This is a genomic window from Microbacterium hominis NBRC 15708, assembly GCF_001592125.1.
GTDB lineage: Bacteria > Actinomycetota > Actinomycetes > Actinomycetales > Microbacteriaceae > Microbacterium > Microbacterium hominis.
Map to the genome: position 1 here is coordinate 1 of NZ_BCWI01000002.1, position 57,671 is coordinate 57,671.

Below are 57,671 nucleotides of genomic sequence, written 5' to 3' on the forward strand. Positions count from 1 at the left end.
CCGCCACCCTGCGGCGATGTCAACCCCCGCGCACCCGCCCCCGGCGCGTGCGAGGCTGGGGCCATGCAGAGGACCGTCACCGCACACATCGAGCTGAGCGTCACCGAGCCCGCCGACCTCGTGTTCGCGGTCGCCGTGTCCGCGGCGTACGCCCCGGCATCCGAGGCGCTGAGCGTCAGCGTCGACGGCGCCCCCGTGCCGGTGCGGGAGCTCGCCGACGCGCACGGCGGACGCCTGCACCGCGTGCACGCCCCGACCGGAACGCTCCGGCTCGACTACGGGGCGACGATCGACGGCACGGCCGCGCCGCTGACCGCCGACGAGACCGAGCTGCTGGTCTACGGCCGCCCCAGCCGCTACGCCGAGTCCGACGCGCTCGCGCCCACCGCGGGGGCGGAGTTCGCCGGCATCGACGACGCCGCCGCGCTGCTGCTCGCGGTGTCGTCGTGGGTGGGCACGGAGTTGTCGTACGTGAGCGGGTCGAGCCTGCCCACCGACGGCGCCACCCGCACGCTGCTCGCCCGCCAGGGCGTGTGCCGCGACTACAGCCACCTGTGCGTCGCCCTGCTGCGCGCCCGCGGCATCCCCGCACGGCTCGTCGCGGTCTACGCACCCGGTCTGGACCCCATGGACTTCCACGCGGTCACGGAGGCCTGGATCGACGGGGCGTGGCGCATCGTCGACGCCACCACCCTGGCGCCGCGGGACACGCTCGTGCGCATCGCGACGGGGCGGGATGCCGCCGACACGGCGTTCCTCAACGTGTTGAGCGGCCGCGCCGACCTCGTCGACGTGCGGGTCACGGCCACCGCCGACGTCCTGCCCGGCGACGACCTCGACCGTCTCGTCCGTCTGCAGTGACCCCCGAGTCAACCAGTTGACACGTCACCATGTCAACTGGTTGACTCGCAGTATGGCCGACCGCATCACCGTCACCCTCCACGAGCTCGTGGGCGAGCTCGACCTGTTCGCGGACGCCTGGCTGCGCGAGCGGCACGGGGTGAGCTTCAACCTCTTCGAGGTGCTCGCCACCCTCGCCGAGCGCGCCCCCATCGACATCACGGGCCTCGCCCACTGCCTGCGGGTGACGAAGGCCGCCGTCAGCAAGCGCGTGCCCGCACTCGTCGCCGACGGCTGGATCACGGCCACGCCCGGCGACGGCCGGCGCGTCGTGCTCGCCCTCACCGCCCGTGGGGCGGAGCTGGTGCGCGTCGCGGGCGGAGAGCTGGAGGCGGCGTTCACCGAGATGCTCGCCGACCCCCGTCTCGACCCCGCGCACTCCCCCGCCGGCATCGAGCCCGCCGGCCTCAACGCCCACCTCAGCATCCTCACCGAGATCGTCATCGCGAAAGGTCGCACCACATGAACCGCCGTGTGCTCGTCATCGTCGGCACTCCCCTGCCCGACACCCTCACCCACGCCCTCGCCGGCTCCTACGTCGACGCGGCGCGCGCCGCGGGCGCCGAGGTCCGCGTCATCGACCTCGCACACGATCCCATCCCCGACCACCCGCGCTCGCGCGACCAGCTGCGCGCCCCGCGCGCCGACCGCCCCGACGACCTGCCGCTGGACGCGGACGTCGCCCGTTACCTCGACGACGTGTTCTGGGCGGACCACCTCGTGATCTTCCACCCGCAGTGGTGGGGAACGACCCCCGCGGCGCTGAAGGCCTTCATCGACCGGGTCTTCCTCTCCGGCGCGACCTTCCGCTATCGCGAGCGCTCGGCGCTGTCCGAGCGCCTCCTCGCGGGGAGGACCGCGCGCATCGTCATGACGATGGACTCGCCGCGCTTCTGGAACCGGCTGGTGTACCGCGGGGCCGCGGAGGCCTCCCTGACGCGCGCGACGCTCGGGTACTGCGGCGTGCGCACCGTCGGCATCTCCCGCTTCACCCCCGTCCGCTTCAGCGACGACACGGCACGGCGCGGCTGGATCGACCGTGTCGCCGACCACGGGCGGACCGACGCCGCGTCGCGCCGGCGGGCACCGCGCGCGGCGACCGCGGGCGTCGCTGCGGCGGATGCCGAACTCGCCAACTCGTCGCAGACGTGACACGCTGACGGGATGAAGGCCTGGATCGTCCGGTTCGCGTCGCTGTACGCGTTCAACCTCGTCGTGCTGCTGCTGATCGGCCTGCTGACCCCCGCGCGCGTCGGCGTCGCCGCGATCTGGGCCTCGGTCGTGCTCTCCCTCGCCGAGATCATCGTCAAGCCGATCGCCGAGAAGGGGTTCCGTTCGGCGGCCGCACGGTCGGCCTCCGAACGCACCCGCGCGGGCGAGGCCCTCGTCCAGGGCGCGATCGTGCTGGCGGTCGCGGCCATCGTCTGGGTCATCACCCTCCTGCTGACCCGGGTCAACGCCGGCGGAAGCTGGTTCTGGGCCGCCGTGCTGCCGCCGATCATCATCGCGATCGGCTGGCTGGTGTACGCGAAGATCGACGAGAGGATCGAGGCGCGCGCCGGCCGGTACTACGACCGCGCCGCCGAACGCCTCGGTCGCAAAGAGTGAAGACCTCGTAACAAAGCGTCGCCCGACGCCGCCCCCGCACGCGGGTCCGGCGAAGATGGAGGTCGCGGCATCCGCGCACAGCATCCCGCGTGCCGCCCATCCCACCCGGAGGTCTCCATGACGCGTCCCATCCTGCGCACCGCCCTCGCCGCCACCGCGGCGGCCCTCGCCCTCGTCCTCGCCGGCTGCGCCGGCGGCACGGGCGGCACCGCTTCGGGCTCGGCGGACGCGGATGCCGGCTACATCACGCCCGGCAAGCTCACCGTCGCCACGGGCGAGACGGCGTACGAGCCCTACGTGTACGACGACGACCCCGCCTCGGGCAAGGGCTTCGAGGCCGCCGTCGCCTACGCCGTGGCGGAGCAGCTCGGCTTCGCCAAGGAGGACGTCGTGTGGGTGCGCACCTCGTTCGAGTCGGCCATCGCCCCGGGGCCGAAGAACTTCGACATCAACATCCAGCAGTACACGATCACCGACGAGCGCAAGCAGGCGGTCGACTTCTCCACGCCGTACTACGAGGCCAGCCAGTCGGTCGTGGCGCTCAAGGGCGGGAAGGCGCAGGGGATCACCGACATCGCGGGCCTCAAGGCGCTCGCAATCGGCGCGATGACCGGCTCGACGAGCGCCGCCACCCTCGAGAAGGCGATCGCCCCGGCCACGGCGCCCTCGCTCTACAACTCCAACGAGGATGCGGTGGCCGCCCTCAAGGCGGGGCAGATCGACGCGATCGTCCTGGACACCCCCACGGCCTACGTCGCCGTCAACGCGCCCTACATCGAGAACTCGTTCGTCGTGGGCGAGCTGCCCGCCGCCGGCATCCCCGACCAGTGGGGACTGCTGCTGGCCAAGGACTCGCCGCTCACCGCGAAGGTGAGCGCGGCCGTCGACACGCTGCGTGAGAACGGCACCCTCGACGAGCTGAAGAAGACGTGGCTGTCGGTGCTGACCGAGGGTGTGCCCCAGCTGCAGTGACCGGCTCGGGTAACGTCGCTCTGTGACCAGTCACTCGACCACCCGCGCGCCGAGCGCGCTCGAGCTCGAGCGGCGCGCGTTCCGACGCGGCCGCGAGCGCCGGTCGGTGCTCGTCGCGGTCGCCTCGAGCCTCGTGTTCGCCGCGATCGTCTGGGCCACCGTCATCAACACGCCCGGCTGGGCGAGCGTGCAGCGGGCGTTCTTCGATCCGCAGATCGCCCTGCAGTCGTTGCCCAAGATCTGGGACGGGTTCCTCATCAACCTGCAGGTGCTCGGCATCTCGCTGGTCACGGTGTCGGCGGTGGCGCTGGTCATCGCCGTGCTGCGCACCGTCCGCGGCCCGGTGTTCTTCCCGCTGCGCGTGCTGGCCGCCGGGTACACCGACCTGTTCCGCGGGCTGCCGTTCATCATCGTGCTCTACCTCATCGGCTTCGGCGTGCCGACCATCATGAACACGCGGATCCCGGTGGTCGTGCTCGGCGTCGTCGCGGTCACGCTCACCTACTCGTCGTACGTCGCCGAGGTGCTGCGCGCCGGCATCGAGGCCGTCCACCCCTCGCAGCGCCTCGCGGCGCGGGCACTCGGGCTCGGCTACGTGCAGACCCTCCGCCGTGTCGTGCTCCCCCAGGCGGTGCGCAAGGTCACCCCGGCGCTGATGAACGACTTCATCTCCATGCAGAAGGACGTGGGCCTCATCTCCATCCTCGGGGCGATCGACGCCATCGCCGCCGCCCGGTCGGCGGCATCGCTGAGCTACAACTTCACGCCGTACGTCGTCGCCGGCATCCTGTTCATCCTGCTGGCGATCCCGACGATCCGTCTCACCGACTGGTACACGGCGCGGCTGCGCGAGCGCGAGCAGCAGGGATCGATCCTGTGACCGGCCCCGCCGACCGCCCCGGCGCGCCCGTGCTGCGCGCCGACGACCTGTGGAAGTCGTTCGGCGACCGCGACGTGCTGCGCGGCGTCTCGGTGTCGCTGTCGGCGCACGAGGTGGTCGCCCTCATCGGCGCCTCGGGGTCGGGAAAGTCCACGCTGCTGCGCTGCCTGGGCCTGCTCGAGCCCATCGACGACGGACGCATCTGGCTGGGCGCGCAGGACATCTCCGACCCGCGCGTCGACGGCAACCGCGTGCGGGCGCGACTGGGCGCCGTGTTCCAGAGCTACAACCTCTTCCCGCACCTGTCCGTGCTCGACAACGTGACCCTCGCGTCGCGCGTCGTGCACCGGATGCCGCGGGCGCAGGCCGAGGACCGCGCGCGCGACCTCCTCGCCCGCGTCGGCCTCGCCGACTTCGCGAAGGCCCACCCCGACCGCCTCTCCGGCGGCCAGCAGCAGCGCGCCGCCATCGTGCGCGCCATCGCGACCGATCCCGAGGTGCTCCTGCTCGACGAGATCACCTCGGCTCTCGATCCGGAGCTCGTCGGCGAGGTGCTCGAGCTCGTGCGCGCCCTCGCCGCAGAGGGGACGACGATCCTCATGGCGACCCACGAGATGGCCTTCGCCCGCGACGTCGCCGACCGGGTGGTCTTCCTCGACGACGGCGTCATCGTGGAGGAGGGCGCCGCGGCATCCGTCTTCGCCGCCCCGCAGCACCCGCGCACCCGGGCGTTCCTCTCCCGCTTCTCCGGCTGAGCGGCGGGCGACCCCCCTCGGCCGCGTCAGGGTCGCCTCAGCGGGATGCCGCGGCGGCCCGGGCGGCGCGGATCAGCTGCGTCGAGTGGTCGAGGTGGGCGCGGACGGCCGCGCCGCCGCCCCGGCGGATCTCGTCGACGTACGCGCGGTGCTCAGCGGCCAGCGCGCCGGCACCGTAGTGCGGACGCACGTGCGTGAGCAGGAGGAGCACCTCGGACTCGAGCGCGGCGTGGGCCTGCACGATCCGCGGGCTTCCCGACGCCGCGACGACGGCCCGATGCACGGCGGCGTGGGCGCGGATCGTCGCGGGCCAGTCGGCGCGCGCCTCGGCGTCCGCGAGCTCGTCGATGGCGGCGTCGATCGGCGCGCGCACCTCCGCCGGCCACCGCGCGCCGTGGGTGGCGGAGACCATCCGCACCGCCTCGGACTCCAGGGCCGCCCGCAGCTGCTGCAGCCCGACGAGCTCGTCGTCGTCGAGCGCCGAGACCCGTGCCCCCGCGTAGGGGACGATCTGCACGAGCCGCTCCGCGCCGAGGGTCGCCAGCGCCGCCCGCACGGTGTGACGCGACACGTCGTGGGCGCGGGCGATCTCCTCTTCGCGCAGCGGCGATCCGGGCGCCGCCGCGCCCGAGAGGATCTCCGCGCGCAGGGCGTCGGCCAGCCGTGTGTCGGCGGTCGGACGCGACGCCGGCTCACGCCGCCGCGGAGACACGCGACCCCCGTTCGCGCACGGGAACGGCGACGATCGCCAGGCCCACGGCGATGACGACGAGCCCGGCGATCGACGCCGGTGCCAGCTGCTCGTGGAGCACGAGGAGCCCCAGCACCGTCGCGCCGAGCGGCTCGGCGAGGGTCAGGGTCGACACCGTGGCCGGGCTGAGCCGGCGAAGGCCCGCGCCGAACAGCAGGTAGGCGACGGTGACCGTGACCACGCCGAGCCAGAGCGCCAGGGCGATCCCGGCGCTGGTCGCAAGCCACGCGGTCGCCGTCGACAGCAGCACGGGCAGGCTGAGCACGGCGGCGGAGCCGAAGACGGCGCCCATCGCGGCCGGCGCCGTCCAGCCGCGATCGAGCAGCAGCTTGCTCGCGATCGCGTACAGCGCATAGGAGGCCCCCGCCCCCACGGAGGCCGCGACCCCGACGGGCGTGATAGCGGCGACGCCCGTCGCCCCGCCCGAGAACATCCCCGAGACCAGCACGAGACCGAGCACGGCGACGGTCGTCGCGATCAGCCAGCGGATGCCGGGGCGTCGACGACGCACGAGCGCGTCGAGCACGCCTGTGACGACGGGCGCCGACCCCAGGGCCACGACCGTGCCGACGGCGACGCCGTTGAGCCCGGTGCCGGTGAAGAACGTGGGCTGGTAGGCCAGCACGCCGGCCGCGCCCACGAGCACGATGACGATGCTCGGCATCCGCCTCCCCGTGCCGGACGGGGCGAGACCGGCGGGCGGCGCGTCGGCGCGGAACCGCCGGCGCCGGGCGAGGGCGATCAGGCCGAGCAGCCCGCCGCCGATGAGCACGCGCGCCGCGCCGATCGAGACGGCGTCGGCATCCACGTCGGCGAGGGCGCGGGCGGTGCCGGTCGTCGCGAAGCAGAGCGCGGCCACGAGGACGGCGACGACCGAGAGCGAGCGGGACATGGGGCATATTGTTACACAATCTTGTGCCTGGTGAAGCGAGGGGAAACCGACCAGGCGCGGCGCACGCTCACCGCCGACGCATAGGCACGCGACCTACGCTGGCCGCACGCCTCCCCTCGATGCCCTTCTCACCACTTGGCGCGCCGACCCCGTGACGATCGCGGTGCTGGTCGGCGCGGCGCTGGTCTACGCCCTCGGGATGCGCCGCGCGGCGCGGCGCGGCGTCGCCTGGCCCGCCCACCGTGCCGTGCTCTTCTTCACGCTCGGCCTGGGCTCGTACGCCGTCATCGAGCTCGGCTTCCTCGGCACGTGGTCGGCCGAGCTCCGCTGGGCGTTCGTCGCGCGCATCGCGCTGCTGCTGATGGCCGTGCCGGGGCTCGTCTCGCTGGGCCGGCCGCTCGATCTGCTGCGCGCCGGGCTCTCCGCCGACGGACGCCGACGCCTGGATGCGATCCTCGACGGCCGCGTGTTCCGCGTGCTCGGCAACGCGATGTTCGCGACGCTGTTCGTCGCGGTCGTGTTCTGCGTCTTCCTCACCCCGCTCGCCGGCATCCTGCGCACCTCGCCGGTGATCGGCGAGGCGATCGGCGTCGTCGCCCTCGTCATCGGGCTGCTGCTGGTGGTGCCGCTCATGGCGCTCACCGGCATCCACACCAGCACCTTCCTGGCGGTCGAGTTCCTCCTGGCCTTCGTCGAGCTCGTGATCGACTCGATCCCCGGCATCCTGCTGCGCCTCAACGACACCGTCGTCGACGGCGTCGCGGCCGCCACCGGCGCGGGCTGGTGGCCGAACCCGCTGCACGACCAGCATCTCGCCGGCGACCTCCTGTGGTTCATCGCCGAGGTCGCCGACGTGCCGATCCTCATCATCCTGCTCGTGCGCTGGGGGCGCCGCGACCGCGTCGAGGCGGCCGGCTTCGACGCCCTCACCGACGAGGAGCACGACGCGCTCGTGCAGGCGCACCTGCGCGGAGACCGCACGGCCGACGCCTGACCGTCGCGCCGGGCGTTGCGGCCGGAGCCCGCTCGCTCAGGCCGAGACGGCGCGCTCCGCGGCCTCGACGACGTTCGTCATGAGCAGCGCCACGGTCATCGGACCCACCCCGCCGGGGTTCGGCGAGAGCCAGCCCGCGACGTCCTCGACGCCCGGGGCGATGTCGCCGTAGACCTTCGCCTTGCCGGTCTCGGGGTCGCTCTCGCGGGTGACGCCGACGTCGAGCACGGCGGCACCGGGCTTCACGTCCTCCGGGCGCACGAGGTGCTTGACCCCCGCGGCGCCGACGATCACGTCGGCCTGTCGCAGGTAGGAGGGCAGGTCGCGGGTTCCCGTGTGGGTGAGCGTGACCGTCGCGTTGACCGCGCGCCGCGTGAGCAGCAGCCCGATCGAGCGGCCGATGGTGACGCCACGGCCGACGACCACGACGTGCGTGCCGGCGAGGGCGAACCCGTTGCGCTCCAGCAGCTCGATCACCGCGCGCGGCGTGCACGGCAGCGGCGAGGTGATCTCGTCGTTGACGTTGAGCACGAGCTTGCCGAGGTTGGTCGGGTGCAGGCCGTCGGCATCCTTCGCGGGGTCGATCCGCTCGAGGATGCGATCGGTGTCGAGGTGTCGCGGCAGCGGGAGCTGGACGATGTAGCCGTGGCAGGTCGGGTCGGCGTTGAGGCGGTCGATCTCGGCTTCGACCTCCTCCTGCGTGGCCTCGGCGGGCAGCTCGACCTGGATCGAGTTCATGCCGATCGCCTCGGACTCACGGTGCTTCATCCCCACGTACAGCTGGGATGCCGGGTCGGCGCCGACGAGCACCGTCGCGATGCCGGGGGTCACGCCCAGCGCCTTCAGCTTCGCGACCCGCTCGGCCAGCTCCGCCTTGATCGCCGCGGCGGTCGCCCGCCCGTCGAGTTTCTGTGCCGTCATGTTCTCTCCTCAGAAATCGTCCCGCGAGAAACCACTCCCGCACCGAGACACACGTCGGCAGACGGTGTCTCGGCGCGAAGGTGATGTCTCGCAGACAGGGGATGCCGGAATGGCGAGCCGTTACTGGGCGAGGCCGGGATACAGCGGGAACGCGGCGGTCAGCGCGGCCACGCGGGTACGCAGGGCCTCGACGTCGGCGTCCGGAAGCAGCGCCAGCGCGATGACGTCGGCGACCTCGGTGAACTCGGCGTCGCCGAAGCCGCGGGTCGCGAGCGCCGGGGTGCCGATGCGCAGACCCGACGTCACCATCGGCGGACGCGGGTCGTTGGGCACCGCGTTGCGGTTGACGGTGATGTGGATCTCGTGCAGCAGGTCTTCGGCCTGCTTGCCGTCGATCGCGGCGTCGCGGAGGTCGACGAGTACAAGGTGCACGTCGGTGCCGCCGGAGCGCACCGAGATCCCGGCATCCTTCACGTCCTGCTGCGACAGGCGCTCGGCGAGGATCGCCGCACCGCGCACGACGCGCTCCTGGCGCTCCTTGAACTCCGGGGTCGCGGCGAGCTTGAACGCGGTCGCCTTCGCGGCGATGACGTGCATGAGCGGGCCGCCCTGCTGGCCCGGGAAGACGGCCGAGTTGATCTTCTTCGCGAGATCGGCGTCGTTGGTGAGGATGAAGCCCGAGCGGGGGCCGCCGATCGTCTTGTGCACCGTCGAGCTCACAACGTGCGCGTGCGGCACCGGCGACGGGTGCAGACCCGCGGCGACGAGACCGGCGAAGTGCGCCATGTCGACCCACAGCAGCGCGCCCACCTTGTCGGCGATGGCGCGGAAGCGGGCGAAGTCGAGCTGGCGCGGGTAGGCCGACCAGCCGGCGATGATGACCTTCGGCTGGTGCTCGACGGCGAGGCGCTCGACCTCGTCCATGTCGATCGTCGAGGTCTCGGGGTCGACGCCGTAGGCGACGATGTTGTAGAGCCGGCCGGAGAAGTTGATCTTCATGCCGTGCGTCAGGTGGCCGCCGTGGTCGAGCGAGAGGCCCAGCAGGGTGTCGCCGGGGCGCGCGATCGCGTGCAGCACGGCCGCGTTGGCGGAGGCGCCCGAGTGCGGCTGGACGTTCGCGAACTCGGCGCCGAACAGGGCCTTGGCGCGCTGGATGGCGAGCTCCTCGGCGACGTCGACCTCCTCGCAGCCGCCGTAGTAGCGACGGCCGGGGTAACCCTCGGCGTACTTGTTCGTCAGCACCGAGCCCTGCGACTGCAGCACGGAGACGGGGACGAAGTTCTCCGAGGCGATCATCTCGAGGTAGCCGCGCTGACGCTCGAGCTCACGCTCGAGGACCTGCGCGATCTCGGGGTCGACCTCGGCGAGCGGGGCGTTGAAGTAGGGATCGGTCATGACGGTCTCCTGCCATTCGTCGGGTGGATGCCGGTGTGCGCTGCGCGCACGCCGCTGTATCAAACGAAGGCCGGCCCAGGCGTGCGGTCGATTGCCGTGATCGTCGCTCCCCGATGGTGACCCACCTCAACGCCAGTCGCGACAGTGCGAGCATATCGGATGCGGCGACCCGGGCACACGGCTAAGCTGGCCCCGCCGGATTTGTTAGGGCTCCTTACAGAGCACATCGCCCCTGGTCTCGGTCCCGACACCCGCGCAGAATGGAGAGACCGTGTCGCAGCCCGCCCTCGTCCCCGCCCCCGCGCGGCTCGTCGTCGCCGACAGCGCCCCCTTCCTGCTCACGAGCGACGTCGCGATCCTCGCCGAGACGGAGGCCGCCACGCCCGCCGCCGCGCTGCGCCGGCTGATCGAGGTGCGCACCGGCATCCCGCTGACCTCCACGGCGGCCGCCGGCGTCGCGTCGGGTCGCAGCATCCGCCTGGCGCTCGGCCACGACGGGCCCGCCGAGTCGTACCGGCTACGCAGCGACGAGAGCGCCGTCGAGGTGGTCGGCGCCGACGCCGCGGGCCTCTTCTACGGCGTGCAGACGCTCGTGCAGGCGATCTCGGTCGGGCCCGCGGGTGCGCATGTCGCGGCGATGGAGATCGACGACGCCCCCCGTTTCGCCTATCGCGGGGTGATGCTCGACGTCGCCCGCCACTTCCTCGACGTCGAGACCGTGTGCGGATACATCGACCGGGCGGCGGGTCTGAAGCTCAACGCGCTGCACCTGCACCTGACCGACGACCAGGGCTGGCGGCTGCAGCTGGAGTCCCGACCGCTGCTCACCCAGAAGGCGGCGACGACAGCGGTCGGCGGTGACGCCGGGGGCTTCTACACGCACGACGACTACCGCGCCGTCGTCGCGTACGCCGCCGCCCGTCACATGATCGTGGTGCCGGAGATCGACGGCCCGAGCCACACGCACGCGGTCTCGCTCGCCTACCCCGAGCTGTGCGAGGAGCCGGTGCTGAGCGCCGAACTGGAGGAGCTCGCGCAGGCGGACGCCAGCGCACTGCCCGTCAGCGGCACCCCGTACGAGGGCATCGGGGTGGGGTTCTCGTCGCTGCGCATCCGCGACGAGCGGACCTACGCCTTCCTCGCCGACGTCCTCACCGAGCTGGCGGCCCTCACGCCCGGGCCCTATCTGCACATCGGCGGCGACGAGGCGCTCGGGACGGATGCCGAGGACTACGCCCACTACATCGAGCGCACCTCGCGCCTCGTGCTCGACGCCGGCAAGACCCCCATCGCCTGGCACGAGGCGGGGGCCTCCCCCACCCTCGCCGCGGGCACGATCGGGCAGTACTGGGGTTTCGTTTCTCCCACCGACGGCATGGACGAGAAGACCCGCGGGTTCGTGCGGCACGGCGGACAGGTGATCCTCTCCCCCGCCGACGCGATCTATCTCGACATGAAGTTCGACCCCGACTCGCCGCTCGGACTCACCTGGGCGCACGGTGTGACCACCGTCCGTCGCGCCTACGACTGGGACCCCGCCCGCGTCGTCGACGGCATCGGCGACGACGACATCCTCGGCGTCGAAGCGCCGCTGTGGGGCGAGACCGCCCGCACCGCCGACGACATGGACGCCCTCGCCTTCCCGCGCATCGCCGCCGCCGCGGAGGCGGCGTGGTCGCCCGCCCTCGGGGCGACGCCCCTACGATCCTGGGAGTCGTTCCGCACCCGCGTCGGCGGACTCGGTCCCTTGTGGGCGGCGCTCGGCATCCGCTTCACCGCCTCGCCCGAGATCGACTGGATGCCCGTCGCGGCCGCCCCGGCCCGCGATGCCGGCCGCGGCGAAGGACCGCTCAGCGAGGCGGCCGACGGGGGGACGGCATGACGACGGTGATCCGCGCCGTCCGGCTCGTCGACGGGGGCGCGGCCACCGACGACGCCTGGATCGCGTTCGCCGACGGACGCGTCCGCGACCGCGGCACGGGCGACGGGTGGCGCGCGGTCGCGGCGGACCGTGTCATCGACGGCGCGGGCGGCGTGCTCACGCCCGGATTCATCGACATCCACGGACACGGCGGCGGCGGCGCGTCGTTCGACGACGGCGCCGAGGCGATCGCCACGGCCCGCGCGCTGCACCGCGCCCACGGCACGACCCGCGCCGTGGTGTCGCTCGTCACGGCATCCCTCGACGACCTCGCCGCGCGGGTCGCCGTCGTCGCCGGGCTCGCCGCGGCCGACGCGACGATCCTCGGCTCGCACCTCGAGGGGCCGTTCCTCGACGTCGGCCACAAGGGCGCCCACACCCCGGGCCTGCTGCGTCCGCCGGATGCCGCGGGCGTCGCACGCCTCATCGATGCCGGGCGCGGCACCGTGCGGCAGGTGACGCTCGCCCCCGAGCTTCCCGGCGGGCTCGCCGCCGTGTCGCAGTTCGCCGCGGCGGGTGTCGCGGTCGCCGTCGGGCACACGAACGCGACGGAGGACGAGGCGTTCGCCGCCTTCGACGCGGGCGCGACGATCCTGACGCACGCGTTCAACGCCATGCCCGGCATCCACCACCGCGAGCCCGGACCCGTCGTCGCAGCCCTCCGCGACGAGCGCGTCACGCTGGAGATCATCGCGGACGGGGTGCACGTGCATCCGGACGTCGTGGCGCTCGCGTTCACGCAGGCGCCCGGTCGCATCGCCCTCATCACCGATGCGATGGCCGCCGCCGGCGCCGCCGACGGCCACTACACGCTGGGCGGACTCGCCGTCACGGTGACCGACGGCACCGCGCGTCTCGACGTCGGCGGTGCGATCGCGGGATCGACCCTCACCCAGGACGCCGCCCTGCGCCTCGCGGTGCACGCGGGTGTCCCGCTGGCCACCGCGGTCGGCGCGCTCACGCACGTCCCGGCGCGGGCCGTCGGCGTCGCGGACCGATTCGGTTCGCTCGCCGTGGGCCGCGCCGCCGACGCCGTGCTGCTCGATGAGCGGCTGACGGTGCGGTCGGTGTGGGTCGACGGCATCCCCGTCTGACCTCGCCGGCGCCCCGCCCGAACCGGAACCGCCGACGGAGCTCTCGACGAGAAGCGGGGCGGACGGCGCCCCCACGCCGTCCGCCCCGCTCTACCCCCTCCACCGGTACCGCGCAGGTCCTCCCCCGAGATCCCGCGCTTCCGGTCCGTGGCCACGGATCGCTCCGTTCCCCTGGCCGTTCCCGACCGCGCTGCTCCTGAATCCCCCTGGAGAGCACGTGTCGGGAAGTCCTTCACCAGTAAGAGAGCGGGACTCACGCGGTCTATTACGCGAGTTGCGAGATTTTTCTCGACCTTTTTGCGAGAGCATGCCGTCGGCGTGTTCCGGCCATCGGCCGTTGCCCAGCCGGACCTGCGAAAATACGGGTGGGATGACGCGACCCGCGTCATAATCCGCCGCCGCGAGCGTCTCTCTCGATGAAGACGAACGACACGCCCGCCTCGACAGGACACCGCCATGGACACCCCCGATCAGCCGCGCCCCGACGTGGCCGACGTCGCCGACGCCGACCTCGTGCTGCGCACGCGTTCCGGCGACCGGCAGGCGTTCGCCGAACTGTGGCGTCGCCACTACCGTTCGGGGCTGACGGTCGCGTCGTCGATCACCTCGAGTTTCGACGCCGACGATCTGGTCCAGGAGGCGTATTCGCGCATCTATCAGGCCATCGCCAAGGGCGGCGGGCCCACGGGCTCCTTCCGCGCGTACCTGTTCACGAGCATCCGCAACACCGCGGCCGGCTGGGGCCGCGCCCGCCGTGAGACGGCGATCGACGAGCTCGAAGCGCTCCCCGATCCGGATGCCGACGCGCACTCCACCGATGAGGCGCTCGATCGGAGCCTCACGCATCGCGCGTTCCGCAGCCTTCCGACCCGCTGGCAGGAGGTGCTCTGGTACACCGAGATCGAGCAGATGAAGCCGGCCGAGATCGCCCCTCTGCTGGGCATGAAGGCCACCGCCGTCGCGCAGCTCGCCTTCCGCGCGCGCGAAGGGCTGCGCGAGGCGTGGATCCAGGCCCACCTGCAGAGCGTCACCGACGGCTCCGACTGCCAGTGGACGATCGAGCGCCTCGGCGCGTACGCGCGCAACAACCTCGGCACGCGTGACCACAAGAAGCTCGAGGCGCACCTGGCGGAGTGCGCGCGCTGCACCATCGTCGCCGCCGAGGCCACCGAGGTCTCGCACCGTCTGGCCCTGGTGCTCCTGCCGCTGACGATCGGCGCCGGCGCCGCGACCGCCTACCTCGCCACCCTCCAAGGCGGCTCCGCACCGTTGGTCGCCCTCGCGGCGGGCGCCTCGGGCACCGTGCCGGGCGCGGTGACCGTGGGCCCCGGATCGGCCCCGGTGATGGGGGCGGCCGGCGCAGCCGGCGCAGCCGGCGCCGGATCGGGAGCGGCCGGCGGTGGCGGTACGGGCGGAGCGGGCGGCTCGGCGGGCGCCGCGGCCGGCGGCTCGGCGGCGGCCGGGGGCGGCGGACTCGCCGCCGGAGCCGTGGTCGGGCTGGTCGCGGCCGGTGTGCTCGTCGCCGGTGCGGCCGTGGCTGCCGCGATCGTCGTGCCCCAGGTGATCGCGAACAGCGCCTCCGCTCCGGCCGACGGTTCGGGCACGACCGGCGCAGGAGCGAGCGACGGCGGGGATGCCGCAGCCGCCCCGCCCGCTGCGGCGCCCGCACCGAGCACCCTGCCCTCCGCCGATCCCACGTCGACGCCGGTGCCCACGGCATCCGTGCGGCCCGACACCGTCTCGACGTCCGCGCCGACGCGCCGTGCCACGCCGACCGCGCCCGCCGCCCCGGCGGCCCCGCCGGCGACCCCGACGCCGGCCCCATCACCGACCCCGAGCGCGACGCCCACCCCGTCGCCGACGCCGACCCCGACACCGACCCCCACACCGACCCCCACCCCGACACCGACACCGACCCCGACACCGACCCCCACCCCGACACCGACACCCACGCCCACGCCCACGGCGGACCCCTCGCCGCGGTTCGTCAGCGGCGAGTTCACGCCGAGCCCCGACACTCCGCTGACGGGCACTCTCGACCTGGTCGTCACGGGAACACCGGGCGAGACGGTCCGACTGGTCGTCGGGGGGATCGAGCGCGGTCGCCAGGTCTTGAACGAAGACGGCCGGACGACCTTCTCCTTCTCCGCGGTCTACCGGGAGATCCTGCACGCGCCGGCCACCATCCAGTACGTCGACGGCGAGCGACTGGGCCCGGAGTACACCGTCTTCCTCTGGGGCCCGCCTCCCGCCCCCTGAGCCGCAGCCCACCCCGGCCCCCGCGTAAACTGACAGGCATGTCCGACCTGCCGCCCGTACGCCCCGCCGCCCCCGAAGCTCCGCGCGCGGACAGTGGTGCCGGCGCTCTTGCGGCGGGCGTGCGACCGTCGCTCGACGCGCTCGACGTGCTCGCGTTCCTGACCGAGCTGTTCGCGTTCATCACGCTCGCGGTCTGGGGGTTCACGGCGTGGCCGTTCCCGTGGAACATCGTCGCCGGAATCGGCACGCCGCTGATCGCGATCCTCCTGTGGGCCCTGTTCGTCTCCCCGCGCGCGGTGTTCGCGGTGCACCCGTTCGTGCGCGCGCTGGTCGAGCTGCTCGTGTACGCGTCCGCGACCATCGTGTGGTGGACCAGCGGCAACGCCTGGATCGGCGTCGCCTACGCGGTCGTCGCCGTCACGGTCGGGCTCGTCGTCGGTCGGCGACGCCTCGCCGCCTAGACGGGAGACCGCGATGACCACCGTCCTGGACCTCCTGCGCGCCGAGCTGGCCGACCGCATCGACACGGACCCGGCCGCCCTCGACGCGGCGCGGGCCGACAAGTCCGGTCACGCCGCCGTCGGCGCACCGGTGGCCATCGTGCACGCGGCATCCGTGGCCGACGTCCAGGCGACCATGCGCATCGCGACGGCGACGCGCACCCCGGTCGTCGTGCGGGGCGCCGGCACGGGCCTCGCGGGCGGCGCGAACGCGGGTGCCGGCGAGATCGTCCTGTCGATGCGCGCGATGGACCGCATCCTCGAGGTGCGCGCCGATGACCTCCTGGCGGTCGTCGAGCCCGGCATCCTCAACGCCGATCTCAACGACGCCCTCGCCGCGCACGGGCTGTGGTGGGCTCCCGACCCGGCGAGCCGCGCCATCTCGACCGTCGGCGGCAACATCGCCACCGGCGCCGGGGGCCTGCTGTGCGCGAAGTACGGTGTCGTGCGCGACGCCGTCCTCGGCGTCGACGTCGTCCTCGCCGACGGGCGGCTGCTGCACCTCGGACACCGCAGCGTCAAGGGCGTGACCGGGCTCGACCTGACGGCCCTCGTGATCGGCTCGGAGGGCACCCTCGGCGTCGTCGTGGGGGCGACCCTGAAGCTGCGCCGCCTCGTTCCCGGGCGCACGCGCACCCTCACGGCGCTGTTCCCCGACGTCCGCGCGGCGGCCGCGGCTGCCTCCGCGGTGACCGCGGCGGGCGCGCAGCCCTCGATCATGGAGCTGATGGATGCCGCGTGCCTCGCCGCCGTCCACCGGCTCCTGTCGCTGCCCGCGCCGCCCGCCGGCGCCTCGCAGCTCACGGTGCAGACCGACGGCCCGTCGGCATCCGACGAGGCCGAGGCGATCGCCGCCACCCTCGCCGCCGCCGGCGGCGAGGTCCGAACGGCCCGCGACGATGCGGACGCCGAGCTGCTGTGGACGATCCGTCGCTCGATGCATCCGGCGATGGAGGCGATGGGCACGACCCTCATCGAGGACGTCTCGGTGCCCCGCAGCGCCCTGCCGGCGATGTTCGACGAGATCGCGCGCATCGAGCGCGAGTACGACCTCGTGATCCCGACGGTCTGCCACGCGGGCGACGGCAACCTGCACCCCAACTTCATCTTCGACGGCGACGAGGTGCCGGAGGTCGTCTGGCGCGCCGCCGACGATCTGTTCCGCTCCGCGCTGCGCCTCGGCGGCACGCTCACCGGCGAGCACGGTGTCGGCGTCCTCAAACGCCGCTGGCTGGTCGACGAGCTCGGCGACGACCAGTGGGAGCTGCAGCGCCAGATCACCCGCGTGTTCGACCCCCTCGGCATCCTGAACCCGGGCAAGGTCTTCACGCCCTGAGCCGGACCGTTCATCCGTCCCTCGTTGTCGCCATCCGCGCGTGGACGCGACCGCAGGGGACGGATGAACGCCCTGGGCGGCGTCAGAGGCCCTGCCAGGCCGGCTTGTTCGCGAAGGCGTAGCGGTAGTAGTCGGCGTGCTCCAGGCGGGATGCCGCGGCCTCGTCGACCACGACGGTCACGTGCGGGTGCAGCTGGATGGCCGAGCCCGGCAGCGACGACGTCACGGGACCCTCCACGGCACCCGCGACGGCGGCGGCCTTGCCCTCGCCGAACGCGAGCAGGAAGAGGTGCCGGGCGGAGAGGATCGTGCCGAGCCCCTGCGTGATGCAGTGCATCGGCACGTCGTCGACCGAGTCGAAGAACCGCGCGTTGTCGCGCCGCGTCTGCTCGATGAGGGTCTTCACGCGCGTACGCGAGGCGAACGAGGACCCGGGCTCGTTGAAGCCGATGTGGCCCGACGTGCCGATCCCGAGGATCTGCAGGTCGATGCCGCCCGCATCGGCGATCGCCCGCTCGTAGTCGTCGCCCGCGTGCGCGATGGTCGCGAGGTCGCCGTTGGGGGTGTGGATGCGGTCGGGATCGAGCCCGAGCGGCTCCACGACCTCCTTCGTGATCACGGAGCGGTAGCTCTCGGGATGCCGCGGGTCGATGCCCACGTACTCGTCGAGCGCGAACCCGCGCACCCGCGAGACGTCGACGCCCTCCAGCCGGGGACGCAGGGCCCCGTACACGGGCAGCGGGGTCGAGCCGGTCGCGAGGCCCAGCACGGCGTCGGGCCGCGCCGCGATCAGGCGCACGATTTCGTCGGCGACAAGGGCGCCCGCGTCGGCGGCGGACGGGACGATGACGACTTCAGCCATGGAAGACAGCCTCCTGCTCAGAGTCGGCGCCGACGATCGCGGCGCCCAGGGCCGCCGCCGGAGAACCGGGCGGCAGCAGGTCGACGCGCTCGCTCAGTCGCAGCGAGCGCAGGAACGGGGATGCGGCGGCGCTCTCCTCGAGCTCGGTCAGCACAGGCCTCAGCATACGGTCGCCGAGCGCGGTGACGCCTCCCCCCAGCACGACGGCGTCGACGTCGCCGGCGAGCACGATCACGCGGATCGCCGAGGCGACGCCATAGGCGAGACCGCGGCGGAGCGCGATCGCCTCGGCATCCCCCGCGTCGGCGGCGTCGAAGACGTCGCGCACCGGCAGGGCGCCGGGACGCGCCCAGCGTTCGGCGACGGCCGCGCCGCCGCTGAACGCCTCGATGCAGCCGCGCTGACCGCAGCGGCAGAGCGGGCCGGCCGGGTCGACGGAGATGTGGCCGACCTCCCCCGCCGATCCGTGTACGCCGCGCCAGAGGCGCCCGCCGCGCACGAAGCCGGCGGCGATCCCCGTCCCGAGGTTGAGGTACGCCATCGCGCTCGATCCGGCGGCGCCGTGCAGCGCGTACGCACCGACGGCCGCCGCCTTCACGTCGTTCTCCGCGCGCACGGGGATGCCGAGGCGCGGCCCGATCGCGAGTGCGAGGTCGAGCTCGTCGATGCCGAGGTTGACGGCGTGCGTGACCGTGGACCCGCCGGGGGCGACCTGCCCGGGCATGCCGACGCCGATCGAGCTGAACACCGACGCGGGACGGCCCACGGCATCCGCCAGCTCGTCGACCATGGTGAGGATCGTCGCGACGACGGCATCCGCTCCCCACCCGGTCGGACGTCGCAGGCGCGCGAGGATGTCCTCGCCGCGGTCCCCGCCGCCGGACGCGACGACCACGGCGTCGGTCTTGGTGCCCCCGACGTCGAATCCGAGTCGCATCAGCCCTTCACCGCTCCCGACACCAGGCCGCTCGTCATCTTGCCCTGCACGATGAGGAAGAAGACGATGACCGGGATCGCCATGAGGGTCGATCCGGCCATGACGACCGCCCAGTCGGTGGCCTTCGTCGCCTGCACGAAGCTGCGCAGCCAGATCGGCAACGTCTGCGACTCGGGGCGGGTCATGATGACGAGGGCGAAGATGAACTCGTTCCACGCCTGGATGAAGGCGAAGATGCCGGTCGAGACGAGCCCCGGTGCCAGGAGCGGAAAGGTCACCCGCCAGAAGGCCTGCGTGCGGCTGCAGCCGTCGATCATCGCCGCCTCCTCGAGGTCGGCGGGGATGCCGTTGACGAAGCCGCGCAGCGTCCAGATCGTGAACGGCAGCACCATCGCGATGTACACGGCCGACAGGCCGATCACCGTGTTGAGCAGGTGCCAGCCGTCGAGCACGCGGAAGGTCGAGATGATCATCGCCTCGGCCGGGATCATCTGGATCACGAGGATCGCCACGATGAAGCTCTTGCGCGAGCGGAACCGGTAGCGCGACACGGCGATCGAGGCGAGGAATGCGAACACCAGCGCGGCGACGACGGTGAGCAGCGTCACCGCCAGCGACACCCACAGCGCCGGCACGAACCCGCCCTCCCACGCCGCCTGGAAGCTGCGCAGCGTGAACTGGTCGGGCCAGAAGTGCGGGGTCTCGCTCTTGACCGCCGACCCCGGGAGGAAGGCCGTGTTGACCATCCAATACACCGGGAAGACCGAGCAGACGAAGACGACGACGGCGGCGAGGTTCAGGAAGACGCGCCCGGTGGCGCGCCTCGTGCGGGCGCTCATCAGTCGTCCTCCGAGGTCAGCATGGTGCGGATGTAGTAGGCGGAGATGGCGAGCAGCACGATGACGAGGATCACCGAGATCGCCCCTCCCGAGCCCAGGTCGCCGGTCGCCATCGAGACGCTGTAGATGTAGACGCCGATGGTGTTGGTGTCGGCGCGGATGCCGCCGACGGTCTGCAGCGCGTAGATCTGTGCGAACACGCGGAGATCCCAGATGACCTGGAGGATCAACAGCACGACCAGGATGGAGCGGATGTACGGGACGACGATGTACCGGAAGCGCTGCCAGGCGCTCGAACCGTCGAGGGATGCCGCCTCCAGCACCTCGTCGGGCACCTGCGAGAGCCCCGCGTACGTCGAGAAGGCGACGAACGGGATCGCGCCCCACGTGATGATGATGGCCGCGACGCCGAAGAAGCTGAGCGGATCGGACAGCCAGCTGTGACCGATCCAGTTCTGCCCGGTGATCCGGGTGAGCACGTAGTTGACGAGGCCGTAGGACGTGTCGAAGATCCAGCCCCATACGATCGTGCCCGTGAGCGCGGGCATCGCCCACGCCAGCAGCAGCCCGACCGACACGACCGTGCGCATCACCCGTCCGAGCGACTTCATCATGAGCGCGATCGCGACGCCCAGGACCATCGTGGCCGCGGCGCAGACGATCATCAGGCCGAAGCTGCGGCCCAGCACGACCCAGAACTGCGCGTCGGTGAGCACCCGCACGTAGTTGTCGAACCAGACGAACTCGGCGGGCTTGCCGAAGATCTGCTCGCGCCCGTACTTCTGGAACGACATGACGATCAGCTGCAGCAGGGGCCAGCCGATGAAGACGGCGAGCATCACCAGTGCGGGCAGCAGCAGCGCGAGCGGTGTGCGGTCCCGGCGACGGCGCCGGCGCGGCGCGGGCGCGGACGGGCGGTCGGTCTCGGGAGAGCGACGGGAGATCAGCGTGGTGGCCATCGCCGGGTCTCCTTTCGTGGTGGTGATGAGGGGCGTTTCGACGCGCTGCGCTCGCTCAACGACCGGGGAGGCGATGCCCCCACCGGTCGTTGAGCGCGGAGCGCAGCGACGAGTCGAAACGCCGGCGAGTCGAAGTGGACTCAGCCGTTGAGGATGGCGTCGATCTGCTCGTCCAGCGCGGTGGCGAGCGTCTTGACGTCGCCGCCGGCGGCGACCTGGACGAAGAAGTCCTGCAGCAGGCCCTTCGCCTCGACATCCGCCCACTTCGGGGAGGCGGGGGTCAGCTTGGCGTTCGCCGCGGCATCCGCGATGATCTTCGCGAGCTCCGGGGTGGCCGCCGCGACCTCGCCGCCCAGCGACTTCTTGGCGGGCACGAGACCGGCCTTGGCCAGGATCGACTGGTACTCGTCGCTGAGCATGATCTCCAGCGCGCTCTTGGCGAGCTCCGGGTTGGCCGACTTCGCCGCGATCCCGATGTTCGAGCCGCCGGCGAAGACCTTCGCCGCGCCGCCGTCCTTGCCGGGGAGCGCATAGTAGCCGACGGTCTTGCTCAGCGCCGTCTCGGCCTTGTCCTCATCGGCGACGATCGACCAGTACGCCCAGCTCGGCGCCGACAGCGTGGCGGCCTTCTCGGTGCGGAAGGGCACCCACGCCTCGGTCTCGTCGCCGTCCTTCGGGGCGAGGGAGGCCTTCGTCATGAGCTGCTGCACCTGCTCGATGCCCTTGACCGACGCGTCACTGGACATCTGCGCTTCCCACTTGCCGTCCTTCTGCACGGCGACCTCGCCGCCGTTCTCCCAGATGAACGGGAGGGCGTTGTACCAGTCCTTGCCGGGGAAGTAGACGCCGGAGACGCCGGGGAGCGCCTGCGCGAGCTTCTCGCCGCCCGCGACGTACTCGTCGAGGGTCGTCGGCACCTGCACACCCGCCGTGGCGTACTGGGTGGTGTTGTAGAAGACGATGCGGGCGCCCGAATAGTACGGCGCTGCGTAGAGCTTGCCGTCCCACGAGCCGGCCTCGACGAATCCGGGCAGGAGGTCGTCCCCGCCGATCTGATCCTTGATGTCGGAGATGTCCAGGAGTGCACCGCTGGAGGTGAAGGCGGCCGCCTGCGTGTTGCCCATCTCGACGATGTCGGGGGTGTCGTTGGACGACAGGCTCGTGGTCAGCTTGTCGACGAGCCCGGTCCACTGCTGCTCCTCGATGACGAGCGTCGAGCCGGGGTTGTCGGCTTCGAACGTCTTCTTGAGGTAGTCGCGGGCATCCTGAGGCGTGTCGGTGCCGACGAGCCAGACCCGCAGCTGCGCCGCTGCAGGCGTGCCCGAGGCGTCGGTGCCGCCCGAGCTTCCGCCCGCGCAGCCGGCGAGAACGACAGCCGAAGCGCCGAGGAGCGCGAGGGCTCCGAGCTTCTTGTTCATGGTGTCTTCCTTTGTCTCTCTTGGTGGTATCGGGGCACGGTGACCCATCCGTGGATGAGGGGTCAGGACACCCCGAGTTGTCCTGACAGGACCATGACGGCCGCACCGCGGAGGACGATGTCCTCCCCCTGCGCCGTCATCCGCACCTGCACGCCGTCGTGGAACTCGGCGAGCGTCCGGGTGCGCAGTGTCTCGACGGTCGCGGTCGCGAGGGGTCCGTCGAGAAGTTCTGGGATGCCGGAGAGCACGATCTCCGACAGGTCGAGCACGCCCACGATGGGGGCGAGTGCGATGCCGAGACGCGCACCGGCGTCGCGGAGTACCGCGTCGCGGTCCGCGTCGGGCTCCGCGAGCCGCGCCTCGAGGGCGGGCACCGACAGCCACGACTCGAGGCAGCCGATCTTGCCGCAGACGCAGCGCGGCCCGCCGTCGGTGCCGACCGTGACGTGGCCGATCTCGCCCGCGGCGAAGCGCGAGCCGCGCATGGGCTGTCCGCCGGCGAGCAGTCCCGAGCCAACGCCGCGGCCGACGCGAACGAGGAGCACGTCGTCGGCGGCGCCGCCGAAGGTGTACTCGGCGAGGACGGCGGCGTTGGCGTCATTGGCCACGAGCACGGGAAGTCCGAGCTCGGCACGCAGCACCCCTTCGAGGTCGACGTCGTGCCAGCCGAGGTTCGGCGCCGTGAGCACGACGCCGCGGTCGTCGACGATGCCGGGGCTGCCGACACCGATGCCGAGGACGGGCGCGTGCGCATCCGCGACCAGGCGTCGGGCGAGATCGATGACGACGGCGAGGATGTCGGCGGGATCGGCGGGCACGTCGACGTCGAGGCGCGCGACGATCTCGCCGTCGAGGGTGAGCACGGCGCCGAGGAAGCGGTCGGTGCCGGAGAGGTCGAGCCCGACGATGCGGTGCCCCTCGCGGTCGAGGTCGACGAGGATCGCGGGCTTGCCCGGACCGGTCACCTCGCGCAGGCCGCGTTCGGCGACGTAGCCGTCGTCGATCAGCTCGGCGACGAGATCGGAGATCGTCACCCGGGTCAGGCCGGTCTCCCGGGAAAGGTCCGCCCGACTCATGGCACCCTGGTGGAAGAGGGTCTGCAGCACGAGGGAGCGGTTGTGCGCGCGAGCGTGCTCCGGCAGGACCTTCGCCGCGTGACGCAGCGCGCGGCCTGCGCTGAACGACCGGCCCGCGAGGGCGGCCGTCTCGGGGGCGGTGCGCTGCACATCGGATCCGGACATGTTTGTTAGTAGACCTTACGAATCTCCGTTCCGCAAGCGCGGAACGCAATTCGGCAGGACCGTTTACAAAACCGTTACATTGCCCGTCGCGGGCGATCACAGGAGGAGAGACATGACCGCCATGCCGCCGCGCCACCGCGCCCCGCTCGCCGCCGTGATCCTCGCCGGCGCTCTGGCCCTCGCCGGCGCTCTGGCCCTCGCCGGCTGCGCGGCATCCTCCCCCGCCCCCACGCCGTCCGACGGCGACACGCAGACCGTCGCGGAGGCGTGCGACACCGTGCGCGCCGGCGTCGAGGATGCCGCGGCCCAGCTGCAGACGCTCGACCCCGGCGACCCGCGCGCCGCGGTCGACGCCCTCGGCGGGGTCGCGGAACGGCTCGGCGCCGCCGCCGGAACCGTCGGCAACCACGAGGTGGCCGCGCTGCTGCCGCCGCTGCAGACCGGGTTCGCCTCGGCATCCGACACCCTCGCGGCGATCGCGGGCGGCGATCTGTCCCGTCTCACGGCCCTGCAGACCACCACCGACGACATCCGGTCGGCACTGGCCGCGTTCACCCGGATCTGCTCCGAGGGCTGAGCGCACGAGCCTCGACGAACGTCTCTGCCGAGCCGGGCGCACCATCCCGTACCATAGGAGGGCGCGGCCGCGCAGAACACGGGGGTGTTGCAAGTGACCGATCCTGGCACGGGGCGAGAGGCGGACCACACGCCCGAGCCCTCGTCGGCGACGCCGACGACCGCCGCGACGGCCGTTCTCGACGGTCCCGTGGACCCGTTCGAGGGCGCGGCGCCTCCGTCCGAAGCCCCTCCCGTGCAGTGGGCCCCGGCCGAGCCGGCGCCGAAGAAGAAGCGCCTCTGGCTGTGGATCGGCGTTCCCGCCGGTGCGCTCGCCGTCGGCGTCGTGGCCGCCTCGCTCGTGCTCATCGCCCCCGGCACGGCCGTCGCCGGCGTTCCCGTGGGCTTCCTCACGGCCGGCGCCGCGACCGATGCGATCAGTCAGCGGCTCGGCGCCACCACGCTCGTGCTGGGTGAGGGCGGACCCACCGTGACGGGCGCTCAGCTCGGTGCGACGGTCGACGCCCGCGCGCTCGCCGACGCCGCCTTCGACGAACGCCCCCTGTGGAATGTGACGCAGTGGTTCGGCGACGCCGTCGATGCCCCCCTGACCCTGGATGCCGAGAAGGCCACCGCGGCGCTGCGCGCGGCCCTCCCCGGAAGCTTCGTCGACCCCGTCCCCGCGGGCGTCGCGTTCGCCGGCACCGCCTACACCGTCACGCCCGCCGTCGACGGGACGGGTCTCGACCTCGACGCCATCAGCGCGGCGCTCCACGACGCGTTCGTCTCGGGGCAGAGCTCCGTGGTCGTCCCGACGACGACGGTCCCGGTCGCCGCACCCGCCTCGACCGAAAAGGCGCAGGCCGCCGCCGACCAGCTCAACGGCATGCTGCAGACCATCGGCTTCTACGTCGGCGACGAGCGCACCGTGCCGGTCGACGCCGCGACCGCCGCGTCGTGGCTCACCGTGACCCCCGACGCCGCGGGGAGCTTCGCGATCACCGCGGACGCCGACAAGATCCAGGCCGCCGTGTCGGGCCTCGCCGCCCTCGTCGACCGCGCGCCGGCGAACGGCACGGTGATCACCAACTCCGACGGCACCGTGCTCGACACCAGCGTGCCCGGCGCCGACGGCCGCACGCTCGGCGACACCAGCGGCGTCGCACAGGAGTTCGCGACGCAGCTCGCTGCGGGCAAGGCGGCGTTCGCCCTCCCGGTGACGGTGACCCCGGCATCCACGACGACGCTGCAGCGCCTGCTCGAGGTGAACCTCAGCGAGCAGATGCTCTACCTGAAGGAGAACGGCGCGGTCGTCGACTCGTGGCCGATCTCCAGCGGTCTGCCGGCGTCTCCCACCTACACGGGGCACTTCCGCATCAACAGCCACATCCGCTCGCAGACGATGACGAGCACCGACCCGAACAACCCGTACTGGAACTACGACGTGCCCAACGTCGAGTGGGTCATGTACTTCAACGGCGACGAGGCCTTCCACGGCGTGTACTGGCACAACAACTTCGGCACGCCGCAGAGCCACGGCTGCGTCGGCATGCCCAACTATCGCGCGAAGCAGATCTACGACTGGTCCCCGACCGGCGTGGACGTGTGGATCCACGACTGAGCCCGGGCTCGCCGCGTTTCGACTCCTCGCTGCGCTCGTCGCTCAACGACCGGGGTGGGCCGCGCTCTCACCGGTCGTCGAGCGAGGCGCGCAGCGCCGAGCTGACCGGGCGCCGCAGTCTCACCGGTCGTCGAGCGAGGCGCGGCTACCGCGCTCTCACCGGTCGTTGAGCGAGGCGCGAAGCGCCGAGTCGAAACGCCCCACGCCGGCAACGCCGAAGGCGCGGGCCGCAGCCCGCGCCTTCGGTGAGGATCACAGCGCGTCGATGACCGCGTTCAGCGTCGCCGACGGACGCATGACGGCGGTGACCTTCGCCACGTCGGGGTGGTAGTAGCCGCCGATGTCGACGGGGTGCCCCTGCACACCGTTGAGCTCGGCCACGATCTCCTGCTCCGCCGCCGCGAGCTTCTCGGCCACGGGCGCGAACGCGGCCGCGAGCTCGGCATCCGCGCTCTGGCGCGCCAGCTCCTGGGCCCAGTACAGACCGAGGTAGAAGTGGCTGCCGCGGTTGTCGATCGTGCCGAGCGAGCGCCCCGGCGAGCGGTCCTCCTCGAGGAACGTGCCGGTCGCGGCATCCAGCGTGTCCGCGAGCACCTTGGCCTTCGCGTTGCCGGTGAACTCGGCGAGGTGCTCGAAGGATGCCGCGAGCGCGAAGAACTCGCCGAGCGAGTCCCACCGCAGGTAGTCCTCTTCGAGGAGCTGCTGCACGTGCTTGGGGGCCGAGCCGCCCGCGCCGGTCTCGAAGAGTCCGCCGCCGGCGAGCAGCGGGACGATCGAGAGCATCTTGGCCGACGTGCCGACCTCGAGGATCGGGAAGAGGTCGGTCAGGTAGTCGCGCAGCACGTTGCCCGTCACCGAGATCGTGTCCTCGCCCTTGCGCAGGCGCGCGAGCGTGTACCGCGTCGCCTCCTCGGGCGGGAGGATGACGATCGTGATGTCGCCGGTGTCGAGCGTCGCGAGCGCCTGGTGCACCTTGCCGATGAGCTGGGCGTCGTGGGCGCGGTTGACGTCGAGCCAGAAGACGGCGGGCACGCCGGTGGCGCGGGCGCGGGAGACGGCCAGGCGCACCCAATCCATGATCGCGATGTGCTTCGCCTGGGTCGCGCGCCAGATGTCGCCCTTCTCGACGTGGTGCTCGATGAGCACGGTGCCGGCGGAGTCGAGCACCTCGACGACGCCGTCCGCCGGGATCTCGAAGGTCTTGTCGTGGCTGCCGTACTCCTCGGCGGCCTGGGCCATGAGGCCGACGTTCGGCACCGTGCCGATGGTCGCGGGGTCGAGCGGGCCGTTCGCGATCACGTCGTCGATGACGGCCTGGTAGACGCCGGCGTACGAGGAGTCGGGGATGACGGCGATGGTGTCGTCCTCGGCGCCGTCGACGCCCCACAGCTTTCCGCCGTTGCGCACGAGGGCGGGCATCGAGGCGTCGACGATGACGTCGGACGGCACGTGCAGGTTGGTGATGCCCTTGTCGCTGTTGACGTAGCTGAGACGGGGGCCCGACGCGAGGTCCTGCGCGATGCGGGCGGAGATCGCGTCGCCGTCGGCGAGGTCGCCCAGCCCGGCGAGGATCGACCCGAGGCCGTTGTTGCCGTCGAGACCGGCGGCCGAGAGCTGCGCGCCGTAGGTGTCGAAGACGTCGGCGAAGAACGCGCGGACGACGTGGCCGAAGATGATGGGGTCGCTGACCTTCATCATCGTGGCCTTCAGGTGCACGGAGTACAGCACGTTCTCCGCCTTGGCCTGGGCGATGGTGTCGGCGAGGAAGGCGTCGAGCGCCTTGGCCGAGAGGAAGGTGGCGTCGACGACCTCGCGCGGCAGCACCTTGAGGCCGTCCTTGAGAACGGTGACGGTGCCGTCGACGGCGGTGTGACGGATGCTGAGGACGTCGTCGTGGGCGGCGATCCAGCTCTTCTCGTTGCTCTTGAAGTCGTCGTGGCCCATGGTGGCGACGCGGGTCTTGGACCCGGCGGCGAAGGGCTTGTTGCGGTGGGGGTGCTTCTTCGCGTAGTTCTTGACCGCCAGCGGCGCGCGGCGGTCGCTGTTGCCCTCGCGCAGCACGGGGTTCACGGCCGATCCCTTGATGCGGTCGTAGCGGGCGCGGATGTCCTTCTCCTCCACCGTGGCGGCGTCGTCCGGGTAGTCGGGGATGTCGTAGCCCTGCGACTGGAGCTCGGCGATCGCGGCCTTCAGCTGCGGGATGGATGCCGAGATGTTCGGCAGCTTGATGATGTTCGCCTCGGGCAGGGTGGCGAGACCGCCCAGCTCGGCGAGCGCGTCGCCCACCTGCTGCTCGGGCGAGAGGCGCTGCGGGAAGGCGGCGAGGATGCGGCCCGCGAGGGAGATGTCGCGGGTGTCGATCTCGACGCCCGCCTGCCCCGCGAAAGCCTTCACGATCGGCAGAAAAGAGGCCGTCGCCAGCGCCGGCGCCTCGTCGGTGTGCGTGTAGATGATGGTGGACTCGGGCACGTGTGATCTCTCCGTCGTGAGCGTCGTCGTGGGCGTCGTGGTGAGCGTCGCGGGGTCACCCACCAGGCTATCGCATCACCGGAATATATCTTGACGTCAAGATATCTCCGCCCCCGCTGCCGTGTTGGCGTTTTCTCACCGTTCGGAGGGTGCCGACCATGACCGTGCGCGAGGTAGCCTGATCACATGACCGAGCTGCGCCTCGAGGAACTGTCGGCCGCCACCATCGTGGCGGTGAACACCATGTCGCTCAAGCCGGGTCAGGAGCAGTACCTCGCCCCCACGAGCTACGCCGTCGCCGGGACCGTGGCCAATCCGAGCACCGCGTGGCAGCGGGTGGTGCTCGACGGCGACGAGGTCGTCGGCTTCGTCAGCGCGAACTTCGATCCCGACGCGCTGCACGAGCACTTCCGCTCCGTGCTCTGGCGCATCAACGTCGACGCCGACGACCAGGGCCGGGGCGTCGGCCGCTTCGCGGTCGAGCAGCTTCTCGAGGAGGCCCGCGCCCGCGGAATGGACCACGTGCACGTGATCTACGAAGAGGGCCAGGGCGGCCCCGACGCCTTCTTCCGTCGCGTGGGGTTCACTCCGGTCGATGAGACCGAGTTCGGCGAGGTCGTCGCCGAGATCCGCCTGTAGGCGCCCGCGTCGTTCGCACGTCACCGTTTGTTGCCAATATCCACAAACCTCTTGCGTCGATGACGCGGAGGGCTCTATCGTGATCTCCAGCTTCGCTCGAAGCGCTTCGATACGACAGAGGAGTCGGCATGGCACGCATCGACGAGGTGGCTGCGGCCGCCGGCGTGTCCATCAGCACCGTGTCCTACGCGCTGAGCGGCAAGCGCCCCATCTCCCCTGACACGCGCCGCCGCGTCATCGACGCCGCACACCGGCTCGGGTACGCCCCGAACGCCGGAGCCCGCATGCTGGCGGGTCGCCTCACCCACATCTTCGCCCTCACCGAGCCGCTGCGACGCGAGACCCACGCGCCGACGCACATGTCCTTCGTGCTGGCGGCGGCCGTCGCGGCGCGCCGCCACGACTACGACATCCTGCTCCTCACCGACCAGCAGGCCTCGGCCGGCATGCAGCGGGTGACGGCCTCGGGTCTCGTCGACGCGATCCTCGTGCTCGACGTCGCGCCCGACGACGAGCGGGTCGCCATCGCCCGCTCGATCACCACGCCGACGGTGTTCATCGGCATCCCCGACGACCACGAGGGCCTGGACTGCGTCGACCTCGATTTCGAGGCGGCCGCACGACTCGCCGTCGACCGCGTGGCCGACGCGGGCCACCGCCGCATCGCCCTCATCGGCCAGCCGGCGAGCACCTACCGACTGTCCAACTTCCCTCCCCGCGTCCGCCGCGCCGTCGCCGAGCACGCGGCGCACCGGGCGCTCGAGCACTCGTTCGCGACGACGGGCGAGGTCGTCACGGATGCCGACGCGGTGCGCGCGGCCGTGAACGACGCGCTCGACGCCGGTGCGACCGCGCTGCTGCTGCACGGCGTCGACGACATGCACGCCGCAGTGCTCGCCGCCCTCGCCGAGCGCGGGGCGGAGGTGGGCGCGGACGTCTCGATCGTCTCGATCGCGGCATCCTTCGACACCACGAAGCTGCCGACCCAGCTCGACACCATCCCGCTGATCCCCGAGGCGTCGTGCGATCTCGCCGTCGACCTCGCGCTGGCGCGGATCGACGACCCGCGCCGGCCCGCCGGCATCCACCTGCTCGCACCCGTGTACCGCGACGCGGGCTCGGTGACGACTCCCCCGCACGCGTGACCGCTTCCTCGGAAGCGCTTTCGTTCGCCGTTCATCGAAGCGCTTCGACAGACTTCACCTCCTGACATGCAACTGAACACCGGCAACTGAACACCGCAATCACAGACCGGGCCGATGACGGCCCACCGAAAGGAGTGCCGACGATGGCACGAATCACAGGGCGGACGCGGGCACTGACCGCCGCCGTCATCCTCACCGCCGCGGCGCTGAGCATCAGCGCCTGCTCCTCCTCCGGCGACACCGGCACAGGCAGCACCGACGGCGCCGGCCAGACCCTCAAGCTCTGGCACTACGAGGGCGCCGACAGCGCGATGGGCAAGGCCTGGGCCGAGGCCATCGACGTCTTCGAGAAGGAGACCGGCGCCAAGGTCGAGTTCGAGGAGAAGTCGTTCGAGCAGATCCAGAAGACGGCCAGCCAGGTGCTCGACACGGATGCCGCGCCCGATGTCATGGAGTTCAACAAGGGCAACGCGACCGCCGGCTTCCTCGCGTCGACGGGACTGATCAGCGACATCTCCGACGCCGTGGCGAAGTACGGGTGGGCCGACAAGCTCGCTCCCTCGCTGCAGACGACCGCGAAGTACACCGACAAGGGCGTCATGGGCGGCGACACCTGGTACGGCGTGCCCAACTACGGCGAGTTCGTCGGCGTCTACTACAACAAGGACGCCTTCGCCGCGGCGGGGCTGGAGATCCCCACCACGTACGACGAGTTCGTCAAGGTGCTCGACGCGTTCGTGGCGAAGGGCATCACCCCGCTCGCCGAGGCCGGCGCGGAGTACCCGCTCGGCCAGCTCTGGTACCAGCTGGCGCTGTCCCACGGCGACCGCGACTGGGTGAACGACTACCAGCTCTACAAGAACCCGGTCGACTGGCAGGGCGCCGAGACGACCTACGCCAGCGACACCCTCAAGGACTACGTCGCCAAGGGCTACATCGCCAAGGACGTCTCCTCGATCAAGGCCGAGGATGCCGGGGTGTCCTTCATCAACGGCACCTCCCCCATCTTCGTGTCGGGCTCGTGGTGGTACGGACGCTTCACCGAGCAGGCCACCGGGTTCGACTGGACGATGCAGGCCTTCCCGGGCTCGAAGCTGTCGCTCGGCTCGTCGGGCAATCTGTGGGTGGTTCCGGAGAACGCGAAGAACAAGGACCTCGCCTACACGTTCATCGACATCACGATGCGACCGGAGATCCAGGCGATCATCGGCAACAACGGCGGCCTGCCTGTCGCGGCCGACCCGAAGGACATCACCGACCCGAAGAGCCAGGAGCTCATCTCGGTCTTCAACGGCGTCCTCGACCAGGACGGCCTCTCCTTCTACCCCGACTGGCCGGCTCCGGGCTTCTACGACGTGATCGTCCAGCAGCTCCAGGGCCTCGTCACCGGAACGCAGGATGCCGCGACCACCAACGCGAACCTCGGCAAGGCCTACGACGAGGGCACCGCGGACTACCGCTGACCGACCGGTGGGGGCGGCCTCGTGCCGCCCCCACCCCCGCTCCCGCCCCCGGCCCCGCCCCCGAACGAAAGCACCGCATGTCGCTCACAACACGCTCTCGGCGCACCCCGGTCGTCGACGACGAACCCGCCATCCCCCAGCGCGGAGGCGGACGCGGCGGGTACTGGCTGTACCTGCTGCCCGGCTTCGTCCTGCTGCTGGTCATCGTCATCGTCCCGCTGGTGTGGAACGTCTACCTCACCTTCACGAGTTGGAAGGGGGTGCGCGCACCGGAGTTCATCGGCGTCGACAACTGGATCAAGCTCGTCGGCGACGACGCGTTCTGGACCTCCTTCCTCAACTCCGTGTGGATGGTCATCGCCATGGTGATCGTGCCGACGATCGTCGGCCTGATCGTCGCCGCGCTCCTGTTCGACGTCGTCGGACGCAAGTTCGGCGGCCGGGTCGGCAGCTTCCTGCGCGCGACCTACTACCTCCCGCAGATCCTGCCGGTGGCCGTCGCCGGCATCGTGATCGGCTGGATCGTGCGGCCGGGCGCCGACGGCGCCCTCAACCAGCTGCTGGCCGCCGTCGGCATCGCCCCCGTCGACTGGCTGGGCCAGATGCCCTCCGCGCTCATCGTGCTCATGGTGGTGCTGGTGTGGGTGCAGATCGGCTATCCCGTGGTCGTGTTCATGGCGGCGCTGCAGCGGGTCGATCCCGAGCTGTACGAGGCCGCCGAGCTCGACGGCGCCAACTGGTTCCAGCGCTTCGCGTCCATCACCGTCAGCATCATCCGTCCGGAGATCTTCGTCGTCACCCTCACCTGCACGATCGCGGCGCTGAAGGTGTTCGGTCCGGTCTACGTCATCACCCGCGGCGGCCCCGCCGGCGCCACCCTCGTGCCGTCGTACTACGCCTACCAGGAGTTCTTCACCAAGCGCGACGTCGGCTACGGCGCCACCATCGCGACGGTGCTGACGATCGTCGTCGTCATCGTGTCGATCGTCTTCATCCGGGTGCAGAACTCCCTCGAACGCAAGGAAAGGGCGGGCCTGTGATGGCTGCCGGAACCGTACTCACGACCGCGATCCGTCCCCGACGCGCCCCGCGCGGACGCGGCGGCATGGTCACCAAACGCGGAGTCGACTGGCTGATGCTCGTGCTGGTCGCGGTCGGCGCCCTCCTGGTGATCGCGCCGTTCTACCTCGTGCTGGTCAACTCGTTCAAGTCGCCGACCGACTACGCGAACTCGGGTCCGCTCGCCCTGCCGCACGCCCTCGACTTCACCGGCATCACCAAGTTCTGGGAGCGGGTCAACTTCCCGCAGAAGGTCTGGAACTCCCTCTTCATCTCCGGGGTGGTCGCCGTGCTCGCGGTGCTGATCTCGATGCTCAACGCGTTCGCGATCGGCATCGGCCGCGTCCGCGGCCGCACCTGGATCGTGCTGCTGTTCCTGCTGGCGAACCTGCTCCCCCAGGAGGCCCTGCTCTACCCGCTGTACTACATGTTCAAGTCGGTCGGCCTCTACGACAACGTCTGGTCGGTGATCATCATCTTCACGGTCGTCCAGGCCGCGTTCGGCACCTACCTGCTGTCGTCGGTGTACGGCACCTTCCCCAAGGAGGTGCTGGAGGCGGCATCCCTCGACGGCGCCGGACGCTGGACGATCCTGTGGCGCGTCGTCTTCCCGATCAGCCGTCCCACGCTGTCGGTGCTGCTCATCTTCTTCTTCATCTGGACGTGGAACGAGTTCCTCATCCCGCTGACGTTCCTCGCCTCGAACGCGAACCAGACCGTGCCGGTGGCGATCAGCGTGCTCCAGGGCGACCGCCTCATGGACGTGACCACGACCAGCGCGTCGGCCCTGCTGGGCATCATCCCGACGCTCATCTTCTTCCTCATCTTCCAACGCACCCTCACCCGGGGCATCACGGCAGGAGCAGTCAAGTAATGAAGTTCACCGACGGGTTCTGGCAGCTGCGCCCCGGAGTCACCGCGCTCTACGCGCAGGAGGCGTACGACCTGTGGCAGATCGCCGACACCCCCGACGGCCCCGGGCTGATGGTCACCGCGCCCACCGCGGTCATCGCGCGGCGCGGCGACGTGCTCAACCGGCCCGTGCTGACCACGACCCTCTCCTCGCCCGCCGAAGGGGTGATCCGCGTGCGGATCGCGCACCACACCGGCGCCGCGTGGCACGGCGGTTTCCCGATGCCGGGTGCCGGCGGGTCGGCCGACCGCGTCGAGATCACGGAGACCGAAGGTCTCGTCCGCGCCGGCATCCTCACCGCTCGCGTCGGGGCCGGCGCCCCGTGGGACCTCTCCTTCGAGGTCGACGGCCGCCGGGTCACCGGCAGCGGCCACAAATCCCAGGGCTATCTGCGGGTGGCCCCCGACGCTCAGGTCGACACCGGCATCGTCGGCAACGCCCGGGCCGGGCAGCGCACGGACACCGCCCCCGCCTACGTGCACGAACAGCTGGAGCTCGGTGTCGGCGAGCTCGTCTACGGCCTCGGCGAGCGCTTCGGCCCGCTGGTGAAGAACGGGCAGACGGTCGACATCTGGAACGCCGACGGGGGCACCTCGAGCGAGCAGGCCTACAAGAACGTGCCGTTCTACCTCACCACCCGCGGCTACGGCGTGCTGGTCAACGACCCCGGCCACGTGTCGTTCGAGGTGGGGTCGGAAGCCGTCGAGCGGGTGCAGTTCTCGGTGCCCGGCGAAGTGCTGGAGTACTTCGTGATCGCAGGGCCGACGCCCGCCGACGTGCTGCGCCGCTACACGGCTCTCACCGGCCGGCCGCCCGTGGTGCCGGCGTGGTCCTACGGCCTGTGGCTGTCGACGAGCTTCACCACCGCCTACGACGAGGCGACCATCACCTCGTTCATCGACGAGATGGCGGCCCGCGAGCTGCCGGTGTCGGTGTTCCACTTCGACTGCTTCTGGATGCGCGAGTTCAACTGGTGCGACTTCGAGTGGGATGCCCGCGTGTTCCCCGACCCCGACGGCATGCTCGCGCGGCTCCACGAGCGCGAGCTGCGCGTGTGCGTCTGGATCAACCCCTACATCGCGCAGCGCTCGCCCCTGTTTCGCGAAGCGGCGGATGCCGGCTACCTCGTGCGCCGCGCGGACGGCTCGATCTGGCAGTGGGACCTCTGGCAGGCCGGCATGGGGCTGGTCGACTTCACGAACCCCGCTGCGACCGCGTGGTATCAGGAGAAGCTGCGGGCGCTGATCGCCCAGGGCGTCGACTGCTTCAAGACGGACTTCGGCGAGCGCATCCCCACCGACGTCGTGTGGGCCGACGGCAGCGACCCGCAGCGCATGCACAACCTCTACACCGAGCTGTACAACCGGGCCGTCCACGACGTGCTGGTCGCCACCCGCGGCGAGGGCGAGGCCGTGCTGTTCGCCCGTTCCGCCACGGCGGGAGGGCAGAGCATGCCGGTGCACTGGGGCGGTGACTCGACCTCGACCTTCACCTCGATGGCCGAGACGCTGCGCGGAGGTCTCTCGCTCGCGATGAGCGGCTTCGCGTACTGGAGCCACGACATCGGCGGTTTCGAGGGCACACCCGATGCCGCCGTGTTCAAGAGGTGGACGGCGTTCGGTCTGCTCAGCTCGCACTCGCGCTTCCACGGGTCGGACTCCTACCGCGTGCCGTGGGCCTTCGACGAGGAGGCCGTGGCGGTGACGCGCCGCTTCACCCACCTCAAGATGCGGCTCATGCCGTATCTGCATCAGCTCGGCGTCGACGCGGCGCGCACCGGCATCCCGCTGCTGCGGCCCCTGGCGCTGGAATTCCCGGGCGACCCGGCCGTCGCCTACCTCGACCGCCAGTACATGCTGGGCCCGTCGCTGCTGGTCGCGCCCGTCATGTCGGCGGACGGGGAGGTGGAGTTCTACCTGCCCGACGGCGAGTGGACCTCGCTGCTGAGCGGCGAGCGCGTGAGCGGCGGGCGGTGGCGGCGCGAGACCCACGGGTTCGATTCCCTGCCGCTGTACGTGCGGCCGGGCGCGGTGCTGCCGTGGGGCGCGCGCGACGACCGGCCGGACTACGACTACCTCGACGGTCTCGAGCTGCGCGTGTTCGCGGGCGGCTCCGGGACGCGGGAGGTCGTCGTCACCGCCCCCGACGGTCGCCGCCAGACGTTCGAGGTCGACCTGGACGCGCCGACCCCCTGACCCGGCCGTCGGGTTCGCGTTCGCGTTCGCGCGTTCGCGGATTCGGAGAATGGCGACAGATGCGGATGCTGTGGGCCGCAGCATCCGCATCTGTTCACGTCCTCCGCATCCGCTGCGGGCGCGTCGGCTCCTCCCCAGCCGTGGATGCTCGGCGAGTTGTGCACGACTGCGCGCGGATCGGCGTGCGGAGGCGTGCGGGCGGGCAGTCTCGGACCGTGGGGATCCGAGAGCTGGTGGAGGCGGGTGGCGGCATCGTGCATCGGCGAGCCGTGCTGGATGCCGGCATCCGCCCCACCACGCTGCGAGCGGCCATCACGGCGGGCGAGGTGCGCCGCGTGCGCCGCTTCTGGGTGGCCACGGACGCGGCCCCGGCCGCGCTCGTGCACGCGGCGGAGGTCAGTGCGCGGGTGGCCTGCGTGTCGGCGGCTCGCCACCGCGGCTGGTGGCTGCCGCCGGAGATCCCGACGGGTCCGCACCTGCACGTGCCCGCCCACGCGCAGCGCCCTCGACCCGACGAACGCTCCGGGGACGGCGTGGTCGTCCACTGGGATACGCCGCTGGTGCCGTCGCACCCGCACGTGCTCGTCGAGTCGGTTCCCGACGCGCTGGCGCACCTCGCCCGGTGTCTGCCCCACGAGGATGCGCTCGTCGTGTGGGAGTCCGCCGTACGCCGCGAACGGCTCGACCCGCACGTGCTGCGGCGCTACCGCTGGCGCACGCCCGATGCGCGGCGACTGGCGGCGGAGGTCACGGGCCTCAGCGATTCCGGCCTCGAGACGCTCTTCGTCTCGCGGATACGTGGGATCGGCCTCGACGTCCGCCAGCAGGTGCTGCTGCTCGGACACCACGTCGACGGCCTCATCGGCGAGCGACTCGTCGCGCAGCTGGACGGCTTCGCCTTCCATTCCTCGGCCGCCGATCGGGGCCGAGACCTGAGCCACGACCGCGAGCTGACGGCGCGCGGGTACACCGTGCTGCGCTTCACCTACGCCGAGGTCGTGCATCAGTGGCCCCGCGTGGAGGCCGCGATCCTCCGCGCGGTCGCGCAGGGCCTTCACCTCGCGCGCTGACACCCCGCCGCCACCGGATTCGGATCACGTCACCACATGCGGATGCCGCGAGCCCTCGCATCCGCATCTGCTGCCCAACTCCGAATCTGCGGCAGGGCACCCAGCCCAGCCCAGCCCGCACCGGATTCGGAGCAGCGCAACAGAATCGGATGCCGCGCGCCGCAGCATCCGATTCTGTTGGCCATCGCCGAAACCGGCGGGGGTCAGACGAGCGACTGCTTCCAGGCGCTGTGCAGCTGGGCGAACTTGCCCGTGCCGGCGATCAGCTCCGCCGGGGTGTCGTCCTCGATGATGCGGCCGTGCTCCATCACGAGCACCCGGTCGGCGATCGACACGGTCGACAGCCGGTGGGCGATGATGATCGCGGTGCGATCGGCCAGCAGCGTCTGCAGCGCCGACTGGATCTGACGCTCGCTCGGGATGTCGAGCGACGCCGTGGCCTCGTCCAGGATGAGCACCGCGGGATCGGCGAGGAACGCGCGGGCGAAAGAGATCAGCTGACGCTGTCCGGCCGACACCCGGCCGCCGCGCTTGTTGACGTCGGTGTCGTACCCGTCGGGCAGGCGCTCGATGAACGTGTCGGCGCCCACCGCGCGGGCCGCGGCCCGGATCTCCTCGAACGTCGCGTCGGGCTTGCCGAGCGCGATGTTGTCGGCGACGGTGCCGCTGAACAGGTACGCCTCCTGCGTCACCATCACGATCGCGCGACGGAGGTCCTTGGGATGCAGCGACCTCAGGTCGACGCCGTCGAGCGTGACCGCGCCATGCGACGGGTCGTAGAACCGCGACACGAGCTTCGCGAGCGTCGACTTGCCGGCGCCCGTCGTGCCGACCAGGGCGATCGTCTGCCCGGCGGGGATGTCGAGCGAGAAGTGCGGCAGGATCGTGCGGTCGTCCGCGTAGCCGAACACGACGTCGCGGAACTCCACGTGACCGGACGCCTTCCAGAGGTCGACCGGACGCACGGGGTCGGGAACGGTCGGCTCCTCCTCCAGCACGCCCGACACCTTCTCCAGCGCGGCCGTGGCCGACTGGTAGGAGTTCAGGAACATGGCGACTTCCTGCAGCGGCGAGAAGAAGTTCCGCACGTACAGGACGGCGGCCAGCAGGGTGCCCACGAGCAGGGTCCCGTCGACCACCCGCAGACCGCCCCAGAGGAGCACGCCCGCGACGGCGAAGGCCGAGACCGCCATCATCCCCGGCTCGAACGTGCCGAACAGCCGGAGCGAGCGCATGTTGACGTCGCGGTACTGTCCCGACAGGTCGCCGAACTCCTCGTCGTTGCGAGGCTCCTTGCGGAAGGCCTTCACGGCGCGGATGCCGGTCATCGTCTCGACGAACTTGACGATCACCTTGGCGCTGACCACGCGCGACTCCCGGTATGCACGCTGCGAGTTGCGGTAGAACCAGCGCATCAGCAGGTACAGCGGGATGCCCGCGACGGCGAGGATGACGCCCGACTGCCAGTCCAGCAGCAGCAGCGCGATCAGCGTGAACGCGCCGTAGAGCACGCCCGAGACGAGCTCGTTGAGCCCGCCGTCGAGCAGCTCGCGGATGGAGTCGAGGTCGCTCGTCTGGCGCGAGATGATGCGGCCCGACGTGTACGACTCGTGGAACTCCAGGCTGAGCCGCTGGGTGTGCAGGAAGATGCGGGTGCGCAGGTCGAGCATGACCGCCTGCGTCAGCCGCGCGGCCACGACCGCGTACCAGCCGATGAGCGCCGCCCCGCCGATGCCGGCGAGGAGGTAGACGGCGACGATGACGATCGTCGGCATCCAGTCGGCATCCTGCATGGCCTGCGGCAGCGCCGTGTTCAGGCCGTACGCGATCAGCGCGGGGCCCGCGACGCGCAGCGCCGTGGAGACGACGAGCACGGCCAGCGCCAGCACGAGCTGCCACCGCAGCGGGTCGACGAGCGAGCCCAGCAGGCGCAGCGAGCGCTGGCGGATCGAGCGCGACTCGGCGCGCGTGTAGTCCGAGCGGTCTTCACCGGTGGTGCCGGCGACGGACGCCGTGCCTCCCGTTGAGCTCATCGGTTCACCTCCGTCTCCCGCAGGCGGGTGTTCTGTTCCTCGGCGTCTTCCAGACTCGAGATGACGTGCCGGTAGTGCTCGCTCGTGCGCAGCAACTCGGCGTGGGTGCCGACGGCCGTGATGCGGCCCTCCTCCAGGAGCGCGACCCGATCGGCGAGCATCACGGTCGACGGCCGGTGGGCGATGACGAGCGTCGTGGTGTCGGCCATGACCTCGCGGAGGGCGTCCTCGACGAGCGCCTCGGTGTCGACGTCGAGCGCCGACAGGGGGTCGTCGAGCACCAGCACGGCCGGGCGGGCCGCGATGGCCCGGGCGAGCGCGAGCCGCTGGCGCTGTCCACCGGACAGCGACAGCCCCTCCTCGCCGATGATCGTGTCGACCCCGTCGGGCAGGTCCTCGACGAAGCCGGCCTGCGCGACGGCGAGCGCTTCGCGCAGCACCGCCTCGGCCTCGGGGCTTCCCGCGGCCAGGTCCTCGCGGCCGAGCAGCACGTTCTCGCGCACCGTCTGCGAGAAGAGCGTCGAGTCCTCGAACGCCATCCCCACATGCGTGCGCAGCTCCGTGAGGGTGAGGTCGCGGACGTCCACGCCGTCGACCGTCACGCGTCCGCCGGTCACGTCGTACAGCCGGGCCGGCAGCGTCGTGAGCGTCGTCTTGCCCGAACCGGTGAGGCCGACGAGGGCCATGGTCTCCCCCGGCACGAGCGTCAGGTCGATGCCGTCGAGGAGGTCGCGCTCGCCGTCCCCGGCATCCTGGTAGCGGAAGTGGACCCCCTCGAACGCGAGCGCGCCGCGCGACGAGCCCAGCACGACGGGGGCCGCGGCGTCGGTGATCGTGTTCTCCTCGTCGAAGACCTCGAAGATGCGATCGCTCGCCGTGCGCGCGTCGAGCAGGAACGAGAAGAGGAAGCCGATCGACTCCATGGGCCAGCGGAGCACCGTCGCCATGGCGAAGAAGGCCACGAGCTCGGCGATCGACAGCTGGCCGAGCTGCTGCAGCACGATGCCGACGCCGAGGCACAGGGCGAACGCGATCTCGGGCAGCAGCACCAGCCAGAACCAGATCCAGCCGACGGCGCGCGCCTTGCTCAGCTCGGTCTCGCGCAGCGTCTCGGCCTGCCGGGTGAACTTCTGCAGGGCGTGCTTCCCCCGCCCGAAGGCCTTCAGCACGCGGATGCCGTGCACGCTCTCCTCGACGCTGGTCGCGAGGTCGCCGGCCTGGTCCTGGCTCTGGCGCGCGAGGGTGCCGTACGTCTTCTCGAACCGGTAGCCGGCGTACCAGAGGGGTGCGCACACGATGAGGAAGGTGACGCCGAGCGCCCAGTGCCACCGGAAGAGCAGCGCCATGCCGACGAGGATGGTCAGCAGGTTGACGACCAGCAGCACGATGCCGAAGGCCATCCAGCGGCGCAGCATGCTGATGTCCTGCATCATGCGCGACAGCAGCTGGCCCGACTGCCACCGGTCGTGGAACGCGACCGGCAGGCGCTGCAGCCGCTCGTAGAAGCTCGTGCGCAGGTCGTACTCGACCTTGGTCGACGGCGCCAGCACGAACCAGCGCCGCAGCCACACCATGACGGCCTCGAGCAGGCCGAGCACGAGGATGATCGCGGCGCCCCAGACGAGCTGGCTGCGGTCGCCGGCGCTGGAGGCACCGGCGGCGATCGGGCCCTGCACGAGCACTTCGAGCACGAGCGGGATCGACAGGGCGAGCAGGCTCGCGACGAGGGCGCTGACGGCGCCCAGGATCAGGCGCGGCAGGACGGGTTTGGCGAAGGGGTACAGCCGGGCGAGGGCGCGGACGGTGGACAGGCGCTCGACGGGCTCGAGGTGCTCGGAGGAGGAGGTCATGATCCTTGCGAAGGGGTGGAGCGGATGCCGAGGTCACGGGTCGGCGATGAGTGACGGAGGGCGCACAGCGGCGCGGCAGGACGAGACGGGGCCCTGTCGGAGAGAACGCGCGGCGGGACGATGCCGCCGAAGGAGGAGGCGCGGCGCGTTATCCCCGGCCGACTCCGGCGGCCTCGAACGCGCGCGGGGCGACGGCCGAGGGACGGAGGAAGGCGGGCTTCGTGGTGACGATGGCCGTGGACATGGCTTCCTCCAGGGAGTCGGTGAACGGGGACCGCGCGCCGCCCGTGCGGCGACAGGGGCGCGACAGCCCTCCAGCCTATGCCGACCTCTCGCCCCGCCGCAAGGGCGGTCTTCCGATCAGGCCGCGGACTCGCGGGCGAGCAGGGCCCGCTTCACATCCAGGCCCCACGCGAAACCGCCGAGGGCGCCGCCGGTGCGCAGCACGCGGTGGCACGGCACGAACAGGGCGGGAGCGTTGCGGGCGCAGATGGATGCCGCGGCGCGCACGGCGCTCGGGCGGCCCAGAGCGGCCGCGAACTCCGCATAGGTGAGCGGGCTGCCCGGGGCGATGCGGCGCAGCGCCGCCCAGCCGTCGAGCTGCAGGGCGGTGCCGGTCTGAGCGACGGCCACCTCGTCGATGGCCGCGAGGTCGCCGTCGTAATAGGCGGCGACCGCGGCCGCGGCATCCGTCCGTCCCTCTCGCACGTCGCTCGGCGGCGAGGCCAGCCGGTGCAGCACGTCCGCCGGCTCGGCGGTCCACCCGCTGGCCAGTACGCGGCCGCGGTCGTCGGCGAGCAGCGTGAACGGGCCGTCCGGCGTGTCGACCGTCTGCAGGGTGGCGCTGTGGCGGGTGGCGGTCATGGGGTGCTCCGTTCGGGGGATGTGCGGGCCGGGCCGGGCGCGGCCGTGGGAACCGACGCCCGCCACAGGTGGGCGGTCAGGTAGCTGCGCCAGGGGGCGGCCCGCGCCGCCCAGGCCTCGTAGCCGCGGGGGTCGGAGGGGATGCCGACGGCTGCGGCGCCCGTGCGGACCGCGACGTCTCCCGGCAGCGTGATGTCGGGATCGCCGAGCACGCGCATGCGCACGTAGTCGGCGGTCCACGGCCCGATGCCGGGGCGGGCGAGCAGCGCCGCACGTTGCTCGGCGCCATCGTCACCGGTCGTGAGCTCGAGCGTGCCGTCGGCCAGCGCGGCCGCGGCCGCGGTCACCGCCCGGATGCGCGCCGCGGGGCCGCGCAGCACATCGGCGCCGTGCTCGGCGATGGCCGCCATCGTCGGGAACAGGCGGTCCATGCCGTCGTGCGCGTCGACGCGTTCTCCCAATGCCGCCGTGAGCGCGGTGAGCGCCGTGCGCGCCGCCGCGACCGAGATCTGCTGGCCGATCATGGCGCGGATGAGCATCTCGTGCGGGTCTGCGGCGCCCGGCACGCGGATGCCGGGGACGGCCTCGACCAGCGGGGCGATGGCGTCATGGGCGGACAAGGCCGCATCGACCGCGAGCGGGTCGGCGTCGAGGTCGAACAGCCGACGCACGCGCGCGACGAGCACGGGCAGGTCGGCGAGGTGGGTGAGCCGGGCGCTGAGACGCACCCTCCCGGCGTCGTCGAGACGGATCGCGAACCAGACCGGACCGCCCGCCAGACGCAGTACGCGCGCGAACGAGTCGGCACCGGCCGTCTCGATGCCGTCGACGGCGCGCGCCCGCATCCAGGCGAAGAGGCCGGAGGCGTCGAGCGGGCCGCGATGCGGCAGCAGCAGATCGATCGTTCCGGCGGCGGGCACGCCGGCCGCCGCCGTGGGCCGGCGGGCGCGCAGGGCGCTCGGCGTCAGCCCGAAGACCTCCCGGACGGTGTCGTTGAACTGGCGCACGCTCGCGAATCCGGCCGAGAAGGCGACGTCCGCGGCGGCGAGATCCGTCGACACCAGGAGCAGGCGTGCCGTGTGGGCGCGCTGGGCGCGTGCGAGCGCGAGAGGGCCGGCGCCCAGCTCGGCCGTCAGCAGCCGGGTGAGATGGCGCGGCGAGTAGCCGAGCCGGCGCGCGAGCCCGGGCACCCCCTCCCGTTCGACGATCCCCTCCGCGATCAGCCGCATCGCGCGGCCCGCGACGTCGCCGCGCAGGTCCCATTCGGGGGAGCCGGGCGCCGCTTCGGGCAGGCACCGCTTGCACGCCCGGTATCCGGCCTCGTGCGCCGCGGCGGAGGTCGGATAGAAGGTGACGTTCGCCGCCTTCGGCGTGCGCGCCGGGCAGCTCGGACGGCAGTAGATCCCGGTCGAGCGCACCGCCGTCACGAACTGGCCGTCGAAGCGCGCGTCCCGCGCGTCGATCGCGCGATAGCGTTCGTCGAACGTCATCGCGGCGGAGGCGTCGACGGGGCTCATGCGACTAGCCTGACACGCCCCCGTACCCCCGGCTCGCGGAAATCGGACACGGCAGCGACGGCCGCGCCGGCCGCCCCGCCGCCGGGCGCGCGGGATCAGGCCGGCGCGACGCCGGCACGGCCGCCGGCGGCGCGGGCCGCCTGGGCCCGCCGCAGCTCGAGGTCGGCTCCGAGCTCGGACGCGAAGACGGGATGGGCGCGGATGATCCGGGCGATGAGCTCGGCGGGCAGCACGAGCACCGTCGTGGATGCCGTGGCGACGGCGGTCACGAGAGCCGGCTCGCGCGTCACCGCGGCGGTTCCCACGAACTCGCCGTCGCGGAGGTCGCCGCAGGCGACCTCGCCGCGCGGCGTCGGAGCGGTCAGCCGCGCCGCGCCCTCGACGAGGTAGCTCACCGCGGACGGCACGACCCCCGCACGACCCAGGTACTCCCCCGGCGCGTACTGCTCCACCCGGCACGCACTGAGCGCCGCCTCGTGCAGCTCCGCATCGAGGTGGAGGGCGCGCGCGACGTCGTCGACCACCGTGCGGAGCCGGTTCTCGGTCGCGGCCGTATCGGGTGCGACCTTGTCGAGGGCGAGTCCATGTCGCCGTGCGGCGTACCACAGGCGTCCGAGAAAGGCCGCGACGGTCTCGTCCGACTGGCTCGGCGCGGCGACCGGGATCTCCACGGTGTAGGCGCCGGCGCCGCCGTACTGCACGCCGGAGGGGACCTCCGCCAGCCTCATCGGCAGATCGTCGGCGGTACTGCGCAGCAGCGCCGCCACCTCGTGCGGCGCATCGCCTGGCGCGAACACGACGGGGACGACGACGGTGAACGGCCCGGCCGGTCGACTCAGATTGCGAAAGGACGCCCCGGCGAGCGTCGCGTTGGGGATCACCTGGAGTCCCGAGCCGGTGTCGATGTGAAGAGCACGCCAGTTGACTTCGACCACCCGGCCCGCCGCCCCGCCGGTGTCGATCCAGTCGCCGAGCTTGAACGGCTGCTCGAACAGCACCAGCAGGCCCGAGACGATGCCCCCGGCGGCGTTCTGCAGGGCGAGGCCCACGATGATGGACGTGACGCCCAGGGTCGCGATCAAGCCCTCGATGTCGGCGTTCCAGACGACCTGGAAGAGGATCGCGAGTCCGACCACGACGAGCACGAGCCGCACGATCTCCACGAAGATCGTCGGCACGCGCTCCCGCCAGGTGCCTTCGCGCGCGGACGAGAAGAGGGCGACGTTGAGACCGCTCAGCAGGAGCAGGATCAGCAGGAAGCCGAGGAGCGTGCCGACGATCCTCACCCAGATGAGGTCCTGATCCGACCGTGTCGCGAACGCGAGCAGGGCGACGAGTGCCGCCACCGGGACGACCGCGTTGCGCAGGAGGAGCAACGGCCGCACGGCCGGGTTCCGACGCCGGCGGAGCACGCCGATGATCTCGGTGAGCGCCACGAGGACCAGCGGAACGCCGACGGCGAGCGCGGCGGCCCACCACACCCACCCCTCGGCGAGCACGGGGATCATTCCGTGACCCGCCAGACCGCGCTCGTACGCCCGGAGGCGTCCACGGCACCCACCTCGGTGAACTCCCAGAGGCCGTGCACCCGGTCGTGCACCGCGTCGCTGACGTACACACCCGGCGCATCCACGGCGCGTCGGACGCGGCTGGCGAGGTCGACGGCGTCGCCCCAGAGGTCGTAGGCGAGGCTCGAACGGGCGACGAGGCCGCTCGTCACCGCGCCGGTGTCGACACCGGCGCGAAGCTCCAGACGCGATCCGGTGCGCTCGTTGAACCGTCGGACGTGCGTGTGCATCTCGAGGGCGAACTCGACGGCCCGACGCGCGTTGTCCACGCGCGGGATCGTCAACCCGCAGCTGGCGAGGTAGCCGCCGCGAAGGGTGCGCACCGACTCCACGCCGACGCGCTCCGCCGCCTCCTCGAAGCCACGCATGAGTTCGTTGAGCGCGTGGGTCTCCTGCTGACCGTCGAGCGCGCGGGAGAAGTCGTCGACACCCATCAACTCCGCATACACGACGGCCACGTCCTCGTGCTGCTCCGCGATCGTCTGCTCGCCCTCGCGGTAGCGCGCCGCGAGACTGTCCGGCATGAGGGTGCGCAGGAGCCGCTCGTTCTCCTCGCGCTGGCGGTCGATGAGATCCTGCTTGATCTGCAGGCCCGCGGCCATCTCGTTGAAATCGCGCGACAGCTCGCCCATCTCGTCGGCCCCGCCGACCGCCACCCGCACACCGTAGTCGCCACCGGCCACGCGGCGAACCGCCTCCGCGAGCCGGCGCAGCGGCGCGGTGAACGCCTGCGAGAGCAGCAGCGACAGCACACTGATGAAGAGAGTCAGCCCCAGCACCGACAGCAGCAGCGTGCGGGTGAAGTCGGCGACCGGCGCGAACGCTTCGGACGTCTCCATCCGAGCCACCACGACCCAGTCGAGTCCTTCGATGTTCGCCGGCCCGTAGGCGGTGATGCTCTCCGCGCCGATGTACTGCCCCGCGATCATCGTTCCCGACTGCCCCGCCAGCGCGCGGCGCACGGGCTCCTGGTCCACGCTCTGCAGGATCGTCGAGTCGCCGACCTCGACGATGCGCTCGGCATCCGCGGCGGAGGTCCCGTTCTCGATCACCCCCTGGGCGTACGTCGTCGGCGAGGCGATCAGCTCTCGCGAGTTCGACCGCATAAGGCCGTCCGTGCCGGCGAGGTACACCTCGCCGGTGTCGCCCAGACCCTGGGTCGTCCACTGCTGGTACCCGGTGGTGACGTCGTTGATCCACGACACGGGGATCTGCAGGGCCATCGCCCCGGTGACACCGGACTCGTCGCCGATGGGAGAGACGACCCACATCGTCGCCGCGCCCTGCGCCGGGGCCCACGACTCGATGTCCGTCGTCACGACGGTGTCGACCGAGTTGGTCGCCATCGCCTTCCGGTAGCCCTCGGCGAGTCTGCTGTCGCGGAACGGGCCCTCGTCGAGGCTCGTCCCGAGCGCGGGAGTGTTGTACGTGCTGAAGACCACGTCCGCGTCGAGGTTCATCACCAGCACATCCTGGTAGCCGACCGTCTCGACGAGATTCGCGAAGTAGCCCTGCGCGGATGCGTGCGCCGCGCTGTAGGCGCTGCCGTCGCCCGGATCCTTCAACTCGAGGGATGCCGAGGACCCGCCGCCCTGCCGCGTGTACCAGTACTGCAGGTAGGCGCCCGCGGCACTGTCCGGGACGAACGCGGCATCCGTGTACTGCTCGCCCGTCCGCTTCTCCAGCCCCGGGAGGAAGGAGCCGCGGTAGTAGTCCTCCACGGCCGCGCGCTCCGCCGGCGTCACCGTCGCGGACGCCAGCGCCGCCCACCCCGCGTTCAGGGCGATCGACGCCTCGCGGGCACTGGAGTTGTCGGTCGCGAGCGACGCCTCTCGCTGGATCTCGCCGATCAGCGCGGAGACCTCACCGGCGCGCAGCTCGCGCGCGGCGGTCAGCTTGTCGATGATCGCGTCCTGGAGGGAGTCGCGGCCACTGATGTAGCCGATCGTGCCGACCACGCCGGCCGAGACGATGCCCACCGCCAACAGCATGATCAGCAGACGCGACTGCACGCTCAGCCGCCTGCGCGGGCGCCGTTCCCGATCTCCGACATGTCCCACGCTCGCACCCGACATGCGCATTCCCTCCCCAAGTTCCCTCACTCTAGCGGCCGGCCACGGCGCCGCCGCGACGGCGCCGGCCACCGGCGAGACCGCGGCGTCACAAGCCGTCCGGTCGGGGCGAGAGCCACCGGGCACCGTACGCCCGAAGCGACTCCCGCCGCTGCGGGTCGATCAGGAACACATCCATCCCGCCGTCGTACGGCGCGAGCAGCCACGCGAGGTGCGGCATCGCGATCACGACATGGGCGTCACCCGTCGCCGCGAGCTCGAGCAGCAGGTCCGCGCGGTCACGGCGCACAGCGGTGTCGGCCCAGAAGAAGCCGACCGTGTCGCCCGTCGTGGGATCGGGGGGCAGCCCCCGCCGCCAGGCCCGTCGCGCCGGCAGTGCCGCCGCGCTCCACCCGGCCGCCGCGTCGGGCGCGCCCCAGTCCTCGACGATCGCGACCAGGCCGGCGGAGGGCTCCCCGCGCAGGAGGTACGAGAGCACCTCCTGCTGCCGACGACGCACTTCCGCGCGATCGTCCTCGTCGGCCGCCGGCCGCGCGCCGTCCGGCAGGGTGTGGAAACGAATCCAGCGATCGGGATACGCGCGTCGGAGCGCATCCCCGGCGGGCTCGGCGTCTGCCCAGAGGTCACCCCACGTCGCGGTCAAGGACGACAGCTCGCTCGCGTCGTCGGCGCCGTCGAAGCTGCCCGTCGGTCTGTCGATGATCATCGCCCCGCCCCTCCTCGCCCGCCCGCACACGCGTGCATGACGCGCACCCGACGCGCCGCGGGCCTCCATCCTGCCACCGGACGAGTCCGACGCGCCCGGCGCGTGCCGCCCCCGTCGCCCCGCGCGGGCTCACGGGGTCGTGCGCGGGCGACGCAGCACCCCGGCCGCGCCGATGCCGGCGCCGATCAGGAGCACGGCGGAGGTCATCACGGCGGTGTGGAAGCCGTCGGATGCGCTGGCACCGGTCAGGGCGACGGCGCCGAGAAGGGCGGTTCCGAACCCGCCGCCGAGATCGTACGAGATCTCCTCCAGTGCGGCGGCTCCACCGACCTCGTGCACGCCGGCGGAGGAGATGATGAGGTCGTTGGCGGCGACGGCGGAGATCTCGATGCTGAGCCCGGCCAGCGCCGTCGACACCGCGAACACGGCGAGGTCGAGGGGTTCACCCCAGAGCGCCAGCGCTGCCAACGCCCCGCCGGCGAGGACAAAGGTGGCGGTGAGGGCCGTGCGATGTCCCCATCGCCGGAGGACCCGCGGCGAGAGGAACGCGCCGACGATGGTCGCCAGCGCCAGCGGCACGAGGGCGACGGCGGCGTGCAACGGCGTGAGCCCGCGTTCGAGCTGCAGGTAGCGGGCGAACTGCAGCTCCAGCCCGACGAGGGCGAACATCGCCACGGCGATGGCGGCGAGACCCGCGGAGAAAGCCGTGTTGCGAAACAGCGCGACGTCGAGCATGGGCTGCTCGCCGCGGCGTCGGAGCCGTCGCTGTCGGGCGACGAAGGTCCACCCCGACGCGACCGCGACCAGCATCCCGCCGATGAAGACCTCGACGTGATGCTCGGCCAGGCTGTTCGCGGCGACGGCCGCCGTCAGCACCGCGGCGATCGCGAGGCCCTGGCTGCCCAGGTCGGCGCTGCCCGGGCGGTCGGATCGCGACTCCGTCACCCAGACGGCGGCCGCGATGACGACGAGGCCGCCGAGCGGCACGTTGATGAGGAACACCCCACCCCACCAGCTGTGCTCGACGATGAACCCGCCGATGACGGGCCCCGCCGCGGCGGCGGCCGCCGAGGACATCGACCAGATCGCCACGGCACGCACCCGCCGCTCCCGATCCGGATAGGCGACGCGCAGCAGCGACATCGTGGGCGGAAGCACCGCGGCGGCGCCGACGGCCATGACCACGCGCGCCGCGATGAGCGCGGCGGGCGTCCACGCGAAAGCCCCGAGAGCGGAGCCGAGGATGAACACGCTCATCCCGGCCATCAGGAACAGTCGACGCCCGTACCGATCGCTGAGCACGCCGGCCGACAGCAGCAGCGGTGCGATCACGAACGGGAAGGCATCGATGATCCACAGCAGCTCCGCGTCGTCCGCGTGCAGCTCGCGAGCGATGGTCGGGGCGGCGACGTGCAGCACGGTGACGTCGATCGAGATGAGCGCGAGCGCTCCGCAGACGGTCGCGAGCACGCGCCGCGCTTCGCGCGCGGACGGGCTCCGCCCCTCGCGGACGTGCGCCCCGACGTCTTCCATGACACCCATGGTGGCCGGACGCGGCGCGAATCGCGAGAACGGATCCGATCGATTCGGAGCCGCGTCGGCAGGCGGTGCCGGCAGACGGAGGCGGCGCCGCTCAGTGGAAGAAGTGGCGCTCCCCCGTGAAGAACATCGTCACCCCGGCCGCCCGAGCCGCGTCGACCACTTCCTGGTCGCGCACCGAGCCGCCCGGCTGCACGATGGTGCGGATGCCGGCGTCGATGAGCACCTGCGGACCGTCGGCGAACGGGAAGAACGCGTCGGATGCGGCGACCGAGCCGGCCGCGCGGTCGCCGGCGCGCTCGACGGCCAGGCGGCACGAGTCGACCCGGTTGACCTGGCCCATGCCGATGCCGACCGTCGCGAGGCCCTGGGCCAGCACGATGGCGTTCGACTTCACGGCGCGGCAGGCCTTCCACGCGAAGATGAGGTTCTCCATCTCCTCGGGGCTGTCGGGACGCTCACCGGAGACGAGCTCCCAGTTCTTCGCGACCGACTCGATGTCGTCCGGGAAGCGGTCCGCGTCCTGCAGCAGCAGTCCGCCCGACAGCAGCCGGACGTCCATGGGCTCCTGGCGCCAGTCGGCCGGCAGGCGCAGCACGCGCAGGTTCTTCTTGAGCTTGAAGACCTCCAGCGCCTCGGGCTCGAAGTCGGGGGCGACGATCACCTCGGTGAAGATGTCGCGCAGGTTCTCCGCCATCTTCAGCGTGACCGTGCGGTTGGCCGCGATCACGCCGCCGAACGCCGAGACCGGGTCGCACTCGTGGGCGCGCAGGTGCGCCGACGCGATGGGATCCAGCGCGTTGGGCGCCGCCACCGCGATGCCGCACGGGTTGGCGTGCTTGATGATCGCGACGGCGGGCTTGACCATGTCGAACGCGGCACGCAGCGCCGCATCGGCGTCGACGTAGTTGTTGTACGACATCTCCTTGCCCTGCAGCTGCTCCGCCTGCGCGATGCCGTGGGCACCGGCACGCGTGTAGATCGCGGCGCGCTGGTGCGAGTTCTCCCCGTAGCGCAGGGTCGCCAGGCGCTCGGCCTTGATGGTCAGGTGCTGCGGCAGCTCGCCCTCGGCCTCGAGGGTCTCCTCGGCGAACCACGTCGCCACCGCCCGGTCGTAGGCCGCCGTGTGGGCGAACGCGCGCGCGGCGAGCTCCCGCCGCTGCGCGAGCGAGGTGCCGCCGGCATCCAGCGCCTCGACGATCGCAGGATACGACTCGGGCGAGACGGCGATCGCGACGTTGGCGTAGTTCTTGGCAGAGGCGCGCACCATCGCCGGGCCGCCGATGTCGATCTGCTCGACGACGGCGTCGCCGACGGCGCCCGAGGCGACCGTCTCCACGAACGGGTAGAGGTTCACGACGACGAGCTCGAAGGGCAGGATGCCGAGGGCTCCCAGCTGCTCCTCGTGGTCTTCGAGGCGGAGGTCGGCCAGCAGCCCCGCGTGCACGCTCGGGTGGAGCGTCTTCACGCGGCCGCCGAGCGACTCCGGGAACCCGGTGACCTCCGCCACGTCCTTGACCGCGATGCCGGCGTCGCGCAGCAGCGCAGCCGATCCGCCGGTCGACACGATCTCGACGCCGGCGGCATCCAGCGCCTGGGCCAGCGGCAGCAGACCGGTCTTGTCGCTCACGGAGATGAGCGCGCGCCGCACGGGGACGAGGTCACGGGATCGGTAGAGGGCGGGATCGACGGCAGGACCGGCCATGCAGGGCTCCAGTGTTCGGTGTGGATCGGGTTCGGATCTGTCAGGACGAGGGGACCGCGGAGAGCTCGAGCTCCCCGCGGGCGATGGCGCGGACGACATCGATGAGCAGCCGCCGCTCGACCGGCTTGATGCGCTCGTGGAGCGTGTGCTCGGTGTCGTCGGGCAGGACGGCGACGCGCTCCTGCGCGAGGATCGGGCCCGTGTCCACGCCGTTGTCGACGACGATGACGCTGGCGCCGGTCTGCGCGACGCCGGCCGCGAGCGCGTCGCGCACGCCGTGTGCCCCCGGGAACTCCGGCAGGAAGGCGGGATGCGTGTTGATGAGCCGCGGCGACCACGCGTCGACGACGGCGGCCGGAAGCAGCCGCATCAGTCCGCTGAGCACCACGAGGTCGGGGTTCCAGACGCGGAGCTGACGATCGAGCTCCTCCCCCCAGTGCTCGCGGGTCTCGAACTCGCGGAAGGGCACGAGGAAGGTGGGGATGCCGAAAGCCTCCGCGTGGGCGAAGCCGTCGGCCTGGCGGTCCGCCCCCACCACGACGACGCGCGCGGGGAAATCGGGGTCGGCGGCGGCCTCGAGGAGGGCCCGGAGATTGGAGCCGGTGCCCGAGATGAGAACGGCGACCGTCAGCACCCGGTCAGTCTACCGGCGCGACGGCGGCCTCTCGGGAGCGGGCCGGCGAGAACAGCGCGATGGCGGCGCCGACCGCGACTTCGACGCCCACCGTGAACGCGAACGGGCCGGCCGCGGGACCGACCTCGTCGAGGCGTCCGGGGCCGATCGCCCCCGAGGCGCAGGCCGCGAGCAGGGCCGCTGCGGCGGCGGCGAGGACGACCACGGCGACCAGCACCGCCAGCCGCACCGGTGCGGAGTCGGAGCCGGAGGCGGCGACCCCGTCGGCGGCGAGGCGCGCCCGCGCCGCCGCGCCGGCCACGAACCCGATGCCGACGACGAGGAGCACGAGGGCGAACAGCCACGGCGTCGAGCCCTCCGGGACCAGACCCAGCACGGGCAGGCCGGGCACCACGCCCAGTGTCGTGCCGGCCGGCGAGACCGCGGTGCCCGCACCGACGGCGAAGCCCGGACCGGCCGCGAACGCGGCGCCCCAGACGATCAGCGTGGGCAGATAGGCCAGCTGCCCCAGGGCGAGCACGCCGCCGCCGACCGCGTCGACGTGGGCCGCCTCGAACAGCGCGACGACCTGACCGCCGCGCGCGATCGCCGCGACGGCGACCAGCAGCGCGCCGACGGCGACGAGTCCCGTCACCGCGATGCCGGTGCCGCGCGCGGATGCCGCGACGGCGGCGACCCACGGATGCCCCCGGCGCGGGTCGGCGCCGTCGATCCGGTCCCGCACGGCATCCACGAGTCCGTCGTCGCCGCCGCGCCACGCCTCGACGAGGGCGCCGAGCAGTGCGGGGACGGCGAAGACCAGCGTCGGCAGCAGGAGCGCCTGCCAGCCGTAGACCGCCGCGACCGGGGTGCGCGAGGTCGCCCACAGCGCGGCCGCCAGCAGCAGGGTGACCCCCGATCCCGCGGCGACGCCGACGGGCCACGACCCGGAGCGCGCCGCCCGGATGCCCGAGCGCGCCGCGAACACGGCGGTGAAGGTCGCGAGCGCGAGCGGGGCGAGGGAGACGACGAAGGTCGCCGCCTGGGCGGGGATGCCGGCCGCGACGAGGTACTCGTCTCCCAGCACGACGTGCAGCGGGACGAAGTGGCCCAGCTGCCAGATGCGCACGGCCGCGGGCCACAGTGCGCCCCAGTCCGCCGTCCCGCCGAGCCCCACGACCCAGAAGACGGTGAGGGGCGCCAAGACGACGGCGACGCCGACGGCCGCCGCGATGAGGGCATCGACGGCGGAGAGGAGGAGGACGAGCAGGCGGTTCATGCGCGTTCGACCCTACCCACCCCGACCATGTGCGTCGGGTGGACGCGCGGGATGCCGGGGCGGCGGCATCCACTACGGTTCTGGATGGAGGATCCATGCCCGCTACACCCTCGTCCGCCGCCCGCCCCACCCCCGCCGAGCCCACCGGCGCACTCGACCGCTTCTTCGAGATCACCCGACGAGGCTCCACGATCGGCGGTGAGATCCGCGGCGGACTGGTCACCTTCGTGACGATGGCGTACATCGTCATCCTGAATCCGATCATCCTGTCGGGCAAGGCCGACATCGCCGGCAACGAGCTCGCGTTCTCCGCCGTGGGGGCCGCCACGGCGCTGACCGCCGGCGTCATGACGATCCTCTTCGGCCTCATCACCCGGCTGCCGTTCGCGTTCGCGGCCGGGCTCGGCATCAACGCGTTCCTCGCCTTCAGCGTCATCCACGAGGTGACGTGGCCCGAGGCGATGGCCCTCGTGATGATCAACGGCGTCATCATCGTGCTGCTGGCGGCGACGGGGCTGCGAAAGCTCATCTTCGACGCCGTCCCGGTGCAGCTGAAGCTCGCGATCACGGTCGCGATCGGCCTGTTCATCGCGTTCATCGGGTTCGTCAACTCGGGCTTCGTCACGGCGACGGGCTCGAACTCCCCGCCCGTCGGACTCGGCATCGGCGGCTCGGTCGCGTCGGTGCCGACGCTGATGTTCGTGCTGACGCTGCTGGCCACCGGCGTGCTGGTGGCCCGCAAGGTCAAGGGCGGGATGCTGATCGGCCTCGTGGGCGGGACGGTCGTCTCGGTGATCATCGAGGCGATCTGGCACCTCGGCTCGGCGACGGATCACCCCGGCGGCTGGGGTCTGACGATCCCGGCGCTGACCGGATCGCCGGTGAGCGTTCCCGATCTGAGCCTCCTGGGTGCGGTCGACTTCGGATTCGACGTCGGCAAGGTCGGCGTCGTGGCCCTCGTCATGCTCGTGTTCACGCTGGTGTTCTCGAACTTCTTCGACGCGATGGGCACGATGACCGGACTCGCGAAGGAGGCCGGGCTCGCCGACGAGAAGGGCGACTTCCCACGCATCAAGTCCGCGCTGGTCGTGGAGGGCGTCGGCGCCGTCGTGGGAGGCGCGACCTCCTCATCGTCGGCCACGGTGTTCATCGAGTCGGGGTCCGGCATCGGCGAGGGCGCCCGCACGGGCCTCGCCAACGTCGTCACCGGGCTCGTGTTCCTGCTGGCGATGTTCTTCACGCCCCTCACCTCGATCGTGCCGACCGAGGTCGCCGCCGCGGCCCTCGTGATCGTCGGCGCGATGATGATGGCGCAGGTCAAGCACATCGACCTCAGCGACTTCAGCGTGCTGCTGCCGGTGTTCCTGACGGTGTCGGTCATGCCGATGACGTACTCGATCGCCAACGGCATCGGCGCGGGCTTCATCAGCTGGGTGGTCGTGCGTTCGCTCTCCGGCAAGGCGCGGCAGATCAGCCCCCTGCTGTGGGTGGTCGCCGCCGGCTTCCTGATCTACTTCGCCCGCGGCCCCATCGAGCTCCTCCTGACCTGACCCCTCCCTCTCGAGCCGCTACGCCCCGGGCGACCCGCTATCGCGCGGGCGGGCCGCCGCGTGGCGGGTCGCACGCGGAATAGCGGCTCGCGGGGATGGAGATGGAGAAGGGGGTGGATGCTGCGGCATCCACCCCCTTGTCCTACGCGAGGCGTCAGAGCGTCTCGATGATCTCCCGCATGAGGGCGGCGGTCTCGGACGGCGTCTTGCCGACCTTGACGCCGGCGGCCTCGAGGGCCTCCTTCTTGGCCTGCGCGGTGCCCGCCGAGCCGGAGACGATCGCGCCGGCGTGGCCCATCGTCTTGCCCTCGGGAGCCGTGAAGCCCGCGACGTAGCCGACGACCGGCTTGGTGACGTTCGCCTTGATGAACTCGGCCGCGCGCTCCTCGGCGTCGCCGCCGATCTCGCCGATCATGACGATCGCCTTGGTCTCGGGGTCGGCCTCGAACGCGGCGAGCGCGTCGATGTGCGTCGTGCCGATGATGGGGTCGCCGCCGATGCCGATGGCCGTGGAGAAGCCCAGGTCGCGCAGCTCGAACATCATCTGGTAGGTCAGGGTGCCCGACTTCGACACGAGGCCGATGGGGCCCTTGCCCGTGATGTTCGCTGGCGTGATGCCCACGAGCGCCTCGCCGGGCGTGATGATGCCGGGGCAGTTCGGACCGATGATGCGGGTCTTGTTGCCCTTGCTCTTGGCGTACGCCCACGCCTCGGCGGTGTCGCCGACGGGGACGCCCTCGGTGATGACGACGAGGAGCGGGATCTCGGTGTCGATGGCCTCGACCATCGCGTCCTTCGTGAACGCCGGCGGCACGAACGCGATCGACACGTCGGCGCCGGTGGCGGCGATGGCCTCGGCGACCGACGCGAAGACGGGCAGCTCGACGGTGTTGCCGTCCTTGTCGACGTGCGAGACGGTCGTTCCGGCCTTGCGCGCGTTGACGCCGCCGACGACGTTGGTGCCCGCCTTCAGCATCAGCGCGGTGTGCTTGGTGCCCTCACCGCCGGTGATGCCCTGGACGATGACCTTGGAGTCCTTGTTGAGGTAGATAGACATTTCTCTGCAGTCCTGTTCTCGTCGGCGCTCAGGCGGTGGCGGTGGCGTCGGCCAGCTCGGCGGCCTTGTCGGCGCCCTCATCCATGCCCGCGGCGAGGGTCACGAGCGGGTTGTTCGCGGCGGCGAGGATGGCGCGGCCCTCCTCGACCTGGTTGCCGTCGAGGCGGACGACCAGCGGCTTGGTGGCCGCGTCGCCGAGGATCTCGAGCGCCTTGACGATGCCCTCCGCGACGGCCACGCACGAGGTGATGCCGCCGAAGACGTTGACGAACACCGACTTCACCTGCGGGTCGCCGAGGATGACGTCCAGGCCCGCGGCCATGACGGTCGCCGAGGCGCCGCCGCCGATGTCGAGGAAGTTGGCGGGCTTCACGCCGCCGTGGTTCTCGCCGGCGTAGGCGACGACGTCGAGGGTCGACATGACCAGGCCCGCGCCGTTGCCGATGATGCCGACCTGGCCGTCGAGCTTGACGTAGTTGAGGCCGGAGGCCTTGGCCTTCGCCTCGAGCGGGTCGGCCGCGTCCTTGTCCTCGAGCTCCTCGTGCTCGGGGTGGCGCACCTCGGTGGCGTTGTCGTCGAGCGACACCTTGCCGTCGAGGGCGATGATGTTGCCCGCGGCATCCTGGATGAGCGGGTTCACCTCGACCAGGGTGGCACCCTCACCGGTGTACACGTCGTAGAGCTTGACGAAGACGTCGGCGACCTTCGGCGCCAGCTCGTCGTCGAAGCCGCCGGCCTTGGCGATCTCGAGCGCCTTCGCGGCGTCGATGCCGGTCAGCGGGTCGACCTCGACCTTGGCGAGGGCCTCGGGCTTCTCGACGGCGAGCTGCTCGATCTCCATACCGCCCTCGACCGAGCACAGGCTCAGGTACGAGCGGTTGGCGCGGTCCAGCAGCACCGAGAAGTAGAACTCCTTCTCGATCTGGGCGCCCGCGGCGACCATCACGCGCTTGACGACGTGGCCCTTGATGTCCAGGCCCAGGATGGCCTCGGCGGCTTCGTACGCGTCGTCGGGGGTCTTCGCGACCTTGACGCCGCCGGCCTTGCCGCGGCCTCCGGTCTTGACCTGAGCCTTGACGACCACGACGCCGCCGAGCTTCTCGGCCGCCGCCTTCGCCTCCTCAGGAGTGTCGGCGATGATGCCGGGGAGCACCGGCACCTCGTACTTCTCGAACAGGTCTCGTGCCTGGTACTCGTACAGATCCACGTGCAATCCTTCGCTGGGCGTCAGTGGGTGTCGTGCCGAAGGGTTCTCGGTATCGGAACAAAAGTGCCGAAACAATCTCGATATCGAGAGATCGACCGATCCCCCAGCTTAGTCGACGCGCCGAAGAGCTCCGACCGCGCGGAGCCCGCGTCACTCCTCTCGCAGGTGCCCGCGATCGCCGTCGGCGCGGCGTCGCGACCGGCGCGGTTCGGTCGGCAGATCGGTCACGGCCGGCCCCTCGATCCGCGTGCCGTCGGGGGTGAAGCGCGAGGCGTGCAGCGGGCAGTCCCACGTGCAGTCCGCGTCGTTCCACGTCAGGACGCCGCCGAGGTGGGGACAGACCGCGCGCACCGCGCGGGTGCGGCCGCGCACCGTCGAGACACCGACGGGAACGCCGCCGCGGGAGGTGACGACGCCCTGGCCCTCGGGCGGGCGCGGCACGGGCGCGGAGCGTCGTTCGGCGTCGATCCAGCCGGATGCCGCGAGTCGCGCGACCTCGGCGTTCTCCCGTCCGCCGCGAACAAGGTCGGCGGGCACCGTCAGCCGCGTGCCGAAGGTCCGCATCCAGGGCGAGCGCTCCCGCCACGGGACGTCCGTGATCTCCGCGGCGAGCCGCAGCGCGGCGGCCGGCGCGAGCGCGAGCCCCCATTTGCCGTAGCCGGTCGCGAACGAGACGCGACCGCCCCCGCGGGGCAGATGCCCGATGAAGGGGATCAGATTGTGGGACTCGTAGTCCTGGGCCGACCACCACGTGACGGGCTCCGCGCCGGGGAAGTGCGCGCGGGTCCACGAGACCAGCTCGCCGACGGCCGCGCTCTCCGACGGCTCCCGCCCGACCGGGTGCCCCTCGCCGCCCACCACTAGCCGCGCACCGGCGGGACCGTCGGAGGCGGTCACCGATCGGAGCGAGCGGGTCGGACCGTCGACCGACAGGTACAGGCCGTCGGGGACCTCGCCGGGCACCGCGAACGCGACGGCGTAGCTGCGCAGCCCGCGGGTCTTGGCGAACGTGAGGCCGCGGTCGACGATCGGCGTGCCCGTGGCCAGCACGATGTGCCCGGCCGCGATGTCGCCGGCATCCGTCAGCACCCGCGCCTGCGGGAACACACGCACCCCGGTGGCACGGATGCCGGTGTGCACCGCCCCGCCCTCCGCGAGCAGGCGCACCGTCAGCGCGCGCACGAGCGCATACGGATCGATCGCGACCTGGTCGTCGAGAGCGACGGCATCCACCAGCGGAAACGGCACCGCCTCCCCCGCGGGCGGACGTCCCCGCCGCACGGCGAGCCCGGCGTCGACGGCCGCGGCGGCCTCGTCGGCGACGATCGCCGCGCCGGCGCGTCCCTGCGCGTAGGAGTACGCCGTGCGACGCGTGTACGGGACGCCTTCGGCGTCGGCGAACGCGATGATCCACGCGGCGCCCTCGCGGTTCGCGTCGACGTACGCGCGTGCCAGACCGGCCGGATGATGGGCGCGCAGGCGGGACAGCACGCTCCCCTGCAGCAGCGACAGCTTGCCGGTGTTGCCCCCGCTGGCCAGGGCGCCGGG

At 71.8% G+C, this 57,671-nt stretch carries 48 protein-coding genes and 1 riboswitch (1 of these 49 running past the window's edge); of the genes, 23 read left to right on the forward strand and 25 right to left on the reverse strand.

The window, feature by feature from the left end:
• The first annotated feature begins 63 nt into the window (after positions 1-63).
• From MHO01S_RS03625 to MHO01S_RS03655, 7 genes are all read left to right on the forward strand, one after another.
• Positions 64-861 (forward strand): transglutaminase-like domain-containing protein, encoded by a 798-nt coding sequence (locus MHO01S_RS03625; protein WP_061781833.1) that lies wholly within the window; start codon positions 64-66, stop codon positions 859-861.
• A gap of 52 nt (positions 862-913) precedes the next feature.
• A complete protein-coding gene (locus MHO01S_RS03630) occupies positions 914-1,366 on the forward strand; it encodes a MarR family winged helix-turn-helix transcriptional regulator (RefSeq protein ID WP_061781834.1) in 453 nt (150 codons plus the stop codon).
• Complete coding sequence (locus MHO01S_RS03635; protein WP_061781835.1) at positions 1,363-2,052, forward strand: NAD(P)H-dependent oxidoreductase; 690 nt, start codon at positions 1,363-1,365, stop codon at positions 2,050-2,052. Before MHO01S_RS03630 ends, MHO01S_RS03635 begins: the two co-directional genes overlap by 4 nt.
• A gap of 12 nt (positions 2,053-2,064) precedes the next feature.
• The gene (locus MHO01S_RS03640) at positions 2,065-2,508 is read left to right on the forward strand and encodes a hypothetical protein (protein ID WP_060960411.1); all 444 of its coding nucleotides are present in this window, start codon (positions 2,065-2,067) and stop codon (positions 2,506-2,508) included.
• A 117-nt stretch (positions 2,509-2,625) separates the two neighbouring features.
• A complete protein-coding gene (locus tag MHO01S_RS03645) occupies positions 2,626-3,480 on the forward strand; it encodes an ABC transporter substrate-binding protein (protein WP_061781836.1) in 855 nt (284 codons plus the stop codon).
• Between the two features lie 22 nt (positions 3,481-3,502).
• Positions 3,503-4,360: an amino acid ABC transporter permease gene (locus tag MHO01S_RS03650; RefSeq protein WP_060960409.1), complete on the forward strand. Its 858-nt coding sequence runs from the start codon at positions 3,503-3,505 to the stop codon at positions 4,358-4,360.
• Complete coding sequence (locus MHO01S_RS03655; protein ID WP_060960408.1) at positions 4,357-5,115, forward strand: amino acid ABC transporter ATP-binding protein; 759 nt, start codon at positions 4,357-4,359, stop codon at positions 5,113-5,115. The genes MHO01S_RS03650 and MHO01S_RS03655 overlap by 4 nt, the downstream gene beginning before the upstream one ends.
• Positions 5,116-5,152: 37 nt before the next feature.
• On the opposite strand, the gene MHO01S_RS03660 is transcribed toward MHO01S_RS03655, so the two are convergent.
• Together MHO01S_RS03660 and MHO01S_RS03665 are read right to left on the reverse strand one after the other, a co-directional pair.
• Positions 5,153-5,827, reverse strand: a complete 675-nt coding sequence (locus tag MHO01S_RS03660; RefSeq protein WP_061781837.1) for a GntR family transcriptional regulator — start codon at positions 5,825-5,827, stop codon at positions 5,153-5,155.
• Positions 5,808-6,758, reverse strand: a complete 951-nt coding sequence (locus MHO01S_RS03665) for an EamA family transporter (protein ID WP_061781838.1) — start codon at positions 6,756-6,758, stop codon at positions 5,808-5,810. The genes MHO01S_RS03660 and MHO01S_RS03665 overlap by 20 nt, the downstream gene beginning before the upstream one ends.
• Before the next feature lie 151 nt (positions 6,759-6,909).
• Here MHO01S_RS03665 and MHO01S_RS03670 point away from each other — a divergent pair, with 151 nt between their 5' ends.
• Complete coding sequence (locus MHO01S_RS03670) at positions 6,910-7,752, forward strand: cytochrome c oxidase assembly protein (RefSeq protein ID WP_231735159.1); 843 nt, start codon at positions 6,910-6,912, stop codon at positions 7,750-7,752.
• A 36-nt stretch (positions 7,753-7,788) separates the two neighbouring features.
• Here the strand turns inward: MHO01S_RS03670 and MHO01S_RS03675 are convergent, their stop codons facing one another.
• Together MHO01S_RS03675 and glyA are read right to left on the reverse strand one after the other, a co-directional pair.
• On the reverse strand, positions 7,789-8,673 hold the full coding sequence (locus MHO01S_RS03675; RefSeq protein WP_060960407.1) for a bifunctional methylenetetrahydrofolate dehydrogenase/methenyltetrahydrofolate cyclohydrolase: 885 nt from the start codon (positions 8,671-8,673) through the stop codon (positions 7,789-7,791).
• Positions 8,674-8,793: 120 nt separating this feature from the next.
• Positions 8,794-10,068, reverse strand: a complete 1,275-nt coding sequence (gene glyA, locus MHO01S_RS03680) for a serine hydroxymethyltransferase (RefSeq protein ID WP_061781839.1) — start codon at positions 10,066-10,068, stop codon at positions 8,794-8,796.
• Positions 10,069-10,134: 66 nt separating this feature from the next.
• Positions 10,135-10,218, reverse strand: a riboswitch (ZMP/ZTP riboswitch).
• Positions 10,219-10,339: 121 nt separating this feature from the next.
• Here glyA and MHO01S_RS03685 point away from each other — a divergent pair.
• The 5 genes from MHO01S_RS03685 (at position 10,340) to MHO01S_RS03705 (ending at position 17,178) form a co-directional block, all read left to right on the forward strand.
• Entirely contained in the window at positions 10,340-11,950 is a 1,611-nt protein-coding gene (locus tag MHO01S_RS03685) for a beta-N-acetylhexosaminidase (protein WP_082808021.1), read from the forward strand.
• Positions 11,947-13,083 (forward strand): N-acetylglucosamine-6-phosphate deacetylase, encoded by a 1,137-nt coding sequence (gene nagA / locus MHO01S_RS03690; protein WP_061781840.1) that lies wholly within the window; start codon positions 11,947-11,949, stop codon positions 13,081-13,083. The genes MHO01S_RS03685 and nagA overlap by 4 nt, the downstream gene beginning before the upstream one ends.
• Before the next feature lie 456 nt (positions 13,084-13,539).
• On the forward strand, positions 13,540-15,342 hold the full coding sequence (locus tag MHO01S_RS03695) for a sigma-70 family RNA polymerase sigma factor (RefSeq protein ID WP_061781841.1): 1,803 nt from the start codon (positions 13,540-13,542) through the stop codon (positions 15,340-15,342).
• A 38-nt stretch (positions 15,343-15,380) separates the two neighbouring features.
• Positions 15,381-15,803, forward strand: coding sequence for a YrdB family protein (locus MHO01S_RS03700; RefSeq protein ID WP_060960744.1), 423 nt, complete (start codon positions 15,381-15,383; stop codon positions 15,801-15,803).
• 13 nt (positions 15,804-15,816) lie between these two features.
• On the forward strand, positions 15,817-17,178 hold the full coding sequence (locus tag MHO01S_RS03705) for an FAD-binding oxidoreductase (protein WP_061781842.1): 1,362 nt from the start codon (positions 15,817-15,819) through the stop codon (positions 17,176-17,178).
• 82 nt (positions 17,179-17,260) lie between these two features.
• On the opposite strand, the gene MHO01S_RS03710 is transcribed toward MHO01S_RS03705, so the two are convergent.
• From MHO01S_RS03710 to MHO01S_RS03735, 6 genes are all read right to left on the reverse strand, one after another.
• Positions 17,261-18,040, reverse strand: a complete 780-nt coding sequence (locus MHO01S_RS03710; RefSeq protein ID WP_060960743.1) for a glucosamine-6-phosphate deaminase — start codon at positions 18,038-18,040, stop codon at positions 17,261-17,263.
• The gene (locus MHO01S_RS03715) at positions 18,033-18,977 is read right to left on the reverse strand and encodes an ROK family protein (protein ID WP_061781843.1); all 945 of its coding nucleotides are present in this window, start codon (positions 18,975-18,977) and stop codon (positions 18,033-18,035) included. Before MHO01S_RS03715 ends, MHO01S_RS03710 begins: the two co-directional genes overlap by 8 nt.
• Positions 18,977-19,816 (reverse strand): carbohydrate ABC transporter permease, encoded by an 840-nt coding sequence (locus MHO01S_RS03720; RefSeq protein ID WP_060960741.1) that lies wholly within the window; start codon positions 19,814-19,816, stop codon positions 18,977-18,979. Before MHO01S_RS03720 ends, MHO01S_RS03715 begins: the two co-directional genes overlap by 1 nt.
• Positions 19,816-20,775, reverse strand: a complete 960-nt coding sequence (locus MHO01S_RS03725; protein ID WP_060960740.1) for a carbohydrate ABC transporter permease — start codon at positions 20,773-20,775, stop codon at positions 19,816-19,818. Before MHO01S_RS03725 ends, MHO01S_RS03720 begins: the two co-directional genes overlap by 1 nt.
• A 140-nt stretch (positions 20,776-20,915) precedes the next feature.
• Positions 20,916-22,193, reverse strand: a complete 1,278-nt coding sequence (locus MHO01S_RS03730) for an extracellular solute-binding protein (RefSeq protein ID WP_060960739.1) — start codon at positions 22,191-22,193, stop codon at positions 20,916-20,918.
• Positions 22,194-22,255: 62 nt separating this feature from the next.
• Positions 22,256-23,434, reverse strand: coding sequence for an ROK family transcriptional regulator (locus tag MHO01S_RS03735; protein WP_061781844.1), 1,179 nt, complete (start codon positions 23,432-23,434; stop codon positions 22,256-22,258).
• A 112-nt stretch (positions 23,435-23,546) separates the two neighbouring features.
• Here MHO01S_RS03735 and MHO01S_RS03740 point away from each other — a divergent pair, with 112 nt between their 5' ends.
• Together MHO01S_RS03740 and MHO01S_RS03745 are read left to right on the forward strand one after the other, a co-directional pair.
• A complete protein-coding gene (locus tag MHO01S_RS03740; RefSeq protein WP_255266058.1) occupies positions 23,547-24,011 on the forward strand; it encodes a hypothetical protein in 465 nt (154 codons plus the stop codon).
• A gap of 93 nt (positions 24,012-24,104) precedes the next feature.
• Complete coding sequence (locus tag MHO01S_RS03745; RefSeq protein ID WP_061781845.1) at positions 24,105-25,610, forward strand: L,D-transpeptidase family protein; 1,506 nt, start codon at positions 24,105-24,107, stop codon at positions 25,608-25,610.
• Positions 25,611-25,862: 252 nt separating this feature from the next.
• Here MHO01S_RS03745 and MHO01S_RS03750 read toward each other — a convergent pair whose 3' ends face one another.
• Positions 25,863-28,079 (reverse strand): NADP-dependent isocitrate dehydrogenase, encoded by a 2,217-nt coding sequence (locus tag MHO01S_RS03750; RefSeq protein ID WP_060960775.1) that lies wholly within the window; start codon positions 28,077-28,079, stop codon positions 25,863-25,865.
• Between the two features lie 186 nt (positions 28,080-28,265).
• Here MHO01S_RS03750 and MHO01S_RS03755 point away from each other — a divergent pair, with 186 nt between their 5' ends.
• The 7 genes from MHO01S_RS03755 to MHO01S_RS03785 all read left to right on the forward strand — a co-directional run bounded on the left by MHO01S_RS03755 (position 28,266) and on the right by MHO01S_RS03785 (position 36,563).
• Complete coding sequence (locus MHO01S_RS03755; RefSeq protein WP_060960738.1) at positions 28,266-28,718, forward strand: GNAT family N-acetyltransferase; 453 nt, start codon at positions 28,266-28,268, stop codon at positions 28,716-28,718.
• A 128-nt stretch (positions 28,719-28,846) separates the two neighbouring features.
• A complete protein-coding gene (locus MHO01S_RS03760; protein WP_060960737.1) occupies positions 28,847-29,863 on the forward strand; it encodes a LacI family DNA-binding transcriptional regulator in 1,017 nt (338 codons plus the stop codon).
• 143 nt (positions 29,864-30,006) lie between these two features.
• Positions 30,007-31,326 (forward strand): ABC transporter substrate-binding protein, encoded by a 1,320-nt coding sequence (locus MHO01S_RS03765; RefSeq protein WP_060960736.1) that lies wholly within the window; start codon positions 30,007-30,009, stop codon positions 31,324-31,326.
• Between the two features lie 77 nt (positions 31,327-31,403).
• Complete coding sequence (locus tag MHO01S_RS03770) at positions 31,404-32,366, forward strand: carbohydrate ABC transporter permease (RefSeq protein ID WP_060960735.1); 963 nt, start codon at positions 31,404-31,406, stop codon at positions 32,364-32,366.
• Entirely contained in the window at positions 32,366-33,259 is an 894-nt protein-coding gene (locus tag MHO01S_RS03775) for a carbohydrate ABC transporter permease (RefSeq protein ID WP_082734265.1), read from the forward strand. The genes MHO01S_RS03770 and MHO01S_RS03775 overlap by 1 nt, the downstream gene beginning before the upstream one ends.
• Positions 33,259-35,493 (forward strand): alpha-xylosidase, encoded by a 2,235-nt coding sequence (gene yicI, locus MHO01S_RS03780; RefSeq protein ID WP_061781846.1) that lies wholly within the window; start codon positions 33,259-33,261, stop codon positions 35,491-35,493. The genes MHO01S_RS03775 and yicI overlap by 1 nt, the downstream gene beginning before the upstream one ends.
• Positions 35,494-35,708: 215 nt before the next feature.
• Positions 35,709-36,563 carry an endonuclease domain-containing protein gene (locus MHO01S_RS03785; protein WP_255266059.1) on the forward strand — a complete coding sequence of 285 codons (855 nt, stop codon included), beginning with the start codon at positions 35,709-35,711 and terminating at the stop codon, positions 36,561-36,563.
• Between the two features lie 203 nt (positions 36,564-36,766).
• Here MHO01S_RS03785 and MHO01S_RS03790 read toward each other — a convergent pair whose 3' ends face one another.
• The 11 genes from MHO01S_RS03790 to MHO01S_RS03840 form a co-directional block, all read right to left on the reverse strand.
• Positions 36,767-38,596: an ABC transporter ATP-binding protein gene (locus MHO01S_RS03790; RefSeq protein WP_060960733.1), complete on the reverse strand. Its 1,830-nt coding sequence runs from the start codon at positions 38,594-38,596 to the stop codon at positions 36,767-36,769.
• Positions 38,593-40,446 (reverse strand): ABC transporter ATP-binding protein, encoded by a 1,854-nt coding sequence (locus MHO01S_RS03795; protein WP_061781847.1) that lies wholly within the window; start codon positions 40,444-40,446, stop codon positions 38,593-38,595. The genes MHO01S_RS03790 and MHO01S_RS03795 overlap by 4 nt, the downstream gene beginning before the upstream one ends.
• 360 nt (positions 40,447-40,806) lie before the next feature.
• Complete coding sequence (locus tag MHO01S_RS03800) at positions 40,807-41,310, reverse strand: methylated-DNA--[protein]-cysteine S-methyltransferase (protein ID WP_061781848.1); 504 nt, start codon at positions 41,308-41,310, stop codon at positions 40,807-40,809.
• The gene (locus tag MHO01S_RS03805; protein WP_061781849.1) at positions 41,307-42,827 is read right to left on the reverse strand and encodes a DNA-3-methyladenine glycosylase 2 family protein; all 1,521 of its coding nucleotides are present in this window, start codon (positions 42,825-42,827) and stop codon (positions 41,307-41,309) included. Before MHO01S_RS03805 ends, MHO01S_RS03800 begins: the two co-directional genes overlap by 4 nt.
• Before the next feature lie 95 nt (positions 42,828-42,922).
• Positions 42,923-44,335 carry a mechanosensitive ion channel domain-containing protein gene (locus tag MHO01S_RS03810; protein ID WP_060960730.1) on the reverse strand — a complete coding sequence of 471 codons (1,413 nt, stop codon included), beginning with the start codon at positions 44,333-44,335 and terminating at the stop codon, positions 42,923-42,925.
• A complete protein-coding gene (locus tag MHO01S_RS03815; protein WP_060960729.1) occupies positions 44,332-46,407 on the reverse strand; it encodes an adenylate/guanylate cyclase domain-containing protein in 2,076 nt (691 codons plus the stop codon). The genes MHO01S_RS03810 and MHO01S_RS03815 overlap by 4 nt, the downstream gene beginning before the upstream one ends.
• A 148-nt stretch (positions 46,408-46,555) precedes the next feature.
• Positions 46,556-47,173, reverse strand: coding sequence for a DUF3885 domain-containing protein (locus tag MHO01S_RS03820; RefSeq protein ID WP_061781850.1), 618 nt, complete (start codon positions 47,171-47,173; stop codon positions 46,556-46,558).
• Positions 47,174-47,302: 129 nt separating this feature from the next.
• A complete protein-coding gene (locus MHO01S_RS03825; protein ID WP_167626501.1) occupies positions 47,303-48,706 on the reverse strand; it encodes an MFS transporter in 1,404 nt (467 codons plus the stop codon).
• Between the two features lie 100 nt (positions 48,707-48,806).
• On the reverse strand, positions 48,807-50,417 hold the full coding sequence (gene purH, locus MHO01S_RS03830; RefSeq protein WP_061781852.1) for a bifunctional phosphoribosylaminoimidazolecarboxamide formyltransferase/IMP cyclohydrolase: 1,611 nt from the start codon (positions 50,415-50,417) through the stop codon (positions 48,807-48,809).
• A 40-nt stretch (positions 50,418-50,457) separates the two neighbouring features.
• Positions 50,458-51,051 carry a phosphoribosylglycinamide formyltransferase gene (gene purN, locus MHO01S_RS03835; protein ID WP_061781853.1) on the reverse strand — a complete coding sequence of 198 codons (594 nt, stop codon included), beginning with the start codon at positions 51,049-51,051 and terminating at the stop codon, positions 50,458-50,460.
• A 4-nt stretch (positions 51,052-51,055) separates the two neighbouring features.
• Positions 51,056-52,309, reverse strand: a complete 1,254-nt coding sequence (locus MHO01S_RS03840) for a cell division protein PerM (protein WP_061781854.1) — start codon at positions 52,307-52,309, stop codon at positions 51,056-51,058.
• A gap of 95 nt (positions 52,310-52,404) precedes the next feature.
• Here MHO01S_RS03840 and MHO01S_RS03845 point away from each other — a divergent pair, with 95 nt between their 5' ends.
• Positions 52,405-53,859, forward strand: a complete 1,455-nt coding sequence (locus tag MHO01S_RS03845) for an NCS2 family permease (protein ID WP_060960725.1) — start codon at positions 52,405-52,407, stop codon at positions 53,857-53,859.
• Positions 53,860-54,013: 154 nt separating this feature from the next.
• Here the strand turns inward: MHO01S_RS03845 and sucD are convergent, their stop codons facing one another.
• The 3 genes from sucD to MHO01S_RS03860 form a co-directional block, all read right to left on the reverse strand.
• Positions 54,014-54,916, reverse strand: a complete 903-nt coding sequence (sucD, locus tag MHO01S_RS03850) for a succinate--CoA ligase subunit alpha (RefSeq protein ID WP_060960724.1) — start codon at positions 54,914-54,916, stop codon at positions 54,014-54,016.
• 28 nt (positions 54,917-54,944) lie between these two features.
• Positions 54,945-56,123, reverse strand: a complete 1,179-nt coding sequence (gene sucC / locus MHO01S_RS03855) for an ADP-forming succinate--CoA ligase subunit beta (protein ID WP_060960723.1) — start codon at positions 56,121-56,123, stop codon at positions 54,945-54,947.
• Positions 56,124-56,273: 150 nt separating this feature from the next.
• Positions 56,274-57,671, reverse strand: the 3' portion of a protein-coding gene (locus MHO01S_RS03860; RefSeq protein WP_061781855.1) for an FAD-dependent oxidoreductase. It continues 162 nt past the right edge of the window; only the last 1,398 of its 1,560 coding nucleotides appear in the window; its start codon lies off the right edge, out of view — the gene reads right to left on this strand; its stop codon occupies positions 56,274-56,276.

Coding starts and splice junctions, on each gene's coding strand:
- MHO01S_RS03790 (WP_060960733.1), bottom strand. CDS start 38,596: ATGAGCTCAACGGGAGGCACGGCGTCCGTCGCCGGCACCACCGGTGAA.
- MHO01S_RS03760 (WP_060960737.1), top strand. CDS start 28,847: ATGGCACGCATCGACGAGGTGGCTGCGGCCGCCGGCGTGTCCATCAGC.
- MHO01S_RS03665 (WP_061781838.1), bottom strand. CDS start 6,758: ATGTCCCGCTCGCTCTCGGTCGTCGCCGTCCTCGTGGCCGCGCTCTGC.
- yicI (WP_061781846.1), top strand. CDS start 33,259: ATGAAGTTCACCGACGGGTTCTGGCAGCTGCGCCCCGGAGTCACCGCG.
- MHO01S_RS03820 (WP_061781850.1), bottom strand. CDS start 47,173: ATGATCATCGACAGACCGACGGGCAGCTTCGACGGCGCCGACGACGCG.
- MHO01S_RS03675 (WP_060960407.1), bottom strand. CDS start 8,673: ATGACGGCACAGAAACTCGACGGGCGGGCGACCGCCGCGGCGATCAAG.
- MHO01S_RS03805 (WP_061781849.1), bottom strand. CDS start 42,827: ATGAGCCCCGTCGACGCCTCCGCCGCGATGACGTTCGACGAACGCTAT.
- purH (WP_061781852.1), bottom strand. CDS start 50,417: ATGGCCGGTCCTGCCGTCGATCCCGCCCTCTACCGATCCCGTGACCTC.
- MHO01S_RS03625 (WP_061781833.1), top strand. CDS start 64: ATGCAGAGGACCGTCACCGCACACATCGAGCTGAGCGTCACCGAGCCC.
- MHO01S_RS03775 (WP_082734265.1), top strand. CDS start 32,366: ATGGCTGCCGGAACCGTACTCACGACCGCGATCCGTCCCCGACGCGCC.
- MHO01S_RS03795 (WP_061781847.1), bottom strand. CDS start 40,446: ATGACCTCCTCCTCCGAGCACCTCGAGCCCGTCGAGCGCCTGTCCACC.
- MHO01S_RS03725 (WP_060960740.1), bottom strand. CDS start 20,775: ATGGCCACCACGCTGATCTCCCGTCGCTCTCCCGAGACCGACCGCCCG.
- sucD (WP_060960724.1), bottom strand. CDS start 54,916: ATGTCTATCTACCTCAACAAGGACTCCAAGGTCATCGTCCAGGGCATC.
- MHO01S_RS03740 (WP_255266058.1), top strand. CDS start 23,547: ATGACCGCCATGCCGCCGCGCCACCGCGCCCCGCTCGCCGCCGTGATC.
- MHO01S_RS03695 (WP_061781841.1), top strand. CDS start 13,540: ATGGACACCCCCGATCAGCCGCGCCCCGACGTGGCCGACGTCGCCGAC.
- MHO01S_RS03735 (WP_061781844.1), bottom strand. CDS start 23,434: ATGTCCGGATCCGATGTGCAGCGCACCGCCCCCGAGACGGCCGCCCTC.
- nagA (WP_061781840.1), top strand. CDS start 11,947: ATGACGACGGTGATCCGCGCCGTCCGGCTCGTCGACGGGGGCGCGGCC.
- MHO01S_RS03715 (WP_061781843.1), bottom strand. CDS start 18,977: ATGCGACTCGGATTCGACGTCGGGGGCACCAAGACCGACGCCGTGGTC.
- MHO01S_RS03770 (WP_060960735.1), top strand. CDS start 31,404: ATGTCGCTCACAACACGCTCTCGGCGCACCCCGGTCGTCGACGACGAA.
- MHO01S_RS03630 (WP_061781834.1), top strand. CDS start 914: ATGGCCGACCGCATCACCGTCACCCTCCACGAGCTCGTGGGCGAGCTC.
- glyA (WP_061781839.1), bottom strand. CDS start 10,068: ATGACCGATCCCTACTTCAACGCCCCGCTCGCCGAGGTCGACCCCGAG.
- MHO01S_RS03730 (WP_060960739.1), bottom strand. CDS start 22,193: ATGAACAAGAAGCTCGGAGCCCTCGCGCTCCTCGGCGCTTCGGCTGTC.
- MHO01S_RS03845 (WP_060960725.1), top strand. CDS start 52,405: ATGCCCGCTACACCCTCGTCCGCCGCCCGCCCCACCCCCGCCGAGCCC.
- MHO01S_RS03720 (WP_060960741.1), bottom strand. CDS start 19,816: ATGAGCGCCCGCACGAGGCGCGCCACCGGGCGCGTCTTCCTGAACCTC.
- MHO01S_RS03800 (WP_061781848.1), bottom strand. CDS start 41,310: ATGACCGCCACCCGCCACAGCGCCACCCTGCAGACGGTCGACACGCCG.
- MHO01S_RS03710 (WP_060960743.1), bottom strand. CDS start 18,040: ATGGCTGAAGTCGTCATCGTCCCGTCCGCCGCCGACGCGGGCGCCCTT.
- MHO01S_RS03810 (WP_060960730.1), bottom strand. CDS start 44,335: ATGATCCCCGTGCTCGCCGAGGGGTGGGTGTGGTGGGCCGCCGCGCTC.
- MHO01S_RS03840 (WP_061781854.1), bottom strand. CDS start 52,309: ATGAACCGCCTGCTCGTCCTCCTCCTCTCCGCCGTCGATGCCCTCATC.
- MHO01S_RS03825 (WP_167626501.1), bottom strand. CDS start 48,706: ATGGAAGACGTCGGGGCGCACGTCCGCGAGGGGCGGAGCCCGTCCGCG.
- MHO01S_RS03640 (WP_060960411.1), top strand. CDS start 2,065: ATGAAGGCCTGGATCGTCCGGTTCGCGTCGCTGTACGCGTTCAACCTC.
- MHO01S_RS03765 (WP_060960736.1), top strand. CDS start 30,007: ATGGCACGAATCACAGGGCGGACGCGGGCACTGACCGCCGCCGTCATC.
- MHO01S_RS03700 (WP_060960744.1), top strand. CDS start 15,381: ATGTCCGACCTGCCGCCCGTACGCCCCGCCGCCCCCGAAGCTCCGCGC.
- MHO01S_RS03755 (WP_060960738.1), top strand. CDS start 28,266: ATGACCGAGCTGCGCCTCGAGGAACTGTCGGCCGCCACCATCGTGGCG.
- MHO01S_RS03635 (WP_061781835.1), top strand. CDS start 1,363: ATGAACCGCCGTGTGCTCGTCATCGTCGGCACTCCCCTGCCCGACACC.
- MHO01S_RS03705 (WP_061781842.1), top strand. CDS start 15,817: ATGACCACCGTCCTGGACCTCCTGCGCGCCGAGCTGGCCGACCGCATC.
- MHO01S_RS03645 (WP_061781836.1), top strand. CDS start 2,626: ATGACGCGTCCCATCCTGCGCACCGCCCTCGCCGCCACCGCGGCGGCC.